Below are 56,125 nucleotides of genomic sequence, written 5' to 3' on the forward strand. Positions count from 1 at the left end.
GCGCCGAGCCCCTTGCTCGATCCGCAGACCCGCGCGGCCATGGGGGCCCAGGCCGTGGCTCTTGCGAAAGCGGTGAACTACGACAGCGCCGGCACCGTCGAGTTCGTCGCCGGCCAGGACAAGAGCTTCTACTTCCTGGAGATGAACACCCGCCTGCAGGTGGAGCATCCGGTCACCGAGCTGATTACCGGCCTGGACCTGGTCGAGAAGATGATCCGCTCGGCGGCCGGCGAGAAACTCGCCTTCGGCCAGGAGGATCTTTCGATCAACGGCTGGGCCATCGAGAGCCGGATCTACGCCGAGGATCCCTACCGCAAGTTCCTGCCCAGCATCGGCCGGCTGGTGCGCTACGCCCCGCCGCCGGAGGGCGAGAAGGGCTCCTACACCGTCCGCAACGACGCCGGCGTGCGCGAGGGCGACGAGATCTCGATGTTCTACGACCCGATGATCTCCAAGCTCTGCACCTGGGCCCCGACCCGCACCGAGGCGGTCGAGGGCATGGCCCGGGCGCTGGAGGACTTCCACATCGAGGGCCTGGGCCACAACGTGCCGTTCCTGGCCGCGGTGATGGACCAGGCGCGCTTCGTCTCGGGCCAGCTGGCCACCAGCTACATCAAGGACGAGTTCCCCGATGGCTTCGCCGGAACCCAGGCCACCGCCTTCCAGGCCGACCTGCTGACCGCCGTCGGCTGCGCCATGCAGCGCATCGCGGCCCAGCGGCTGGGCCGGGCCCGCAGCGACTGGACCGTGGTGATCGGCCACGGCAAGCAGCGGGTGCATCTCTCCGGCGAAGGCCAGTCCCTGACCGTCGACCTCCTCGACGAGGGCCGGTCGCTCCAGCTGACCGACATCGCCTGGCGGCCGGGCCTGGCGACCTTCCGCGGCGTGCTCGATGGAACCGCCTTCACCGCCGAGGTCGCCCCCGCGCCCGAGGGCTTCACCATCCGCCACCGCGCGGCCAAGGCCCGGGTGCTCGTTTTGACCGCCCGCAGCGCCGAGCTGCACGAAAAGCTCCCCGCCAAAGCCCCGGCCGACACCTCCAAGCTCATCCTCTCGCCGATGCCCGGCCTCGTCGTCTCGATGGACGTCGAGGTCGGCCGCCAGGTCCGCGAAGGCGAGGTGGTCTGCGTCCTCGAGGCCATGAAGATGCAGAACATCCTGCGCGCCGAGCGCGACGCCGTCGTCAAGGCCGTCAACGCCAAGCCCGGCGACCCCGTCGCCGCCGATCAGGTGCTCGTGGAGTTCGAATGACGTCTGTGTTTAGGTCGCGGTCCAAATCAATCGGGGGATGATTCCGTGGACGTGAAGCACAAGCTGTTCGGCTTTTCCGGCCGTATCCGGCGTCTCGACTACTGGCTGCTGAGCATCGCGGCCAACGTCAGCATCGCCATCGTCGATCTTGTCCAGAGCCTGGCGCTCAACGGCTGGAGCCTGAGCGCCCTGGATGGGAATGGTTCGACCGCCAGCCAGGCCATCTCGTTCCTGCTCTACATTCCGAGTCTTTGGATCGGCATCGCTCTGATGCTGAAGCGCTGCCACGACCGCAACAAGGGCGGCGGCTGGGTGGCTTTCTTCATCCTCGTGCCGATCGTCGGCTGGATCTGGAGTTTCATCGAGCTGGGCTTCCTGGACGGCACCCAGGGCCGCAACCGCTTCGGGCCGTCGCCCAAGGGCATCGGCGGCAGCGAAGAGGACGACGTGGCCAAGGTCTTCGCATGAGGTCTCTGGCCGGCAAGCTGTTCGGTTTTCGCGGCCGGCTGGTTCGCCGCGACTATTGGCTGCTGGGCCTGCCGGTCTTCGCCGGACTGGTCGCCGTCAACCTGCTGATTCCGGTCAGCGTGGCGCCGGGCGAGGCGATCTACAGTCCTCAGGCCGTTCTGCGCCTGGCGCTGTCGGCCCCGCTGATCTGGGCCTTGTACGCGATCACGCTCAAGCGCTGCCACGATCGCGGCAAGGGGCGGGGATGGCTGCTGCTGTTCCTGGTCGTGCCGCTGGCGGGCTGGGCCTGGAGCCTCGTCGAGCTTGGCTTCCTGCGCGGGCAGGCCGGCGGAAACCGTTTCGGCCTCTCGCCCTATGGCGACGAGAGCCTGGAAGAGGTTTTCGCCTGAGGGTGTGACCCGGCGGCGACTTCCGCTGGCGCTCGCCTGCGCCTAGTTTCCGCACCAAGAGAGTCGCGGAGCCTTAGATGAACGGTCGGATCGATTGGGCGGAGCTGTTCCTGTCCTCCACGGGCAGGCTGGCGCGCGCGCCGTTCCTGATCGCCTCGGCCGTGCTGATCGGCGTCGCCGTGCTCTACGAGGCCATTGCCGGCGACGTGCTGCGGCTGCTGACCGGGTGGCTCGTCTATACGGCCCTGTTCTACAGCGGGGCCTGCGTGCTTTCGAAGCGCCTGCACGACCGCGGTCGTTCGGGCTGGTGGGCGGCGCTGGTGCTGGTGGCTCTGGTCGCCGTCTGGCCGACCCCGCAGCACTTCCTCGACTTCGTCTTCGCCCTGGTGATCGTCTGGGCGATCGTCGAACTGGGCGTGATGGGCGGAGAGCAGGGGGCCAACCGCTATGGCCAGCCGCCCCTCAAGGCTCCCGCTATCTAGTCGCCCTGCACCGGCGCCTCGGCGTCCTCGACCGCGCCGAACACCTTGCGGAAGCTGGCCTTCAGGGCCTCGTCGGCCTCGTCCAGCGTCACCGGCAGGCCAAGGTCCACCAGGCTGGTGACCCCGTGCTCGACCTGACCGCAGGGTACGATCCCCGAGAAGTGCGACAGGTCCGGCTCCACGTTCAGGCTGATGCCGTGGAAGCTGACCCAGCGGCGCAGCTTGACGCCGATGGCGGCGATCTTGTCCTCGCGCGACCAGCCGGGGCCCTTGCGCTCGACCCACACGCCAACGCGCCCGTCGCGCATCTCGCCGGTGACGTTGAAGGCCGAGAGGGCGTCGATGATCCAGGCTTCGAGCGCCGCCACGAAGGCCCGCACGTCGCGCCCGCGCCGGGTCAGGTCGAGCATCACGTAGGCCACCCGCTGGCCGGGGCCGTGATAGGTGAACTGGCCGCCCCGGGCGCTCTCGAACACCGGAAAGCGCTCGGGCTCCAGGAGGTCGGTCGTCTTGGCCGAGACGCCGGCGGTGTAGAGCGGCGGATGCTCCAGCAGCCAGATCAGTTCGCCCGCCGCGCCGTCCGCGATGGCGGCCGCGCGGGCCTCCATGGCGGCAACGGCTGCCGGGTAGGGCACGTAGCCGGTCGAAACCGCCCACCCCGCCGGCGCCCCGTCGGGGCGCGACAAATCGGGAAGGCCTTTGTCTTCAAGGTTTAACGGGCGATCAAGCATGCGGCCTTAGTCTTGCATGAGCCGGGGCGCGGTCATCCCGCCGCTCGGCAACTTCAGTTCCAGGGGCCTTACTTCGTGAGCCAGGTCAACGCCGTCAATGTCGAGATCTCCGTTCTGCTCGGCCGGTCGATCCTGCCGATGCAGCAACTGCTGCGCATGGGCCGCGGAGCGGTGATCCCGCTGGACGCCAAGACCAACGACGAGGTCTGGATCCTGGCCAACAACCACCCGATCGCCCGCGGCGAGATCCAGATCAACGACGACCGCATCGCCATCCAGGTGACCGGTCCGGCCGACGTCTACGACTACATGGCCGGCGGCGCCTGAAGTTCCCTGTGGGTTCTTTGAGATAATCCAACTCTCCTCTTCCCAAAGCCGATTCAGTTTGCTACCTGCCGCGCCTCACCACGAGCGGTCGTGGCGGAATTGGTAGACGCGCAGCGTTGAGGTCGCTGTGGGGCAACCCGTGGAAGTTCGAGTCTTCTCGACCGCACCAGGTGAACTTGCGTAGAGCGCGGCAGGCTTCGGTTTCCGAATCGCCTTCCGCGCTCTAACCATTTTTCGGCCAAGGTTTGGGAGCAACCGCCCGCCAAGCTTAGGCTTTCAATCATTCGGATCACGCGCGCGCAGTCACGCATCGACATCAGGAGGTCCCCATGACCCGGGAAACAGCCGACCTGAGCGAAGACGCGCGCCACGCCCTTTCCATTCCCGAGCCGGAAGTCGTCGAGGACCTCGAGGACCTGGCGCTCGGCGACGACTACGCCCTCAAGCCCGACTATGTGGAGATGGTGGTCGACGCGGCCGATCGCGGCGACACCGCGCGCCTGTCCGAGCTGGTGGGCGCGCTGGATCCCGCCGACGTCGCCGACCTGATGGGCTTCCTGTCGGCCGCCTATCGCGAGGAGGTCATCCCCGTCCTGGCGCCCCACGCGCTGGGCGAGATCATCTCCGAGCTCGAGGACAACATCCGCGAGGAGGTGCTGGAGGCGACCCCGTCGGTCACCCTGGCCCGCGCGCTGGAGGAGCTCGACACCGACGACGCCGCCGACGTCATCGACGACCTGGACGACACCAAGCGCTTCCAGGTGCTGGCGGCCATGGGCGAGACCGACCGGGCGGCCATCGAGACCACGCTGTCCTACGAGGACGAGACCGCCGGTCGCCTGATGCAGCGCGAGTTCCTGGCCGCGCCGCAGTTCTGGACCGTGGGCCACACGATCGAGCACGTGCGCCAGTCGGGCGACAGCCTGCCGGAGCTGTTCTTCGACGTCTATGTGGTCGACCCCTCGTACACGCCCGTCGGCGCCCTGCCGATCAGCCTCTTGCTGACCAGCAAGCTGGAGACCCCCCTGGCCGAGATCATGGAGCCGGTGACCGAGATCACCGTCGACATGGACCAGGAGGAGGTGGCCTACATCTTCGACAAGTATCACCTGATCAGCGCCCCGGTCGTCGAGGCCGGCGGGCGGCTGGTGGGCCAGATCACCGTCGACGACATCGTCGGCGTCATCCGCGAAGAGGCGCAGGAAGACATTCTCGCGCTGGCCAACGTGTCGGACGTCGGTCGCGACGCCAGCGTGGTCGAGATCGTGCGCTCGCGCCTGCCGTGGCTGCTGCTGAACCTTTTGACGGCGACCATCTCGGTTTCCGGCATCGCGCTGTTCCAGGCCGAGATCTCCAAGCTGGTGGCCCTGGCCGTGCTGATGCCGATCGTCTCGTCGCTGGGCGGCAACGCCGGCACCCAGACGCTGGCCGTGGCCGTGCGCGCCCTGTCGAGCAAGGAGCTGACCGCGGCCAACGCCACGCGCATCGTCATGCGCGAGCTTCTGGTCGGGGTGATGAACGGCCTGACCCTGGCGGTCGTCATGGGGGCGGCGGTCTATGTCTTCTACGACAATCCCAAGCTGTCGCTGACCGTGGCCCTGGCCCTGGTGGTCAACATCTTCACCGCCGCCGTCGGCGGCATCCTGGCGCCGCTGGCCCTGGAGAAGATGGGCCGCGATCCGGCCGTGTCGTCGTCGATCTTCGTGACCTTCCTGACCGACTTCGCGGGCTTCTTCTCGGTGCTGCTGATCGCGGCGCTGCTGTTCAACTGACGATGTCACACCTCTCCCGTGGGGAGAGGGAGGGGCCCATGCGAAGCATGGGAGGGTGAGGGCGTAGGGACCCTGGCCGACATCCTGCTTGTTCATGGCCGCCTTCAAACGGCGTACCCCCTCATCCTCCCATCCCGACATGCGTCGGGACGGGCCCCTCCTTCTCCCCATGGGAGAAGTGAAAACAGGAGCAAACGGCGCCAGTCTTGCGCGGGACGAGGCGAGGGCATCCGCCCCTGTTTCAAATTGGGTCGTTTCTCGCGATGAAGCCGCGTCATCAGGTCTCCCGCGCCGCCGTCGATCTCATCAAGAGGTTCGAGGGCTATCGGCAGAAAGCCGCCCAGCTGCCCGACGGCCGCTGGACGATCGGCTACGGGCACACCCTGACCGCCCGGGGGGGCGCAACCGTCTCGGAACAGGACGCCGAGGCCCTGCTGCTCTATGACCTGATCACCGTGGCCCACGCGGTGAACGAGCACACCTACGCCCCGCTGAACCAGAACCAGTTCGACGCCCTGACCTGTTTCGCGTTCAACATCGGGACCGAGAACTTCATGCGCTCGGGCGTGCTGCGCCGGATCAACGAGGGCTCGCTGCTGCAGGCCGCCTGCGCCATGGAGATGTGGCGCAAGGCCGACTTCGAGGGCGAGCGGATCGTCATCGACGCCCTGGTGCGTCGCCGCGCCGCCGAGAAGACCCTGTTCCTGACCCCGCCCGACGGCCAGTGGGTGCCCGCGCCCAGCCCGGTGCTGCGGCCCAAGGTCGATTACGACGCCAGCTGCGCCGTGCCGAAACAGACCCCGGCCGCCGTCTCGGCCCGGCTGGAGGGCGACAAGGCCGTCGCCGAGCGCGAGGAAGGCCCCGCGCCCCTGACGCCGGCTGTCCCGGAAGAGGACGCCCCCAGCGCCAGCCAGCAGGCCGCCGCGGCCGTCAGCGCCCGCCTGGAAGCCATCCTGGCCGACGAACCGGCCGCTCGCCCGGTCGAGCAGCCCGTGCAGGACCTGGCCATGCCGGAACCGCCGGCTCCCGTGGCCGCCGCCGCGCCCGCGCCCGTGCTGCACGCGCCCGTCGAGCCCGCGCCGACGCTCGAGCCCTTCCGCCTGACGCCGGAAGAGCCGGTCCCGGCCCAGGCCCCGCTGTTCGTGCCCGATCCGCCGGCCGCGCCCCAGGCCCCCCTCGCTTCGCAGGTCGAGCCGACCCTGTTCGAGACCGCTCGCGAGCCGACCCGCTCGCCCTTCAATCTCGGCGGCTTCTCGACCAGCGGCGCCGAGGTCGACATCCAGACCCTGGACGTGCCGCTGAACCCGCCCGAGCAGCCGGTGTTCGGCAACGGCAGCCTGCTGGTCAGCCTGGGCCTGCTGGGCCTGGCCCTGTTCGGCGGCGGCGTGCTGTGGAACCTGTCGGTGGCCTCCGATCCGGGCCTGACGGCCGTGCGCATGTTCGGCTGGGGCGCCAGCGTCATCGGCGTCATCTGCTTCGCGGTCTCGGCCTATCTCCTGCTGCGCAAGCTGGGCGGGCCCGATCTCGACGAGGAATGATCGTCGAACATTGTGGCTGAAAGGCCGGTCGGACCCCTGATCGACGAACAAAAGAGCATGAACGCCCGCCGGTCTCGTTGATCGGCGGGCGTTTGTGCTATGCATCCGGGCATGACGCTGCAAACCGCACCCTCGATGGACTTCGCGCTCGGCGAGACGGCCGACGCGATTCGTGAAACCACGGCCCGCTTCGCCGCCGACAAGATCGCGCCGCTGGCGGCCAGGATCGACGAGACCAACGCCTTCCCGCGCGAGCTGTGGGTCCCGATGGGCGACCTTGGCCTGCATGGCGTCACGGTCGAGGAGGAGTTCGGGGGTCTGGGCCTGGGCTATCTCGAGCACGTGGTGGCCATGGAGGAGATCTCCCGCGCCTCGGCCTCGGTGGGCCTATCCTACGGCGCGCACTCCAACCTCTGCGTCAACCAGATCCGGCGCTGGGCCACGCCTGAGCAGAAGACCCGCTATCTGCCCAAGCTGATCAGCGGCGAGCATGTCGGCTCGCTGGCGATGAGCGAGGCCGGCGCCGGCTCGGACGTCGTGTCGATGAAGCTGCGGGCCGAGCAGGTCGGCGACCGCTACGTGCTGAACGGCACGAAGTTCTGGATCACCAACGCCCCGCACGCCGACGTGCTGGTGGTCTACGCCAAGACCGGAGAGGGCAGCCGCGGCATCACCGCCTTCCTCGTCGAGAAGGGCATGAAGGGGTTCAGCGTCTCCAAGAAGCTCGACAAGATGGGCATGCGCGGCAGCGACACCGCCGAGCTCGTCTTCGAGGACTGCGAGATCCCGGAAGAGAACGTCATGGGCCCGGTGGGCGGCGGCGTGGGCGTGCTGATGAGCGGCCTCGACTACGAGCGCGCCGTGCTGTCGGCCGGCCCCCTGGGCATCATGCAGGCCTGCCTCGACTACGTGCTGCCCTATGTGCGCGACCGCAAGCAGTTCGGCCAGGCGATCGGCTCGTTCCAGCTGATGCAGGGCAAGGTCGCCGACATGTACGTGGCCCTCAACTCGGCCCGCGCCTACGTCTACGCCGTGGCCCGCGCCTGCGACGCCGGCAAGACCACCCGCTTCGACGCCGCCGGTGCGATCCTGATGGCCAGCGAGAACGCCGTGAAGGTGTCGCTGGAGGCCATCCAGGCTCTGGGCGGCGCCGGCTACACCAAGGAGTGGCCGGTCGAGCGCCTGCTGCGCGACGCCAAGCTCTACGACATCGGCGCGGGGACCAACGAGATCCGCCGCTACCTGATCGGGCGCGAGTTGGTCGGGGCGTAGGCCGGATCAGCCCTCCGGGCGAGCATCCTCGCGACGAGCTGGTCGACCTTGGCGACGACCGCCGCGCGCAGGGCGGCTTTGTCGCGGGCGCGGCGCGAGCGGCCCCGACGAGGGCGCGGCTTCCTGGTCTTTGATCCGGCCATGGGGCCTCCTGACGGGCACGGGATATCGGCCGGGCGCCGAAGGGCGCCCGGATCGGGGAGGGGGCGGAGCGCCGGGCTGCGCCCGGAAGCTGTTTGAGCAAGTACCGTTTCGACGAAGCCCGGACGCTCCGCGCCGCCGTTTTCCATCAGCCTCCGGCCGGCGGCGCTGTTGACGCCTTGCCGGAGCGCGCCCGCCGGTTTCCCGGAAGGCGCGCCGCGGGGCGGGGATGTCCTGGGTAGGAACGTCTCGCCCGTTTGTCCCCGACGAAGCCGACGGCGGGCGGGCCTGGCCAGCGCCAGGTCCCCGAGCGTCCGGTTTTCCCGACCGGACTCGATCCCGCTCGACTGCATCCCGAAACCGCGAAGGTCGCTGGCCGCGCGCCCTCCCCATCGCTTCGAGACCCGGCGAGTATGGGGTGAAGGGAGCAGGCGGGGATGGGCCGGGGCGCAGGTGGGGCTTTTCAGCGGCTTATGGCCGGGAAGGCGTTGCGTGGGCGGGGCGCCCTGGATCCTTGACCTCGTTTGAAGCGCCGCAGTCACGCGTCCGCGCGGACCCCCTCAGTCGCTCCGCGACAGCTCCCCCAGAGGGGGAGCATCTTTGAGGAGCGCCGGCGCCGATAGATCCTCCCCCTCTGGGGGAGGTGGCCCGGAGGGCCGGAGGGGGGACGTTTTCAGCTTCCCAGGCGCTTGAAGGCTCGCACCAACTCCCCCCACCGATCGCTGCGCGATCGCCTCCCCCACAGGGGGAGGTTCGCTGATCCAGACCATCCCCCTGAAGGGCCGGAGGGGGAGGCGCCTGATGACGTCAGTGCGCCCCAACACCAGCAGCCACTGCCCCCTCAGTCGCTCCGCGACAGCTCCCCCTTCAGGGGGAGCATCTTGATGGGCGGGCCGGAGGGGACAGAGCCCATTGACTCACCCATAACTCACAAGTTATGGAAGTCTCATAACCCGTGAGTTATCGATTTCGCCCATGGAAACCCAGACCGACCTCCTGTTCCGCGCCCTGGCCGACCCGACCCGTCGGGCTCTGTTCGAACGGCTGTGCCGTGAGGGCGAGCAGACGGTGGGGGCGCTGACGGCGACGGCGGGGGTGTCGCAGCCGGCGGTGTCCAAGCACCTGGCGGCGCTGAAGGCGGCCGGGTTGGTCGCCGACCGGCACGAGGGGCGGCAGACCCACTACAGCCCGCGCACGGCGGCCCTGGGGCCGCTGGCGGACTGGACGAAAGAGATGGCGCGGTTCTGGGAGGGGCGGTTCGACGCCCTCGAGGATCTGCTCAGCAGGATGGACCAATGACCGATACGCGCACCGCCGTCGTCGAGCGGGAATTCTCGCATCCCCCGGAAAAGCTGTGGCGGGCCCTGACCCAGCCGCACCTGATCGAGGAATGGCTGATGAAGAACGACTTCGCCCCCAAGGTCGGCCACCGCTTCCAGCTGAAGGGCGAGTGGGGCGGCACGCTGGACTGCGAGGTCCTGACGCTGGAGCCCGGCCGGGTGCTGGCCTATCGTTGGGACTTCGAGCACGAGGACCCGGCCTATGGCCTGAAAAGTATCGTCACCCTGACGCTGACGCCGACGGAAAGCGGCACGCACCTGCGCATGGAGCAGGCCGGTTTCCGCCCCGACCAGAAGCAGGCCTATGGCGGCGCCCACGCCGGCTGGAAGACCTTCTTCGACAAGCTGGACGGGCTGCTGGCGAAGGAAGGGTAGGGGGCGAAACTCTCGCCCTTCGACAGGCTCAGGGTGAGGGTTTTCAACCGCAGAGCCGGCCATGGTCCTCATCCTGAGCTTGTCGAAGGACGAGGACCACGCAACCACAACAAAGGGAGGACTCCATGAGCGGCTTCATCCGCCAGAGCCATCGCTGGCTCTCCATCGCCTTCACTCTGGGCGTGCTGACCTACATCGTGATGATGAGCACGCGTGGCCAGCCGGCGGCGTGGGTGGGTCTGCTGGCCCTGATCCCGTTGATCCTGTTGCTGGTCTCGGGGCTTTATCTGTTCGCGCTGCCCTATGTGCTGCGCTGGCGGAGGAAGGGCTGAGCGATGACGGGCGATACGGCGCCGGTGAAGCTGCTTTCGGGCGGCAATCCGCAGATCCCCAAGGGCGAAGGCGACGGACCCGTCCAGGCCTATATCGCCGCCATGCCCGGCTGGAAGCGCCAGGTGGGCGAGCGGATCGACGCCGTGGTCGCCCGCGAGGTTCCCGGCGTGCGCAAGGCGGTGAAGTGGAACTCGCCGTTCTATGGCGCGCCGGACGGCGAGGGCTGGTTCCTCAGCCTGCACTGCATGACCCGCTACGTGAAGGTGGCCTTCTTCAGGGGCGCGGCCCTGGAGCCGCCGCCCCCGGGGCCGTCCAAGCAGGCCAGCGTGCGCTATCTCGACGTCTACGAAGATAGGGGCTGGGACGAGGTCCAGTTCGCCGACTGGGTGCGGCAGGCCGCCGCCCTGCCCGGCGAGAAGCTGTGAGGGAGTAAGCAGATGAAGGCGGGAGCAGAGGGCGAGCCCCAGAGCGGGGCGGACGCCAGCAAGCTGATCGACGAGCGCATCGCCTCGCTGGGCGACTGGCGCGGAGAGACCCTGGCCAGGGTGCGGGCCCTGATCCACGCGGCCGACCCCGACGTGCTGGAGGAGTGGAAGTGGCGCGGCACGCCGGTGTGGTCGCACGCCGGCATCGTCTGCACCGGCGAGACCTACAAGGCCTACGTCAAGCTGACCTTCGCCAAGGGGGCGTCGCTGCCGGATCCTGCGGGCCTGTTCAACTCCAGCCTGGAGGGAAACACCCGCCGGGCCATCGACATCCCGCAAGGCGCCGACATCGACGAGGCGGCGCTGAAGGCGCTGTTCCGGGCCGGGGTGGAGCTGAACCTGAGCAAGAAGAAGGGCTCGAAAATCCCTCTCTCTTAGAGAGAGGGAAAAAACAAAAGCCGCCCCGGTCGCCCGGGACGGCTTTCTCGTTTCGCTTTCGCGACGCCTCAGTATTTGAAGGTGGCGCCCATGAAGAAGCGGCGGCCGGCATAGCCGGTGTTGATCAGGCGGATGTCGCCGGCCCAGCTGGTTTCGTCTTCCTTCGTGAGGTTCTTGCCCTCGGCGAAGAACGACAGGCCCTTCACCGGCGTGCGCCAGGTGATCTTGCCGTCCAGGTAGCCGGTCGGGTCGCGGAAGATCGGGTTGCCCGACTGGTCCGCGGCCGTGACCAGGTATTCCGAACGGTACTGGTAGGCCAGGCGCGCGTTGATCGGGCCCTTATCGTACCAGAGCGTGGCGTTGTAGCTGTGCTCCGACAGGCCCGGATAGGGCAGGTCCGAACCGTCCAGCGAGCTGTAGACGCCGACGTCCTTGGCGGTCTGGTAGGTGTAGTTCAGGTCGACGCCGAAGCCCGACAGCAGGCCCGGCAGCCAGGTGAAGGCGGTCTTGGCGGTCAGCTCGACGCCCGAGATCTTGGCGCCGTCGCCGTTGATGTAGGTGTTGTAATAATACAGCACGCCGTCGCCGAAGATGTCCTGCTGGCCCAGGTTGCTGCGCTGCGACAGGTAGAACGTCTTGATGTCCTTGTAGAAGAAGCCGGCCGACAGCTGGGTGTCGGTGTTCGGGTACCACTCGAAGGACAGGTCGTACTGGTCGGCGCGGTACGGACGCAGGCCGGGGTTGCCGGCGGTGCAGCTGTCGGGACCGTCCAGGTCGGTGCCGTCGTTGGTGTAGTTGATGGTGCAGTCGATGTTGGCGATCATGTAGTTGACCGCCGGACGGGCCATCAGCTGGGCGTAGCCGGCGCGCGCGCTGAGGCGGTTGTCGATCAGCCAGGTCTGGATGTTGAAGCTCGGCAGATAGATCGTGTAGTCGCGCTTGAACGTCGCCGGGGTGTTGGCCACGACGGTCGTGGTGGCGACGTTGTTGACCAGACGGGTCTCGCGACGGGTCACCTGACCGGTGGCCGTGGTCTCGGTGTAGACGCGACGCAGGCCGAAGTTGCCGAGCACCTCGCGGCCGCCCAGCTCGAAGCCGTAGTCGAGGCGCAGATACTGCGAGTTGGTCTTCTCGTCGATCACATACGGGATCTGATCGTAGGTCTTACCGTCGTTGCCGACGCCCTGATACAGGTTGCTCAGGTTGAAGTGGCTGGTGTCCAGGTACTGGGAGATGCCCGCGAAGGTCGGGTACTTCCAGGTCGAGGGCAGGCCGTTGCCGGCATAGTAGAAGTTGGACGGCAGGTCGGTCATCGCCGCGGCGAAGACCTGGTTGGCGAAGGCGCGCGACCAGGTCTCGGTCGAGTTCCAGTAGGCGGTCTGGTAGGCGTTGCCGAGCACCGGGTTGGTCTGGTCGGCGGCCTGGCCGTTGACCACGGTGGCCGTCGAGTTGACCGAGTTGGCGTAGATGACGATGTCGTCCAGCGCGCTGACCGGATCGGCGCCGCCGCTGACGATGCGGCCGCCGTAGCCGTAGCCCGAGGTGCGCGCGTCCGAATAGCGGCCGCCGAACTTGATCGATTTGATGATCGGCAGCTCGGTCCGATACTCGAAGTCGATCTTGTATTGGTCTTCCGAGTTCGCCGACTGCGACGGACGGTACTGGATCTGGAACTGGTTGACCGCCGCGGCGTCGGACGGGCTGAAGCCCGGCGCGAAGGTGAAGACCGGCGCGGAGGTGCCGTCGGCCAGGGTGACCTTCAGGCCCGGCGTGTTGAACGACACCGAGGCGTTGTTGGTCTCGCTGATGGTTTCGGTCGAGGCGTTCGAACCGACGAAGTCGATCTTCCAGCGCTCGTTCTGGTAGTTGAAGCCGTAGGTGACGTACTCGGATTCCGTCTCGTAGGTGAAGTCGCGCGACGAGATGCTGAAGGCGTTGTTGCCGCCGCGGTTGGCCGTGGTGACGCAGTCGCCGATGACGAACTCGGTGACGTTGTGGTTGGCGTCGACCTTCACGCCCGGGACGTTCTGGGCGGTGGCCGCGGTGACGCGGGCGCAGCCCGGACCGTAGTTCAGGGCGTCGAGCGACGTCAGGCCGGTGCCGTAGTTGATGTCGTTCATCACGTCTTCGCGCTTCTGGCGCTGGTACGTGGCGTAGGCCGTCAGGTTGTCGGTGAACTTGTATTGGGCGGTCAGCTCGGCCGACGAGCGCTTGGAGTCACGCTCCCAGACGCGATAGCGCGGCACGCGCGGGCTGTAGTCGTACCACTGGCTTTCGCAGGCGGCGCGGGCCTGGGCGTTCGACAGCACCGACGAGTCCGGCGTGACGACGCTGGAGCAGCTGGCCTCGGTGTTGAAGCCGCGCAGGTAGTCGTTGACCGTCTGGTTGTAGGCCGGGTTGTAATACTCGACGGTCTTTTCGGCCGAGTTGTCGAAGTCGGCCAGGCGGGCCCACGAGTTGCCGTCGTAGTAGTCGCCGCGGGTCAGGACGCGGTCATAGGTCAGGTTGCCCATCAGGCCCAGGCGGCCCTCGAACAGCTGGGTCGCGCCGAACAGGTTGCCGCGCGGCTTCCAGCCGCCCATGGTGTCGAGCTTCTGGCCCGAGGCGGTCATCGAGAAGGTCGGCTTCTTGAAGTCCAGCGGCTTGTTGGTGGTCACGGCCACCGTGCCGCCGACGCCGCCTTCGGTCATGTCGGCGGTGAAGCCCTTGAACACGTCGATCGACTTGACCAGCTCGGAGGGCAGTTCGCGGAAGTCGTTGGAGCGGCCGCCGCCGCCGTAGACGCCGAGGTTGCCGGCGGTCGACAGGGCGCCGACGCCGTTGATCTCGACGCGGTTCAGGTCGGGCTCGACGCCGCGGATCGACACCGCGTTGCCTTCGCCGAAGTCACGCGCCAGCTGCACGCCGGTGATGCGGCCCAGGGCTTCGCCGACGTTCTTGTCGGGGAACTGGCCGATGTCTTCGGCGACGATCGAGTCGGAGACGGTGTTCGCGCGCTTCTTGCGGCCCATGGCCGACTGCAGGCTGGCGCGGGTGCCGACGACGATGACTTCCTCGACGGCGTTTTCCGTCGCGGCGCCGGCGTCCTGGGCCGGGACCGGAGCCGTCTGGGCGAGGGCCGAGCCGCCGCCGATCATCAGCAGGATGGCAGCCATGCCCGAAGTGCGCATCAGCCCGTTATCGCGTCGGGCCTTGGTGTTGACCTTCATAGTATTCCTCCAAGCGTGGGCGGCGAACCGCCCGGACCAGCGGCGTCTCTCGAGGCGGCTGGCCTTAAAGTCGTGAGATGGAAGCCTGGGCGGCGGGAGCGTCCGACGAAGACCGGCAGTCGAATCGGAAGTCCCGGGCCTTGGGCCGTTGCGATGCGCGAGGATCGAGGGGCAGGACGGTCCCGGCGGCGCTGTGCGCTCTGGCGGGCAAGTCCTGACGGCGGGCCTGGGGTAAGGAGCTGACGCCTCGACGGCCGGCGGCGAAACGCTGCGCCGGTCCGTATCTCGATCTTCTGCGATCGTGCGCGTGTTGCGGGCACGCGGCACTGTCTAAGGCGGTCTGTCGTCCCGCCGCGGACCTTTGGTCTCTGCGTACGGAACGTATCCATCCATTTCCAAACCGAAGCGCGGAGTCAACGGTCCGGAGACAAAATTACGTCCGTGAGGCCCGTAGCCCCATTCATGTGACAATTAAAGCACTTTATTCCCACATCATGGAATGCTTTTGCAACAATCGGGATTAGTGCTTGATTTTGACGCTCATCCTGCCCAGTGTGGCGACATTCGGCGCGTCCGCGCGCCCGGCCGACGGCAAGATCGGGATCGAGAGGAAGCGACAGGAGATGCCCAAGCGGCCCTTCCCAAGCTCCAACCGCCCCCTCCGAACCGCCTGCCGTCTGGGGTAGTCAGCAAGGAGGGACAGTCATCCCACCGGTCGCTTCGGCGGCGCGCCCGGAGCCATCGGAAGGCGGCTCAGGCGCGACGAGGATACCGGTGTCTATAGCGGTCTTTTAGTCACTACAGATTGTGGTCGCGTTTCTCGGCGTTGTGTGTGCGTGCCGTGGTCGACGCTTCCGGAAGGCGGGTTCGCAAGGGGTTGCGGGCGCGCCGGCAAGCACTGACCGTCCCGTCCTGCAGAGGGCGGGGCGAATTCCATTTCTGGGGGGCTCCGCCGGGCGTGATTGCGCCTGGCGAGTCTGTCGGCCGCGCTGTCGAGACGCGCGGGCCGGGCGCATGGGCGCCGAGATTTTCTATTCGCAAAACGTCGTTCCGAAACGAAAGAAGCCCCGGACCGTGTCCGAGGCTTCCGATCCGTTCACGGCCAGCGCTCGGGCGCGCGGCCGAAGGACGGCATTTGTCCGCTAAAGGCGCTGGAGGTCAGATTTGACCCATGGTCTTCACGGAGCGTTCCAGCGCGTTCGCGATCGACAAATGAGACACTGGATCACCTCCTTTCGGCTGCGCGTCACAACCTGACGCCCCCCTAAGGTTGGGTGGGCGAGAGGCGTTGGCAAGAGCCGCCGCGTTGCGAGCTCTTCGACGAGGAGGCGAGGGGGCAGCCCCGGTTCGCGCAAAGGGGGGACGATGCGCGATCCGGGGCCGCGCTCCTGGTGACCGGCTAGAGGGCGCGCCAGGCCAGGAGGATCAGGGTCCAGAGACCAAGGTTGAGGGCCAAGGCCGCCACGCGGGGGCCGTTCACGCGCGCGGCCAGGGCCACGGCGCGAGGGCGCTGGGCGTGGGGGGCGGCGGTAGCGGCGGTGCGGGTCACGGCGATGGTTCCTCTGGATGGCTGGGCGGCGCGGCTTGCGTCGCTCTTACCCCTCTAAGATAGGAAGCCGGCCGATGGTTTCATATGCGACAAAACCGACGCGCCCCGGCATGGTCCTGCGCGAATTGTCGCAGAGAGTCGCGCCATGCCCGCCTGGGATCCCGACGTCTATTCCCGCTACCGCGCCTATCGCGATCGGCCGGCCCTGGACCTGATGCTGAAGATCCCCCGCGACCTTGATCCGACGGAGATCTGGGACCTGGGCTGCGGCCCGGGCGAGCATGCCGCCCTGCTGGCCGCGCGGCATCCCGGGGCGGTGGTCCACGGCCTGGACTCCAGCCCGCAGATGCTGGAGCGCGCCCGGGGGCAGGGCGCGGACGTCGACTGGGTGCTGGGCGACATCGACGCGTGGCGTCCGGCCGTCGCGCCGGACCTGATCTTCACCAACGCCGCCCTTCAATGGCTGGACGGGCACGAGACGCTGTTCCCGCGTCTGCTGGAAAGCCTGGCGCCCGGCGGGGTGCTGGCCTGCCAGATCCCGCAGGTCGAGGACGCCGGCTGGCGACGCAGCCTGCGCGAGGTCGCCGGGCAGGGCCCCTGGGCCGGCAAGCTGGCGGCGCTGGACGGCGTGCGCCAGGGCCACGACCCGCGCGCCTATCACGACTGGCTCTCGCCGCTGGCCAGCGACCTCGACGTCTGGGTGACGACCTATGTCCACGCCCTGGAGGGCGAGGACCCGATCGTCGACTGGACCTCGGGCACGAGCCTGCGGCCGTATCTGGAGCGGCTGGAGCCGGGCGAGGAGACGGCGGCGTTCCTGGCGGCGTGGCGAGAGCGGCTGGCGGCGGATTATCCGCGGCGAGCGGACGGGATCACGCTGCTGCCGTTCACGCGGCTGTTCGTGGTGGCGCGGGCTTGAGGATCCTCCCCCTGGAGGGGGAGGTGGCCCGAAGGGCCGGAGGGGGAAGTTCCTGCTGTGGTCGAGGTGGTTGCTGGCTCTGAAGCCCCATCCCCCTCCGTCGGCTTCGCCGACACCTCCCCCTTCAGGGGGAGGATCCGTCCATCTCCGCCAGGCTCTTCCTGCGCCGAAGCTGCGTCACCGGAACCTCCAGGCTGTCCAGGGCCAGGGCCGCCGCCTCGAAGCCCGCCGCCACGGCCGGTTCGAAGGCCCTCCAGTCGCGGATGTCGACGCCTTCCAGCTTGGGCGTGATCAGCACGTCGCTGGCCTCGCGGCTGGCGGCGAGGTCGCGGCCGGTGGAGACGGTGGCCGCGCGCATCAAGAGGGCGACGATCGGCGGGCCCTTGCGCCATTCGCCCGAGACCAGCCAGCGCCAGAACGAGGGCGGCGTGACGATGTCGTCGGCGGTGATGCTGCGGCCGCGGGTGACGTCGACGCCGATGATCGGTCCCAGCTGGAAGGCGCGCATGACGTCGGCGGGGAAGTTCTTCATCACCGCCCCGTCGACCAGCACCGCCTCGCCGTCGGCCACCGGCGGCAGCACGCCCGGCAGCGCGATCGAGGCCCGCAGCGCCTGGTGCAGCGGTCCGGTGCGGTGCAGGTGATAGGCGCCCGAGGTCAGGTTCGACGACACGCAGAAGAACGGCAGCCACAGGTCGGCGATGTCGATGTCGCCGAAATGCTCGTGCAGGCGGTCCTTGACCTTCTCGCCCCGGGTCATGGCGATCAGCGGGAAGGCGATGTCGTCCAGCGGGCTGGAGTCCACGAAGGCCTTGCGGATCCGGGTCTCCATCTCGCCGTCGTCCCAGCCCATGGCCAGGCCCGCCGCGACGATGGCCCCCATCGAGGCCCCGCCGACGAAGTCGATGGGCACGCCGCGCTCGCGCAGGGCCTGGACGGCCCCGACATGGGCGTAGGCCCGCGCGCCGCCGCCGGAGAGGACGAGGCCCACCGATTGGCCGGTGAGCACCCGGGCCAGCCGCTCTACGTCGGCCAGGCCGTTCTCGCGCAGATGGAACAGGCGGGCGGCGTCGGTGGCCTCCAGCCAGGCCTGCGAGCCCTGCGGCCGCTTGGCGCCGGGCGGCTGGATCAGGATCAGGTCGATCAGCCGCTGGGCCTGCAAGGGGCGCGAAGCGTAGGTCGGCAGCTCCACCGGCGGGCGGTGGTCGCCGCGACCGACGCGGAACAGCCGGTCGACCTGGCGTCCGACTACGTGCTTCCAGGCGGTCTCGCCCATCTCGGCGACGTACAGCACGAAGTCGTGGGTGCGCTCGACGCGGCTGAACCACTCGGTGGGGGCCAAGAGGCTCTCGCCGCCCTCGACGGTGACGGCGTAGCCCAGCGAGGCGATGCAGCGGGCGATGCGCTCGACGATCGGGCGGATCGGCGGCCCGTCGCTGGCGGCGATGAAGCCGTAGACCGAAGGATCGCCGATCGAGGCGTGGGCCCCGGCCTGGCGGGCGCGGCGGATCATCAGGCGCGACAGCTCGATCATCACGTCGGGGTCCTGCTCGACCGCCTCGAAGAAGGCCGTGCGGGGCAGGGCCAGGACCTCCGAGTCGCGCAGGGCGACCATGTGGGCCGAGTGCGGGGCGCCGGCGATCATCGCCATCTCGCCGGCCGGCTCGCCCGGGCGGATCACGCCGAGGAACTGCGGCTCCTGGCCTTCTTCGCGCCTGAAGGCTCCAAGGCGGCCGGTGCGCAGGAAGTAGAGGTGGTCGGAGGCCTCGCCCGGCGCATAGAGCAGGGAGCCGCCGGGCAGGGAGAACCAGGCGGCGTCGCCCTCGCGCCCTTCGCGCGCGAACAGCCGGGCCAGGGCCGAGTCGGCCATGAAGTCGGGTAGGGTGACCACGAGACGGACGCTAGAGCTAGTTCGCGTCGGATGGAACATCCCGAAGAGCGCGACATCGGGCGTACTGAACGAAAACCTCGTCCTTCGACACGCTCAGGATGAGGTTTTTCCGACGCTCGGGCTTGTAAGATGCGCGGGCTTGTAAATGGTCCTCATCCTGAGCTCGTCGAAGGACGGGGACCACGCACCGGGGGCGACGCCAGTCATGCTGGGAAGGTCGAATATCGCCGCTTTCGGTGTGAAACGGAAAAGGCTATGCCTCGCTTATGCCGAAGCTGAACACGCTTATTGACAAGAACAGCGCTTCGTTCGCGAAAAACGCTGCCCACAACACGGCCCTGGTGGAGGAACTGCGCGAAAGGGTCGCGACCGCGGCCCTGGGCGGCTCGGAGAGCGCCCGCAGCAAGCACGCCGCCCGGGGCAAGCTCTTGCCTCGAGAGCGCGTGGAGCGCTTGCTCGACCCGGGCTCGCCGTTCCTGGAGATGGGCCAGCTGGCCGCCTTCGACCTCTACAAGGGCGAGGCGCCGGGCGCGGGCATCATCGTCGGCATCGGCCGGGTGTCGGGCCGCGAGGTGATGATCGTCGCCAACGACGCCACGGTGAAGGGCGGCGCCTATTTCCCGATGACGGTGAAGAAGCACCTGCGCGCCCAGGAGATCGCCGAGCAGAACCGCCTGCCGTGCGTCTATCTGGTCGACAGCGGCGGCGCGAACCTGCCCCATCAGGCCGAGGTGTTCCCCGACCGCGACCACTTCGGCCGCATCTTCTTCAACCAGGCGCGGATGAGCGCCCGGGGCATCGCCCAGATCGCCTGCGTCATGGGCTCGTGCACGGCCGGCGGCGCATACGTGCCGGCGATGAGCGACGAGACCGTCATCGTGCGCGAGCAGGGCACCATCTTCCTGGCCGGCCCGCCGCTGGTGAAGGCCGCCACCGGCGAGGTCATCTCGGCCGAGGAGCTGGGCGGGGCCGACACCCACGGCCGTCGCTCGGGCGTGGTCGACCATGTGGCCGATGACGACGAGCATGCGCTGGAGATCGTCCGCTCGATCGTCGCCAACCTCAATGCCGAGAAGCGGCACGAGGCGGTGATCGCCGACGCCGAACTGCCGCTTTATGACCCGGAAGAGATCTACGGCGTCGTGCCGACCGACGTGCGCGCGCCCTACGACGTGCGCGAGGTGATCGCCCGCATCGTCGACGGCTCCAAGTTCGACGAGTTCAAGGCGCTGTACGGCACGACCCTGGTCTGCGGCTTTGCCCGCATCTGGGGCCAGCCGGTGGCGATCCTGGCCAACAACGGCGTGCTGTTTTCCGAAAGCGCGCTGAAGGGCGCGCACTTCATCGAGCTGGCCTGCAAGCGCAAGATTCCGCTGGTGTTCCTGCAGAACATCTCGGGCTTCATGGTCGGCGGCAAGTACGAGGCCGGCGGCATCGCCAAGGACGGGGCCAAGCTGGTGACGGCGGTGGCGAGCGCGGAAGTGCCGAAGTTCACGGTGCTGATCGGCGGCAGCTTCGGGGCCGGCAACTACGGCATGTGCGGCCGGGCCTACAGCCCGCGCTTCCTGTTCACCTGGCCCAATTCGCGGATCTCGGTGATGGGCGGCGAGCAGGCCGCCAGCGTGCTGGCCACGGTGCACCGCGATGCGGCGACCTGGAGCGAAGAGGAGGCCGAGGCCTTCAAGGCGCCGATCCGCCAGCGCTACGAGGACGAGGGCAACCCGTACCACGCCACCTCGCGGCTGTGGGACGACGGGATCATTGATCCGGCTCAAACCCGGGACGTGCTGGGCCTGGCCATATCGGCCAGCCTGAACGCGCCGATTCCGGAGACGACGTTCGGCGTCTTCAGGATGTGACGGTTCAAGCGGAACCTCGGCTTTGGGCGTACGATTAGACTTCCGACTAGAAGGAGCGTGCTCATGACCAACCCCATCGCCGACCCGATCGTCGAGGTGCCGGACACCGACGCCATGAGCCCGCTGGTCCACATGGACTCCACGCCCGAAGGGGCGGTGACGGTGTGGATCAACCGGCCCGAGAAGAAGAACGCCTTCGACGGCGAGACCATCGCCGCTTTGGCTCAAGCGTTCGAGACCCTGCACGGGGCCGAGGGCGTGCGGATCGTGTTCCTGCGCGGCGTGGGCGGCACGTTCTGCGCCGGCGCGGACCTGGAATGGATGGCCGCCGCCGCCGAGTGGGACGAGGACGACAACCGCGCCGACGCCCTGGAGCTGGCGCGGATGCTCAAGGCCCTGCACGACATCCCGGCCCTGACCGTGGCCCTGGTCGAGGGCGCGGCCTTCGGCGGCGGCGCCGGCCTGGTGGCCGCCTGCGACCATGCGCTGGCGACGGCGGATGCGAAGTTCGCCTTCTCGGAGGTGAAGCTGGGCCTGACCCCGGCCACCATCAGCCCCTACGTCATCGCCGCCCTGGGGCCGCGCACCTCCAAGCTCCTGTTCGCCACCGGCCGGGTGTTCGACGCCGACGCGGCCTGGAGCTATGGCCTGGTCGACGAGGTGTTCGACGACGTCGAGGGCCTGGTGGCCGCCCAGGACGCGCTGATCGAGGAGGTCGTGGTCTGCGCCCCCGGCGCGATCGGCGACGCCAAGGCGCTGGTCAACGACTTCGCCTTCGAGAAGATCGATCGCGGCCTGATCGACGACAGCGCCCGCCGCATCGCCCGCCGCCGGGTCTCCGACGAGGGCCAGGAGGGCGTGCGGGCGTTCCTGGCCAAGCGCAAGCCCAGCTGGATCTAGGTCACGCCTCGTCCGGGTCGCGCGACGCGATCAGCGACATGACCAGGCCGATCAGCACGCCGGCCAGCATCCAGGCGGCGCTGGTCAGGAACCAGGATTCCGGGCCGATATCGACGGCGCGACCGCCCCAGAACAGGGCGATCATGATGTAGTAGCGCGCCTGGAGGAACGGGCCGCCGACCATGGTCACGGCGGGCCGGTGGGCGATCGCCACGGCAAGGATCAGCGAGACGCACAGAGGTCGCCACGGACGCATCTCGTCCGGGGCGACCAGCGCCTTGAAGACCATGAAGCCGAGCCCCAAGGCGGCGACGATCAGCGCCAGCGTGGCCACGAGGCGAACCGGCGGCTTGAGGTCCAGGTGCCAGACCTGGGCCGGATACACCCCCGAAAGCAGGTCGACGACGATGGCGACCACCAGGGCCACGAGCATCGGCGACTTCACGGCGTCGGGGCTGAAGGCCAGCAACGTGGCGACCCAGGCGATCGGCACGATCTGCACCAGCAACTTGTGCTGGATCGCCCCCTCCGCCGACTCGGGCAGGGTCACGGCCGTCCAGAGGAGCAGCGGCGCGCAGAGGGCGGCCGCGAGACCCGCGCCAAGCAGGCCGTCGGGCAACAGGGCCGAGAGGGCCAGGATCACCAGGCTGGCCGGAACCCAGCCCAGCCGCTCCCACGATCCGGCGCGCCAGGCGCGATGCGTCTCCCAGGCGGTCTTGAGGCGACGGTAACCGAAGAAATAGGCCAGCAGCACGCCGACCACGGCCAACGGCGGAACAACCGAGGCGGCGGCGAGGGCGAGCGGTCCGCGATCGATCAGCAGGCCTGCGATCGGCCCCGCCAGCGCCGCGACGGCGACGGCGGCGCCCATGGCCGGGGTCGGGCGGGGACGGCCGTAGTAGTCGCGCCAGGCGGCGACCGTCTCGGCGTTGAAATCGGCCATCAGCGCGCCGTTGTCATCGCCGATGCGCGCCAGGATGTCCTTCATGGCCCGGTCGTAGCCCGGGTCGAGGCGCGACAGCCACGACAGCTTGCCGGTCGGCGGGCCCCGCAGCAGCTCGATCGCCTTGGCGCCATAGTCGTCGAACTTGAGCATGTGGTCGCGACTTTTGACGAAGTCTGCACGCTCGATGATCGCCTGGGCCGTCGGCGTGGGCCAGAATTGCAGGTCGTTGCGCTGCCAGCGGAAGGCCTCGATCGCCTGGAACAGCAGCGGATCCGACCGCGGAGCGGTTTCCAGCAGCAGGCTCGCCACCTGGTCTTCGGTCGTGGCGGCCACCGCTAGCTCTTCCAGCGCCTCGGCGTTGAGGACGGCGTGAAGCGCAGCTTCCAGCTCGCCGGCCGGTGGGCGCTCGACGCCGCGGAGCATCATTTCCAGGCGCTCGAAACGGGTCTCCAGCTCCTGCTTCTCGGGCGAAGGAGGCGCAAGCATCGTCGGGGCGACATCCGCCACCGCCACCGCCGCCGGCGCGGCGCGAACGAGCAGGTCGCCGTCGTCGCCTCCGGTCTCGCCGTCTTCGTCCTCCTCCCACATCCAGTCCCAGTCGATCCGCGCCACCGCCTCGTCGTGGGCTTCGCGCAGGCGCATGAAGCCCTCGGCGTCGTCCTCGGGATTGGTGACGCGCAGTTTGCGGGCATAGGCGCGGCGGATGGTGTCGCGGTCGCGGGTGGGCTCGATGCCGAGCACGTCCCAGATGTCTTGGCTCACAGGAAGCTCTCGCCCTCGAGTTCATCCAGGGCGGCCAGCAACTGCTGGCGCGCGGCGTCGATCTGGCGCGGGTCCTGGCCGTCGAGCACGCCCTCGAACTGCGACAGCAGCATGCCGACATGCTCGCGCACGTCGCCCAGGAACAGCTCGTAGCAGCGCTGGGCGCGGGCCATGGCGGCGCGGTTGGCGTCGGCGTCGCGCGGATTGACCTTCAGCGCGGCCAGCGCGGCGCGGCGGGCCTCCAGGTCGGGGGCGTTGCGGTCGTCTTCGTCGACGATCACCAGCTGCCGGCGCTCGTTGGTCTGGGGCACCAGGACATCGATCTCGATCAGGCCGTTGACGTCGTAGCTGAAGCGGCATTCCAGCGAGATCTCGCCGGCCTTGGCGGGCGGGACGGGGATCTCGACCTCGCCCAGGCGGACGTTCTCGGAGACCATCCGGGCCTCGCCCTGATAGATGCCGAACAGCACCTTGCGCTGGCCGTTCTGCATGGTGCTGAAGATCTTCGAGCGGCTGGCCGGCACCACCGTGTTGCGCTCGATGACCGGCGAGAAGAGGCCGGTGCGCAGCACCCCGCCAGGCCCCTGCTCGGCCACGTCGACACCCAGGGAATAGGGGCAGACGTCGGTCATCACGACGTCCTTCAGCGCGGCGTCGCGGCTCTTCAGGCCCGCCTGGATGGCCGCGCCCATCACCACGGCCTCGTCGGGGTGGACGGCGGTGGAGGGGAAGCGGCCGAACATGCGGGTGACCGAGCGGCGCACGACGGGCATGCGCGTGGCGCCGCCGACCAGGATGATCTCCTTCAGCTCGTCCGGCCGCAGGCCGCCGTCGCGCAGGGCGCGGGTGACCGGCTCCTTCAGCTTGGCCAGAAGCGGCGCCGCGGCGGCCTCGAAGTCCTCGGCGGCGACTTCCAGCCTGTAGGCCTGGTCCTTCCAGGTGACCGCCATTTCGGCGCGGTCGGCGGTGGTCAGGGCGCGGCGGGCCTTTTCTGCGGCCGCCTGCAGGCGGGTGGTGAGGGCCTCGTTCGCCGCGTCGGCCGACAGCGCCTCGCGATGCTCGGCCCGCATGCGGTCGACCAGCACCTTGTTGAAGTCCTCGCCGCCCAGCCGGTTGTCGCCGGTGGAAGAGCGCACCTCGATGACCCCCTCGAAGATCTCGAGCACGGAGACGTCGAAGGTGCCGCCGCCCAGGTCGAACACGAGAAAGCGGGTCTCGTCGGCCAGTTCGTGGATGCCGTAGGCGAGGGCGGCTGCGGTGGGCTCGTTGAGCAGGCGCTCGACCTTCAGCCCGGCCAGTTCGCCCGCCCGGCGGGTGGCCTTGCGCTGCTTGTCGTTGAAATAGGCCGGCACGGTGATGACGGCTTCGCGCACCGGCTCGCCCAGATAGGCCTCGGCGTCGGCCTTCAGGCGCGCCAGCACCAGGGCCGACAGCTCCTCGGGGCTGTAGGACTTGTCGCCCAGCCGCGTGGCGCGGGTCGTGCCCATGTAGCGCTTGAAGGTCGTGGCGGTCAGGTGCGGGTGGGTCGAGCGCCGCTCTCGCGCGGCCAGGCCGACCAGCAGCGCGCCTTCGTCGTCGAGCCCCACCGCCGAAGGGGTGAGCACCGCCCCCAGGCTGTTGGGTACGAGCTCGACCTTGCCGTCCCGCCAGACGCCCACGGCGCTGTTGGTGGTTCCCAGATCGATGCCGATGATCACGCGACGCTCCCCCGTACGCAAACTCAAGCTTGGGTTTAGACGGCCGCGTCGCTGGAACCAAGGGGCGTCTTGTGTGGGCGCGATCGCCAGCAGGACTGGCGGCGGCGTGGGGATTTCTCCCTTGCTCCCGCCGCAAAAACGCGCATCTAGGCCCCATGCGCCGGTTCGACTTTTCCAGCCCCGACTTCGCCCAGGCCTTCAAGGCCTTCCTCGACGAGCGCCGCGGTTCGCCCGCCGACGTCGACGCCGCGGCCGCCGATGTGCTGGAGGCCGTGCGACACGGCGGTCTCGACGCCGTGCTCGACTATACCCGCCGCTTCGACAAGGTGGAGCTGACGCCGCAGACCGTGCGCGTCACCGCCGAAGAAATCGAGGCCGGCGCCGCCGAGTGCTCGCAGGAAGTTCGCGAGGCCATCGCCTTCGCCGCGGGGCGCATCCGCGCCTATCACAGCCGCCAGCGTCCGGCCGACCAGGCCTGGACCGACGAGGCTGGGGTCGAGCTCGGCTGGCGCTGGACGCCGCTGGAGGCCGTGGGCGTCTACGTGCCCGGCGGTCGCGCGGCCTATCCCTCGACCGTGCTGATGAACGCCGTGCCGGCCCAGGTGGCGGGCGTCGACCGCATCGCCATGGTCACCCCGCCCGGCAAGCTGCAGCCGGCCGTGCTGGCCGCCGCGAAAGAGGCCGGCGTGACCGAGATCTGGCGCATCGGCGGGGCCCAGGCCGTCGCCGCGCTCGCCTACGGGGCAGGTCCGATCCAGCCCGTCGACAAGATCGTCGGGCCCGGCAACGCCTATGTCACCGCCGCCAAGCGTCGTCTCTACGGCGTGGTCGGCATCGACGCCCTGGCCGGTCCGTCGGAGATCGTCGTGGTCGCCGACGCGCAGAACAATCCCGACTGGATCGCTGCGGACCTCTTGAGCCAGGCCGAGCACGACCCGGCCGCCCAGTCGATCCTGATCACCGACGACACCGACTTCGCCGCCGCCGTCGAGGCCGCCGTGGCCGAGCGCCTGAAGACCCTGTCGACCGGCGAGGACGCCGCCGCCTCGTGGCGCGACCACGGCGCGGTGATTATCGCCCCGCTGGACGAGAGCCCCGCCCTGGTCGACGCCATCGCCCCCGAGCACGTCGAGTTCGCCATGGAGAACCCCGAACGGCTGTCGGACCGGGTGCGCCACGCCGGCGCGATCTTCCTGGGCCGCCTGACGCCGGAAGCCATCGGCGACTACGTGGCCGGTTCCAACCACGTGCTGCCCACCAGCCGCGCGGCGCGCTTCCAGTCGGGGCTGTCGATCTACGACTTCATCAAGCGCACCTCGATCGTGAAGTGCGATGCGGCCTCGTTCGGGATCCTGGGACCGCACACGGCGGCGCTGGCGCAGGCCGAGGGCTTGCCGGCCCACGCCTTGTCGGCGTCCATCCGCCTTCCTGACCGGTTGCCTTCGAAGGGCTGACAGGCAAATCTCGCCATCCGATGTCAGACACGCCCAAGCACTTCCTGAAGACGATCGCCATCGACGAGGATTCGCTGGCCGCGGCCTCGCGCGACCAGGAGCAGGAGCGCCAGGTCGCGATCTTCGACCTGCTCGACGAGAACTATTTCGAGCCGGCCGAGGCGCAGGGCGGTCCCTATGACCTGAAGCTGTCGCTGATCGAGAACCGCCTGGCGCTCGATATCGCCGGCGGCGGCTACGAGAAGCGGCACTTGTTGTCGCTGTCGCCGTTCCGCGGGGTGATCCGCGACTACTTCATGATCTGCGACAGCTACTACCAGGCGATCCGCAACTCGACGCCGCAGCAGATCGAGGCCTTGGACATGGGCCGTCGCGGCCTGCACAACGAGGGCTCGGCCCTGCTGCGCGAGCGGCTGGACGGCAAGGTGAAGACCGATCTCGACACGGCCCGGCGTCTGTTCACCCTGATCTGCGCGTTGCACTGGCGGGGCTGATCGTGGTCGATCTGCCCGATGCGGTGCTGTTCACCTGCAACTACAACCGCGTGCGCTCGCCGATGGCCGAAGCGCTGTTCAAGCGCTTCTATGGCACCCGGGCCTATGTCGACTCGTGCGGCCTGAAGCCCGATCCGGCCGGGGAGGGGATCGATCCCTTCGTGGTGGCGGTGATGGACGAGATGGGCGTCGACGTCGCGACCCACCGGCCCAAGACCTTCGACGAGCTGGAGGACGACAGCTTCGACGTCGTCGTCTCGCTGACGCCCGAGGCCCAGCACCGGGCGGTGGAGCTGTCGCGCGACCGCGCCGTCGAGATCGAATACTGGCCGACCCACGATCCGACCCTGGTGAACGACGGCTCGCGCGACGCGATGCTGGCGGCCTATCGCGAGGTTCGCGACGCGCTTTCGGCCGCGATCCGCTCGCGTTTCGGGACACCATCGACGTTTGGGGGGTGAATGCGCTATAAGCCCCGCCTCGCAGCCGCGGCTCGCGTCACGACTCGTTTCCGGGTCGCGCGGGCCGCGTTGCTATTGAACCCCTGTTGAGAGGCCTGATGGCTAAGGAAGAACTGCTCGAGTTTCCCGGCACGGTCAGCGAACTGCTGCCCAACGCCACCTTCCGCGTGAAGCTCGAGAACGATCACGAGATCATCGCCCACACCGCCGGCAAGATGCGCAAGAACCGCATCCGCGTGCTGGCCGGCGACAAGGTGCTCGTGGAAATGACGCCCTACGACCTGACCAAGGGCCGTATCACCTACCGCTTCAAGTAAGCCGGGTGCGCACATGACGGTCGCCCAGCCTTCGCTGGTCCTGGCCAGTGCGAGCCCCCGGCGCTTGGACCTGTTGGCCCAGGTCGGCGTAACGCCCGACCGGGTCGATCCCGCCGACATCGACGAGTCGCCGCTGCGCGACGAGGCCCCGCGCCGCCATGCCCTGCGCCTGGCGCAGGAGAAGGCGCGCGCCGTGGCCGCGCGCTCGCCGGGCGATTTCGTGCTCGCCGCCGACACCGTGGTGGCCGTCGGTCGCCGCATCCTGCCCAAGGCCGAGACGGAAGCCGACGTCCGCCATTGCCTGAAGCTCTTGACCGGCCGCGCCCACAAGGTGCTGACGGGCGTGGCGCTGGTCGGGCCGGACGGGTCGATCAGCTCGCGCGTCATCGAGACCCGGGTGGTGTTCAAGCGCCTGTCGGACGCCGAATTCGAATCCTACGTCGCCGGCGGCGAGTGGCGCGGCAAGGCCGGCGGCTATGGCGTGCAGGGCGTGGCCGGCGGCTTCATCGTCGACCTGCAGGGCTCCTATCCCAGCGTGGTCGGCCTGCCGCTTTACGAGACCCTGTGCATGCTGGACGGCAAGGGCTGGACCCGTCGCGAGGCCGCCGCATGAGCGAGCGTCGCGCCTATCTCTACAAGGGCGTCGGCGAGACCGTCGGCGTCGTCACCCTGGACGGCCGGCCCGAGCGCCTGATCGTGCAGTGGCCGGGCGACGACGTCCTGGACGCCGAGGGCGTGCGCGGCGTGGCCCGGGTGAAGTCCATCGAGCGCGCCTTCGGGGCGGCCTTCGTGGCCCTGCCGGGCGGCGGCGACGTGCTGCTGCCGATCAAGCCCGACATGCCCAAGCTGGTGCAGGGCGGCCTGGTCGAGATCGAGATCCGCACCGCCTCGCGCGCCGACAAGGCCGCCGTGGCCCGCTTCATCGGGGAAGGGCCCGTGGGGGAGGGCGCCGAGCCGCGCGTGCTGGCCGCCGCCCCGACGCTCGAGGAGCACCTACGTCACCATGTGAAGGCCGGCTCGCCGACCACGGGCGAGCGCGCCCTGGAGGCGGTGGAAGCCGCCGAGGCCGATATTCTCGAAACCGTCTTCTCCCTTCCTGGAGGCGGCGACGTCGCCATCGAGACGACCCGCGCCCTGACCTCGGTCGATGTCGATCTGGGCGGCCGGGACGGCGACGCCAAGCGCGCCGCCCGCCAGGCCAACATGGCCGCGATCGCCGTCTCGGCCCGGGTGCTGCGCCTGAAGGGTCTGGGCGGCCTCGTGGTGTTCGACCTGGTGGGACGCGGTCACGACGGCCAGGCCCTGACCGTGGCGGCCCGCAACGCCTTCGCGCCCGACAATCCGGGCGTGGCCATCGGGGCGATCAGCAAGTTCGGGGCGCTGGAGATGGCCCTGCCGCGCCGCGCCCGGCCGGTCATGGAGCGTCTGGTCGACGCCAAGGGCGGCTGGACCGCGGCCTACGCCGCCCGTCGCCTGGCCCGGGCCTTGGAGCGGGAAGGGCGGGCCGATCCCGGCGGTCGCCTGGCCGCCCGCTGCGCCCCGGCCGTGCTGGAGGCCTTCGCCGAGCTCGACGCCGGCCTGGCCGAGCGCCTGGGCCGCCGTTTCACCGTTTCGGCCGAGCCCGGCTGGAGCAACGACCGTATCGAGGTGTCCGCGGCATGAGCAGCCCCTGCCCAATCTGCGGCAAGCCGGCCCAGGAGGCCACGCGGCCGTTCTGCTCCAAGCGCTGCGCGGACGTCGACCTGCAGCGCTGGCTGTCGGATCGCTACGTCGTGCCGGGCGGCCAGGACGACGAGGAAAACCCTCCATCCACAGACTTCGACAATTAGTCGAAAAGGGCGCTGGACAAGCCCTGCAGGCTCTCTTATAGACCCCCTCCTCGCCGCCGGGCGAGGCCAGAAGCGGCCTTCACCGCTTCGAAGGCCCAAGGGCCTGGGTAGCTCAGTTGGTAGAGCAGCGGATTGAAAATCCGCGTGTCGCTGGTTCGATTCCGGCCCCAGGCACCACCTTCCTTTCATGCTGTTTCAGGTCCACGCCGCGACGAGCGGTCGCCTTCTCGTGTCGCCATCTCGACGGGGAGGGCCTTCAGTCGAGCTTGCCGGCGAGCTTACCGGTAAGTCGGCGGGGCGACGGATTCTTGTCCGATGAGGACAATTGCGTGCGGGCGCAGAGATTCTGAGGCGCCTCGTTTCAGGGACATCTGACCACCTCGCGCGCACTCGGCGGAAGATCGCTGTTTTGTCGGCATGCTGCGCTGCGGCGCCAATATTCCCTTTGATAGGGAAAAACCGCCTCGAATTCCTGATTTCCCATTTGTGCAGTGCAGCAAAGGGCGTTTGTCGGGGGTGACTGTCGTAAATTTATGCCCAAGCGGCCCCCTTGACGGTGCGAAAAGGGGTTGCCAAAGGACCCATGCCGCAATTCTAACATTGCGGTAAGGCCTGGGCTTCGAGAGGAGCTCCGGTCACTCGCGCTTCGAAACGATCCTTCACGGCGGGCATGAGCCTTCCGCGGCGGGCGTAACGGGTCGAGCGCAGCGAAGCGGGTTCGCCCACCTTCCGAGAGATCGGATGGGAAAGCGGGCTTTTCAAGTTAGGGTGGAGACGCTCTCGCGCGACGACCCTCGGTCCAAACGTGCTAGACCAATCAGGAACTGGCGACAGATGCTCGACATTAAACGGAAGACCCCCCTCATCGCTCTCGTCGGCGCCATGGCGCTGATGGCGAGCGCCCCGGCCTTCGCTCAGGACGCCGCCGCTCCCGCGCCGGCCACCACCGAAGCCGCCGCTCCGGCCGCCACCCCGGCTGCTGAAACCCCGGCCCCGGCCGCTGACGCCGCTCCCGCCGAGGACGCCGGTGAAGCCGCCACCGAAAAGATGAAGTCGCACTCGCTGACCCCGGTCGGCATGTTCCTGGCCGCCGGCATCGTCGTTAAGGTCGTGATGATCGGCCTGATCCTGGCCTCGATCTTCTCGTGGGTTCTGCTCATCACGAAGCTCCTCGAGTTCGCCAGCCTGAACAAGCAGACCGACCAGTTCCTGGAAGCCTTCCGCGGCGCCCGTTCGATCTCGGACATCGCCCGCATCGGCTCGTCGGAAGAATTCGAAGGCAACCCGCTGGCCGACATGGCCGCCGCGGCCGCCCAAGAAGTCGAACTGTCGCGTCAAGCCGGCCTGCAAGTCGGCGGCGAGCACCGCGACTCGACCCTGGCCCGCGCCACCTACGCCATCAACGCCGTGCAAGCCTCGCTCGCCAAGCGTCTGTCGGGCGGCATGGTGTTCCTCGCCTCGGTCGGTTCGGGTGGTCCGTTCATCGGTCTGTTCGGCACCGTCTACGGCATCATGACCTCGTTCATCAGCATCGCGAACACCAACACGACCAACCTCGCCGTCGTGGCCCCGGGTATCGCTGAAGCCCTGCTCGCCACCGGTATCGGTCTGTTCGCCGCTATCCCGGCCGTTATCTTCTACAACTACTTCCAAACCCGCATCTCGGCTTTCGGCACCCGCTCGGAAGGCTTCGTTGCTGAACTGATGAACGCTATCTCGCGTCAGCTCGACAAGGGGGCGTAAGACCGATGGCCGCCAAACTTTCGGGCGGCGGCGGCGACAGGTTCAACGTCGAACAGAACAGCGAGATCAACGTCACGCCCTTCGTGGACGTCATGCTGGTCCTCCTGATCATCTTCATGGTGGCGGCCCCGCTGGCCTCCGTGTCGATCGAAGTGAACCTGCCGCCGGCGGTAGCGAAAGCATCGCCTAACCCGCCGAAACCGGTCTACATCTCCATCAAGTCAAACGGTCAGCTGTACATCGGCGACGATCGCACTTCGATTGACACGATGGGTGAGGACCTGACGAAGAACATCGGCAGACGCGACCCTTCGAAGGAGCGCATCTTCATCCGTGCTGACGAAAAGACGCGCTACGGCTCGTTCATGGAGGTGATGAACACCCTCCAGGACAATGGGTTCTACAGCGTGGCTCTCGTGGGCCGTGATGAGAACAGCTGAGGGGTGATGCATGGCTGAACAACAAACGCCCGAGCATCGCCACTACGATCCGCTGACTTCGGAAGGCCCGCGCCGGAAGAAGGGCATCGGCACCTTCGGCGTCGCGACGATCATCGTGATCGGCCTGCACGCGGCTCTCTTCGCCTACCTGGCGAAGCAGAAGTTCGAAGCAGTGCTGAAGGAGTATAGCGACGAAGCCGTGGACGTGGAGCTGCCTCCGCCTCCGCCGCCTCCGCCGCCGCCTCCTCCGCCGCCGCCGCCGCCGCCGACCAACGCTCCGCCCCCGCCTCCCGCGGTGGTGCAGCCGAGGCCGCCGATCGCGCCGCCGCCGGACGTGACGCCGCCGCCGCCGCTTCCGATCCCGCCCGTCAAGGAGCGGGTCGAGCAGACGGCGCCGCCGATCATCTCGTCGGCTCCGCCGGCGCCGGTGACGGCTCCGCCGGCCCGCGCTTCGGTCGTGACGCGTCCTGACTGGGCTCGTCGCCCGAGCCCGGACGACATGGCCCGGTACTATCCGGACCGTGCGCAGCGGATGGAAGTCGGTGGTCGTGCGACGATCCGTTGCACGGTGAACGCCAAGGGTTCGCTCGAAGGCTGCTCGGTCGTGTCGGAATCTCCGGCCGACTACGGTTTCGGCGACGCGGCCCTGAAGCTGTCGCGCCTCTTCCGCATGAAGCCGAAGACCCTCGACGGGGCTCCGGTGGACGGCGGCGAGATCACGGTGCCGATCACCTTCCAGGTCCCGCAATAGCGACCGACCTGGGACGATCCCAAGAAGACGCCTCGGAACTCCGGTTCCGGGGCGTTTTTCTTTGCCTGCAACGCCGGGCGAAGGCGCGGCGGCATCAAGGCCTGTTCGAGGCGTGAAAATTTCCCCGCTGGACGCCTTTTCGCCGCTTGATCCCGGGGGCGGGTCCGACTAAGAACACGCCTCTCGCGGAGCCGCCTTAGCTCAGTTGGTTAGAGCGCTAGATTGTGGATCTAGAGGTCCTCGGTTCGAGCCCGAGAGGTGGTACCACGAGACGATGAACAGGCCCGGCGGCGACGCCGGGCTTTTTCTTTTTCGTCGCCCAGGCCGTCGCGTCCCGGGGTCCGCGCCATTGCGTCGCGGCGACGGACCGCCGCATGGCGAGGCCTGGCGCTCCATGGGATTTTCCCGGCGCGGGCGAGGTTCGTGGGACGGATCGTCGCGCACTTGCACGGACCATAGCCAAGTCGCGTGCAACGTGCGTACGGTGGCGTTCACGACACCGCCGCTTGAGCGGGCCCGCGCGCGTCGCGGAGCGAGATCGGGGAGGAAGCAATGGCGGACGGCGCTATGGGAATCGTTCCTACTGAAGATCAATTGGCGGCCGCCGCGCTGGACGTGGCCGGGCTGCTGGGATTCGCCGACCTGCTGCCGGCCTACGCCGCGGCGCAAGGCGGCGAGAAGCTGGATGTGCTGAACGCCATCGTGCGCGTGATCGCCGCCGACGTGCTGGGCGTCGAGCCCGGCGGCGACCGCATCGCCCCCGAGTCGGTGCTGTTCCTGGGCCAGGACTAGAGACGCGCTAGAGGCGGCGGCGCCATCGCAGGCCGACGCCTTCCTTCCCAAAGATCCATCATTCCGGCCTCGCGGTCGGATCTGCTGGCGCCCCTGAAAACGGGGAGCGCTGGCCTTCTACGGTCCCGTCCAGCCGCCGCCCAGGGCCTGGTAGAGCGCCACGGCGTTGAGCAGGCGGGCCTCGCGCACCTGCGACAGGGCAAGCTCCGTGGCCAGCAGGCCGCGCTGGGCGTCCAGTTCCTCAAGATAGGCGACGTAGCCGGCCTGATAGCGCTTGCGGGCGTGCTCCAGCGTGCGCGCGGCGGCGTCGCGTTGCAGGCGGGCGTGGTTTTCCTGCTCGGCCAGGCGGCCTTGGCCTTCGAGCGCGCTCTCCACCTCGTTGAACGCCGTCAGGGCCGCCTTGCGATAGGCGAAGGCGGCCTGGTCGCGACGGGCGGCGGCGGTGTCGGACGCGCCGCGCAGGCGGCCGCCGTCGAAGATCGGGGCCAGCACGCTGCCGCCCAGGCTCCAGGTGGTCAGCGGATCGACGTGCAGCACCTTCAGCCCGCCGGCGGCGGCCGATAATCTCACCTGGGGCAGGAAGGCCGCGCGCGCGGCCGCCAGGCTGGCGTCGGCGCCGGCGAGCGTCGCCTCGGCCTGGGCGATGTCGGGGCGGCGTTCCAGCAGGGCCGACGGCAGGGGCGCAGCCGGCTGCGGCACGGCCAGGACGTCGAGGCCGCCCCGGGCGATCGGTCCCGCGCCGTCCTCGCCGGCCAGCAGGGCCAGACCCGCCTCCTGGCGACGGACGGCCAGCTCAAGGGCCGGCACGCGCTGGGCGGCGGCCTCGAGTTCGCCCTCGGCCTGGCGCAGTTCGAGATTGGAGGTCACGCCCTGCTGGGCGCGGCGGCGGGCCCGGGCGGCGGCCTCCTGGCGCGAGACCAGGGTGGCGCGGGCCGTGGCCAGCTGAGCGTCCAGCGAGGTCAGGGAGACGTAGGCGCGAGCTACGGCGGCGGCGATCGACAGGCGGGCGGCGTCGCGTCCGTAGCGGCTGGACTGCAGGCTGGCGCGGGCGGCGGCGTCGCCGGCCCGCAGGCGGCCCCACAGGTCGATCTCGTAGGCGGCCTGAAGCTGGCCCTGGGCGGCCAGCGGTTCGGCCGGCGTGCCGAAGGCCGACAGCTCGCGCTGCTTCTGCACCCCGCCCGCAGCGTTCAGCGTCGGAAGCAGGGCGGCGCGCGATTGGGCGGCCAGGCCCTCTGCCTCGCGCACCCGTGCCTCGGCGATGCCGAGGTCGGCATTGCGCGCGAGGGCGGCGGCCACGAGGTCGGAAAGGCGGGGATCGCCGAAGGTCTTCCACCAGTCGGCGGCGACGGCGTCCTGGCCGGCCGGAGATTCGGCGCGCCAGCCGGCGGGCGGCGTCACGTCGGCCTGGCTGGGCGGGGCGGTCCTGGGGCCGGGCGTGGCGCAGGCGGCCAGCAGCAGCGCCGTGGCCAGCAGGGGGAAGGCCGGGCGCATCAGCGGCGATCCTTCTCGCGCGGCGCCTTGGCCAGGTCGACCTGGGCCTCGACCGACATGCCGGGGCGCAGGCGGGCCAGATCGGCTTGGCCGGGGTCGAGCACGATGCGCACGGGCAGGCGCTGGGCGATCTTGGTGAAGTTGCCGGTGGCGTTCTGGGCCGGGAGGATGCTGAACTCCGAGCCGGTGGCCGGCGAAATCTGCTCGATGCGGCCGTGGAAGCGCCGGTCGCCCAGGGCGTCGACCGTGACACTGGCGGGCTGGCCTGGACGCATGCGGCCGGCCTGGCGTTCCTTGAAGTTGGCGATGATCCAGCGCTGGGGCGGCACCAACGAGACGAGCTGGGTTCCGGCGGTGACGAACTGGCCCTGGCGCACGCCGATCTGGCCCAGCTGCCCGTCCGTGGGGGCCAGGACGAGCGTGTTGTCCATGTCGATCTCGGCCAAGCGCAGGGCGGCGCGGGCGGCGACGACGGCGGCCTCCAGCCCCTGGCGCGACACGCCCACCGAGCGGACGTCCTGGCGGGCGATGTCGCGGCCGGCCTGGGCGGCCACGACCTGGGCCTCGGCGGCGCGCAGGGCGGCGCGGGCCTGGTCGCGTTCGCGCAAGGAGACCGAGCCGTCGGTGGCGAGGTCGGCGACGCGGGCCATGTCGGCGCGGGCGCGCTCCAGCTGGGCCTGGGCCGAGCCGATGTCGGCGTGGCGGGCGGCGAGGGCGGCCTCGCGCGAGGCCTGGGCCTGGGTCGAGTTGGCCAGATCCGCCTCGCGGGCGGCCAGGGTGGCGCGGGCCTGGTCGAGGCGCTGGCCGTAGATGCGGCGGTCGATCTCGACCAGCGGCTGGCCGGCGCGCACGGTCTGGAAGTCCTGCATCAGGACCTTGGTGACATAGCCGCTGAGCTGGGGCGCGATGACGGTGACCTGGCCGCGCACATAGGCGTTGTCGGTGCGCTGCACCGAGCCGGCGAAGGGCGGCAGCTTCCACAGGAACAGGATCAGCAGCACCAGGGCCAGTGTGACGGCCGCCGTCAGCACGATGGCCCGCACGCCCGGCGGCTTGGGCCGGGCCGGAGGCGGGGCGGCCGCGGCGGCGCGGTCCTCCGGCTGAGGCGAGGGGGTGGCGGGCGGCGGCGGGGCGGCGGCGTCGGTCATGCGGGTTCCGAGGCGGGCTTGGATGGTGTCTGGGGCGGTGTCGGAGCGGCGGCGCCCTGGCGCTTCATGCGCACCGCCAGCAGCACGAACAGCAGGGCGGCGTAGAAGAACTGGGCGACGGCGATGATCCCGATCACCCGGAAGACGTCGTTGAAGGCCAGGATGTTGGCTTGCTGGACCAGTTGCTGGGTCAGCAGGGCGACGCCGTCGGCGGCGCGGAAGACTGGATCGCCCTGGGTGGCGGCATAGGCGCCGCCATAGGCCTGCAAGGCAGCGGCGACGGCGGGATCCGATCCCGTCAGGTGCTCGGCCAGATAGACCGCGTGGTGCTGGGCCCGCACGGTCTGCAGCGTACCCAGCAGCGAGGCGCCGAACAGGCCGCCCAGGTTCTGGGCGACGCCGAACATCACCGAGAAGGTGATGATCGAGCCCAGGCCCCGGGTCAGCAGCTGGCCGATGCCGAACATGAAGGCCGGCCCGAGGAACATGGCGGCGGCGAAGGCCAGCAGGGCCTGGCTGAGATAGAGGTTGACCGGCGCGGTCAGCACCGTGGCGCGGGCGTCGAGGAAGGCGCCGAGCGCGATCAGCAGGATCGAGCCCAGGAACTGCGGGGCCAGGGTCTTCTGGTTGAGGGTCGTGGCGCTGACCACGACGCCGGCGATGGTGGCCAGCAGCACGACGCCGTAGAGCAGCCGCTGCTGTTCGGCGGCCAGGCCCAGGGCGTTCATCAGGCCGGCGGCGCCGACGCTCTGCTCGGACAGGATCAGCCGCACCAGGGCGATGTTCAGGCAAAAGCGCAGGAAGGCGCCGGTGGCCACCCAGCGGGTGTCGATCAGTGGATGGACGCGGCCGTGCTCGACCAGCGAGGCGACGGCGATCATCACCACGGCGGCGGCCAGGCACCAGCCGAGCCACGGCGCCTCGAACCACCAGACGATGCGGCCCAGGCCCAGCACCGCGACGACCAGGCCAAGGCCGCCGCCCAGCAGGGCGAAGGTCAGGATGTCGGTCTTCTCGAAGACGTGGATGCGCACCCCGTGCGGCAGGCGAAACAGCAGCACGGCGGCCAGGCAGGCTGCGGCCAGGCAGGCTTCCAGGGCGTAGAGGCCGTGCCAGTAGGCGGCGTCCAGCAGGCCGGTGGAGATCACCCGGGCCAGCGGCGCGCCCAGCTGCGAGACGCCGACCCCCAGCACCAGCGCCCCCATCCGGAACGAGGCCGGGAAGGCCTGCAGCATGTAGAACATGGCCAGGGCGCTGAGGGCGGCCGCGCCGACGCCGCTGATCGCCCGCAAGGCCAGCGCCATCGGATAGTTGTCGAGGAACAGGTGGGCGAAGGCCGCCACCGTGTAGAGGCTGAGGAACACCAGGGTGAACCGACGGATGCCGAACTGCTGGCGGTATTTCACCAACAGCAGGTTCATCGAGATGTTGGTCATGATGTAGATCGTGGTCAGCCAGGCCCCCTGCGTTGGGGTGAGGCCCAGCGAGCCCTGGATGGCGGGCAGGTTGACCGAGATCAGCGCCGTGCCCAGCGAGCCGGTGACCCCGATCAGCAGGCTGATCAGGCCGTGGACGATGCGGAAGGGCAGGGGGAAGTCCGGCGTCGAGGGCGAGCCGGGCATCATCGGCCGCTCGTGCGGCAGCCAATCCGGGGTCTGGCCGATCGTCTCGCCGTGCCGGGGCATCGCGCCTCTTGGTGCTGACGACGTCACTGTGGGATGCGCCGCGTCGTCGGTCAAATGTCGTCGATGACGCAGGCTTGGGAGCGTGGCCGCCGTGCGTCTTGAACGAAATTCCTCAGACCTCGGCGCATCTTGACGCTTGCGCCAAATTCGAACGCTTGTAAGGGTTCCCTAGGGGTAAAGGGGATTGAAGTCTTGAGTTCGACCACCGAGATCGCCGCCGGCCAGGACGCCGAGGCGCAGGAAACCGAAGCCGTCACCAAGAACCTGGTGTTCACGGCGGCCGAGCGGCTGTTCGCCCTGCTCGGCTTCCAGAACGTGTCGGTGCGCGACATCACCGCCGCGGCGGGCGTGAACCTAGCGTCGGTGAACTATCACTTCGGCTCCAAGGACGCCCTGCTGTTCGAGATTTTCAAGCGGCGCACGGCCGAGCTCAACCGCGAGCGGGCCCGGATGCTGCACGAGGCCAACGACCGCAACGCGGGCGCGCCCCCGGTGCGCGAGATCCTGGCCGCGCTGCTGACCCCGCCGCTGCGCTGGCTGGCCCCCGACCACGAGCGCCGCATCTCGCTGCAGTTCCTGATCCGCGCCCGCAGCGAGGGCACCGACGAGATCCGCAGTGTGCTCAAGACCGACGTCTCGCACCTGCGCCGCTTCTCCGACGCCCTGCTGAAGGCCCGCCCGGACCTGTCGCCGGAGGACGTCTACTGGCGGCTGCACTTCACCCTGGGCATGTTGCACAACAACCGCTTCGCCGAGTTCGACCGCCTGAACGTGCTGTCGGAAGGCCAGACCAGCGAGGCCGACGTGGTCTCGCTGCTGGAGCGGATGCTGGCCTTCGCGGAGGCCGGCTTCGCGGCTTGAGCCCAAATCCCTCTCTCAAAGAGAGAGGGACCAGGGTGGGGAACCTCAACTTCCGATCACCTGCACGAATCACTGGCATGTGAGGAACGATCGCAGGATCCGGGGGTTAGAGTGGCCCCATGGCTCGGCTCGGCATCACTCATGAGACCCGCTACGCTTACGAACGCCCGGTGGCGTTCGGGCCGCACCGGCTGTTGATCCGGCCGCGCGACAGCCACGCCATCCGTATCGTCGAGGCCTCGCTCGTCACTTCGCTCCCCGGCCAGACGCGCTGGAGCTACGACGCCAGCGGCAACTGCGTCTGCACCTTCCAGCCGGAGGGACAGGCCGATTTCCTGACCATCACCAGCAGCCTGGTCATCGACCGCTTTCCGGCGCCCCTGAGCGACCAGGCGGTCAGCGACCCGCACACGGTCTCGCCGATCGTCTACGGGCGCGAGGACCGGGCGGTGCTGGACCCGTTCATCCGCCCGGCCACCGAAGACGCCGACCGGGTGATGCTGCGCTGGCTGCGCGAGCAGATGGAGCGGCCCGACGAGCCGGCGCTGGATTTCCTGCTGCGCCTGAACGCCACGATCCACGACCAGTTCGAGTACCAGGCGCGGTCGGCCGAGGGCGCCCAGAGCCCGGCCCTGACCGTGGCGCGCAGGGCGGGCGCCTGTCGCGACTTCGCCTGGCTGATGGTCGAGGCGCTGCGGCGACTGGGCTACGCGGCGATGTTCGCCACGGGCTACATCTATAGCCCCTCGCACGGCGGGATCCGGGGCGCGGGCGCGACCCACGCCTGGTGCGAGGTGTTCCTGCCCGACCTGGGCTGGACCGAGTTCGACCCGACCAACGGCCTGGCCGAGTCCGAGGACCTGATCCGGGTGGCCGCCACCCGCACGCCCGCAGAGGCCCTGCCGGTCTCGGGCACGGTGATCGGCGATCCGGGCCTTTCCGAGCTCAGCGTGGTCGTCGACGTGCAGCAGCTGGACGCGCTGTGCGAGGCGGCTTGAGTTCGGTCAATGAAAAGCGCCGGCAAGGCGCGTAGAGTGATGTTCAGACGGGAGGCGCCGCCATGATGACCAAGCCGTTCCAGCACCAGAATCCGATGACCAACTATGCGGTCCCTAAGTCGGAACCCAAGGCCCAGCACGGCCAGAAGCCCGACAAGGACTGCGTCGACCTGAAGGACGAGAAGCGCTCGTTCGAGCCGCGTCCGGGGCATTGAGGGGATAACCCCTGGGAAGCTCGGCTCATGGAGGTATGGTCGCTCATGCCCGAGCTGACCGACCATGAGCTGAAAGCGATCAATCTGATCATCGCCAGGCTTGCGCCTCTAAAGCGGGATCAGATGTTGGCCGACTTGGCTGCCGCCGAGATCGAGGTGCTGCTCGCGGATCGCTCGATGCTGCGATTTCGCCTGCCAGGCCATGTTCCATCCTCACCCGGTCAAACCCCTTTGGGCCAGGTTGGCGGTCAAGGGGATGAGCTTCTGGACGTCGTGCTTTTCGAAGACAGCGATGGGCGTCTTTTCGAAGTCGAGCGGACTTCGCCTGAGCTGTGATTGACTCAGGCTGGCGCGGCTTGGAGGTCTCCTGCTTCAGGGGCGAGAAGAGCCATCACCCCCGTCGCAGGATGAACTCCAGGTCCTGGATCTCGCCCACCGGGAAGAAATACTCGCCGGCCTTCTCGAAACCCATGCGGCCGTAGAGCCGCTGGGCGCCGTGGTTCTCCGACCAGACGCCGATCCACAACGGGCGCGGGCCGTCCTTTTCCAGCCAGTCGAGCACGGCGTTCAGCAGCAGCGAGCCGCGGCCGCCGCCCTGGTGGTCCTTCAGCACGTAGATTCGCTTGAGCTCGCCGTGACCCGGCTCGACATCCGGGTGGGGCAGGTCGCAGGGACCGGCCAGGGCGTAGCCGATCGCCTGGCCGTCCAGTTCCAGGATCCAGCTGGCCTTTTCGGGATCGGCCAGGTCGCGGCGGGTGCGCTCCAGCCCGTAGGCATAGGCCAGGAAGGTCGCCAGGTCGTTGGGCGGATAGAGGTGCGCGAAGGTCTCGGTGAAGGTGCGCCCCCCGAGGGCCGACAAGGTTTCGGCGTCCTCGAGGACGGCGCGGCGCAGGGTCGTGCTCATGGGCAGGTGATGCCTCGAAAAAGGCGGTGCGGACAAGCCGTGTGACGCGTTCTTGAAATGCGATTGGTCTTATGGCGACCGGCCGACAAAGGGCCTAGGTAGGGGCCGCCATAGCGCGGTTTTTGGGGTCGGCCTCGGGCCGGACCGACCCCCATGCTTGCCAAGCGCGCACGGGCATGTCATGACAACGTTGTCATAGGGTGGACGAAATTGACCAAGAAAAAAGCCGAGAACGGTGAGACGGGCCGTGACGTCCTGGTGCTCCTCGGAGGCGCCGGCGACTTGGCTCTGCGGATGCTTCTGCCGTCGCTGTATTTCCTGGAAGTCGACCGGCTGCTGCCGCGCGACCTGCGCATCTTCGGCGTCGCGCGCGGCGACCTGGACGGCGCGGGCTACCGCAAGCTGGTGCGCGAGCACCTGGGCAAGCGGGCCAATGTCGAAGAAGCCGCCTGGGAGCGCCTGGCCGCCCGCCTCGACTACCTCTCGATCGACATCACCAAGGAGGAGGGGGCCAAGGCCCTGGCGGGCAAGATCGGCGCCCACGACCAGCTGACGGTGTTCTTCGCGGTTTCGCCCAGCCTCTATCCGTCCGCCTGCCAGGCCCTGCAGGCCGCCGGCCTGACCGGTCAGTCGACGCGCCTGGTGCTGGAAAAGCCGATCGGCCGCGACCTCGAAAGCTCCAAGGCCACCAACGCCGCCGTCGGCGCCGTTGTCGACGAGAGCCAGATCTTCCGTATCGACCACTACCTGGGCAAGGAGACGGTCCAGAACCTCACCGCCCTGCGGTTCGCCAACGTGCTGTTCGAGCCGCTGTGGGACAACAAGTCGATCGACCACGTCCAGATCACCATCGCCGAGACCGAGAAGGTCGGCGACCGCTGGCCCTATTACGACGAGTACGGCGCCCTGCGCGACATGCTGCAGAACCACCTGCTGCAGCTGCTCTGCCTGGTGGCCATGGAGGCTCCGTCGGGCTTCGATCCAGACGCCGTGCGCGACGAGAAGGTCAAGGTGCTGCGCTCCCTGCGGCCCTTCACCAAGGACAACGTGGCGCACGACACCGTCCGCGGCCAGTACGTGGCGGGCGTGGTCGAGGGCACCGCGCGCGCCGGCTATCTGGAAGAGGTCGGCCAGCCGTCCAAGACCGAGACCTTCGTGGCCATGAAGGTGGCCATCGACAACTGGCGCTGGGCCGGCGTCCCGTTCTTCCTGCGCACCGGCAAGAACCTGCCCGACCGCCGCACCCAGATCGTCGTGCAGTTCAAGCCCGTGCCGCACAACATCTTCGGCCAGGTGACGCAAGGCGAGATGCAGGCCAACCGCCTGGTCATCGACCTGCAGCCGGAAGAAGACATCTCGCTGTCGGTGATGACCAAGCGTCCGGGCCTGTCGGAAGAGGGCATGCGCCTGCAGTCGCTGCCGCTGTCGCTGAACATGGCCGCGCCGGGCGCCCGTCGCCGGATCGCCTACGAGAAGCTGCTGCTGGACGCGTTCCGCGGCGACCGCACCCTGTTTGTCCGTCGCGACGAGGTCGAGGCCGCATGGCGGTTCGTCGACGGCGTGGCCAAGGCCTGGGCCGATGCGGGCATCGAGCCGGCGACCTACGCCGCCGGCACCTGGGGGCCGCCCAGCGCCGCCTCGCTGATCGCGCCGCAAGGCCGCGGCTGGAAGTCGTAAGAAGGGTATCCGCAACATGCCCAAGATCGAAGTCTTCCCGACGCGCGAGGCGCTGTACGACGCGGCCGCCTCGACCATCGCCGGCGCCCTGACCACGGCCGTGGCCACCCACGGCAAGGCCGGGTTCGCCGCCACCGGCGGCACGACGCCCGCGCCGGTCTATGACCGCCTGGCGACCCTGACCGTTCCCTGGGACAAGGTCACCGTCACCCTCAGCGACGACCGCTTCGTGCCGCTCGACCATCCGGGCAGCAACGAGGCCCTGGTGCGTCGCCACCTGCTGACCGGCGATGCGGCCAAGGCCGCCTTCGCGCCGCTCTACTTCGACGGCGTCGACCACGAAGCCTCGGCCGCGAAAGCCGAAGAAGGCGTCGCCCAGGCCCTGCCGTTCGGCGTGGTGCTGCTGGGCGTCGGCGCCGACGGCCATTTCGCCTCGCTTTTCCCAGGCAACCCGGCCCTGGCCGCGGGCCTGGATCCCGAAACCGACCGCCTGGTCGTGGCCGTGCCGAAAGGCGAGCCGGCCCCCGACCTGCCCCGGATCAGCCTGACCTTCCAGGCGTTGATTCAGGCGTCGCTGATCGTGTTGCTGGTCACGGGCGAGGCCAAGCGTGAGCTCCTGGCCGGGGAGGTCGATCCCGACCTGCCGATCGCCAGGATCCTGAAGCAGGACCGCGCCCCGGTCCGCATCCTCTGGGCGGAGTAAGTTCTGATGGCCCTCAATCCCGTCATCGCGCAGATCACCCAGCGGATCATCGAGCGCAGCCGTCCGACCCGCGAGGCCTATCTGGCCCAGATGGAAGCTGCGTCCCTGGCCCAGCCGGGCCGCGCCAAGCTGTCCTGCGCCAACTGGGCCCACGCCTTCGCCGCCTCGCCGGCCGCCGACAAGGTGCGGGCGCTGGACCCGAACGCGCCCAACCTCGGCATCGTCTCGGCCTATAACGACATGCTGTCGGCCCACCAGCCGCTGGAAGAGTATCCGGCGCTGATCAAGGAAGCCGCCCGCGAGGCCGGCGCCACGGCCCAGTTCGCCGGCGGCGTGCCGGCCATGTGCGACGGCGTCACCCAAGGCCGTCCGGGCATGGAGCTGTCGCTGTTCTCGCGCGACGTCATCGCCATGGCCACGGCCGTGGCCCTGACCCACGACGCGTTCGACGCGGCCATGTACCTGGGCGTCTGCGACAAGATCGTGCCGGGCCTGGTGATCGGCGCCCTGGCCTTCAGCCACCTGCCGGCGGTGTTCGTGCCGGCCGGCCCGATGACCTCGGGCCTGCCCAATTCGGAGAAGGCCCGCATCCGCGCCCTCTACGCCGAGGGCAAGGTCGGCCGCGACGAACTGCTGGCCGCAGAGAGCGCCAGCTATCACGGCCCGGGCACCTGCACCTTCTACGGCACGGCCAACACCAACCAGATGCTGATGGAGCTGATGGGCCTGCACCTGCCGGGCTCGGCCTTCGTGCATCCCAACACGCCGCTGCGCAGCGCCCTGGTCAAGGAAGCCGCCCGTCGCGTCGCCGCCGTCACCCACAAGGGCAACGAGTGGATCCCGGTCGGCCGCGTTATCGACGAGAAGGCCGTGGTCAACGGCGTCGTCGGCCTGATGGCCACCGGCGGCTCGACCAACCTGGCCCTGCACATCGTGGCGATGGCCCGCGCGGCCGGGATCATCCTGACCCTGGAAGACCTGGACGACATCTCCAAGGCCGTGCCGCTGCTGGCCAAGGTCTATCCGAACGGCTCGGCCGACGTGAACCATTTCCAGGCCGCCGGCGGCATGGCCTTCGTGGTGCGCGAGCTGCTCAAGGCCGGCATGGCCCACGAGGACGTGCTGACCATCGCGGGGCCCGGCCTGTCGAACTACCACCAGGAGCCCTACCTGGACGGCGACGAGCTGAAGTGGCGCGAAGGCCCTGAGACCTCGCTCGACGAGGCCATCCTGCGTCCGGTCGAAAACCCCTTCAGCAAGGAAGGCGGCCTCAAGCTGCTGGCCGGGAACCTCGGCCGCGGCGTGATCAAGATCTCGGCCGTGAAGCCCGAGCACCATGTGATCACCGCGCCCGCCGCCGTGTTCCAGGAGCAGGAAGACTTCATCGCCGCCTTCAAGCGCGGCGAGCTCGATCGCGACGTGGTGGTGGTGGTGCGCTTCCAGGGCCCTTCGGCCAACGGCATGCCCGAGCTGCACAACCTGTCGCCGTCGATCTCGGTGCTGCTGGACCGAGGCCACAAGGTGGCCCTGGTCACCGACGGCCGCATGTCGGGCGCCTCGGGCAAGACCCCGGCCGCCATCCACGTGACGCCGGAAGCCGCCAAGGGCGGGCCTCTGGCCTACGTCCAGGACGGCGACGTCATCACCATGAACGCCGACACCGGCGAACTCTTCATCCATGTGGACGAGGCCGAACTCCTCGCCCGCACGCCTGCACCAGTCCCGGCGTCCAAGCCGGGCTTCGGGCGCGAACTGTTCAGCTGGATGCGACACGGGGTCGGCGCCGCCGACGCCGGCGCGTCCGTGCTGTTTGCTTAAAGGGAACGGGAAACCCATGAACGGCGCCAACGCACACGGGCTGGGTCTGGTAGGCGATATCGGCGGGACCAACGCCCGCTTCGCCCTGGTCGACTTCGACGGTCCGGATCCCCGGCTGATCGAGCCCACCGCCTACAAGGGCGAGGACTACGACACGGCCGAGGACGCCATCGAGGACTATCTGGCCAAGGTCGGGGTCAAGCACCCCGACCAGGCCGTGGTCGCGGTGGCGGGTCCGATCGAGCATGGCGCCGTTCACTTCACCAACATCGACTGGCGCCTGTCGGAAGACAGCCTGCGCCGGGCGGGCGGCTTCCGCAACGCCCGGCTGATCAACGACTTCACGGCCCAGGCCCTGGCCGCGCCGCGCCTTTCGCCTAAAGACCTGCGCCAGATCGGCCCGCTGCCGACCTCGGGCGAGGGCGATCTCGCCATCATCGGCCCGGGCACCGGCTTCGGCGCCGCCGGCATGGTGCGCCGCCATGGCTGCGACACCCCGCTGACCACCGAGGGCGGCCACATCTCGTTCGCCCCGGTCGACGAGCTGGAGATCGAGATCCTGCGCGGCCTGCAGGCCAAGTACGGCCGCGTGTCGGTCGAGCGCATCCTGGCGGGCCCGGGCATGGAGGACCTGCACGTCCTGCTGGCCAAGATCGAGGGCCGCCCGGTCGAGGAACTGGCCGCCAAGGCCATCACCGAAGGCGCCGTGGCGGGCCGCGAGTGCTGCAAGACCACGGTCGAGCGCTTCTGCGCCATCCTTGGCTCGGTCGCCGGCGACCTGGCCCTGGCGCTGGGCGCGCGCGGCGGCGTGTTCATCGCGGGCGGCATCGCGCCCCGGATCATCGACCTTCTGGAAGCCAGCGCCTTCCGCGAGCGTTTCGAGGCCAAGGGCCGACTGAGCGACTATGTGCGCGACATCCCGACCCACGTGATCCTGCACCCGCATACCGCCCTGATCGGGGCGGCCGTCGCGATGACGCCGGACGGCCAGGCTTCGATCTCGTAGGGCTGGCTTTCCTGGCGCCAGTGCGTGGTCCTCGTCCCCATCGGGTCGCGCCGCTGGCGCGGCCCGCTCGAGGGCATGCTTCGACAAGCTCAGGATGAGGACCATGGCCGGCGTTCTGGACGTATAGAAACCTCATCCTGAGCCCGTCGAAGGACGAGGTTTCCGCCACGGAAGTCGCCGCTACGACCCCCGCTTTCAGCCCCTTCGTTCAAAAAGGGGTCGCCTTGACAAGGTTGTCATGGCTTGTTGTCTCGCTTGAAGGCTGAATCAACGCCGCGCGAGGCCATTTCTTGAACGCCAAGGTTACGATCCACGACGTCGCCCGCATGTCGGGCGTTTCGATCAAGACCGTGTCGCGGGTGCTGAACCGCGAGCCCAACGTCAAGGCCGACACCCGCGACCGGGTGCAGGAGGCCGTGGCGGCGCTGAACTACCGGCCCAACATCTCGGCCCGCAGCCTGGCGGGCTCGAAAGCCTATCTGATCGGGGTGTTCTTCGACAACCCCAGCCCCGCCTACGTCACCGACGTGCAGCTGGGGGCCATCGGACGGTGCAGGACAGAAGGCTATCACCTGATCGTCGAGCCGCTCGATTCCGAGGGCGACGTCGAGGAGCAGGTGGCGCCGATGCTGGCCACCCTGCGCATGGACGGGGTGATCCTGACCCCGCCGGTCTGCGACGACGTGCGCGTGCTGGACGTGCTGGACGCCGAAGGGGTTCCGTATGTCCGCCTGTCGCCCGACAGGGACCTCGACCGCTCGGCCTATGTGCGGATGGACGACGTGGCCGCCGCCTATGACATGACCGCCCACCTGATAAAGCTGGGCCACAAGGACATCGCCTTCATCAAGGGCCACCCCGACCACGGCGCGGCCCACCTGCGCTACGACGGCTACGCCAAGGCCATGGCCGAGCACGGCCTGTCGGTGCGCGAGGACCGCGTCGCCCAGGGCTGGTTCTCGTTCCGCTCGGGCTTCGAGGCGGCCGAGACCCTGCTGGCGGGCGAGGACCGGCCGACGGCGATCTTCGCCTCCAACGACGACATGGCCCTGGGCGTCATGGCCGTGGCCAACCGCCTGCGGCTGAACGTGCCCGACACCCTGTCGGTGGCCGGCTTCGACGACACGCCCGGCGCCAAGGTCGTCTGGCCGCAGCTGACCACCGTGCGCCAGCCGATCCAGGCCATGGCCGCCGCCGCCGCCGACCTGCTGCTGAGCGGCGCGCTGAAGGGCGAGGACGGCGTCGCGCCCTCGCGCCTGCTGGATTTCGAACTGGTGGTCCGCGAGAGCACCGGACCCGCGGCGGGGTAGGGGGCGACTGTCGCTCCCTGTTTCGTCTTGGTGAAAAAATCTGCTCGCCGTTGAATGCGGCGGGGTTGAACATTGCGATCGGCTCACCATATGAGCGTCAGAGCTGATCGCCCCCTGCCTCTCATGCAGGCTGTGCGATGCGCTCCATCGCCCATTTCGCGCGGCGTTTCGAACGCCGCCTTCGGGCTTTCCACCCTCTCTCTGTTGAACTTTTGGTTCGGCGACGCGCCGAGCCCTGTCTGGAATTATATGAACACCAATACTGCCCGTGCGGCCGCCGCTCAGCGCAAGCCCCGCACTCAACCGCATTCGCGCGCCGTGACGCCGCCTGCCCGCACCGAGTGGGCGTGGCCGGGACTCACCCGCGCCGAACTGCGCGAACACATCATCGAACAGATCGGCTGATCGGGCCCTCGCGGCCGGACCTTCTCCGCGCCGCTTTGCTGTTTCCGCGAAGCCTTTTCCCGCAAGGCTTCGCGGCTTTCAGCCGATAAATCGTACAAATATAGAAATCGAATTTTGTTACGCGATTGACAGCGTTGTCCATTGACAGCGCTGTCGCATTACTCCTAGGTTGCATCCGCCGACCCCCGAGAAGGGTCGGAGAACAAGGGAGGATGCGCAAGGCATCCCGAAAAACTGGCGAACTTGCTCACGTCGACACCGTCGGCGGAGATCGGCTCTCTGCAGCCGTAACCTAGGGGAATGCTCATGATTTCGAAGACTTACGCGACCCGGTACGCGCTGATGGCGGCGGCGTCCTCGGTCGTGCTGATGGGCGCGGGCCAGGCCCTGGCCCAGACCGCCGCGACCGATGCGGCGGCGCCGGCCTCGGCTCAGGAACCATCTGCGGTTGAAGAGGTGATCGTCACCGGCTTCCGCGCCTCGCTGCAGAGCGCGCTGTCGGCCAAGAAGAACTCGAACCTGATCATCGAGTCGGTCACCGCCGAGGACATGGGCAAGTTCCCCGACCAGAACATCGCCGAGTCGCTACAGCGCCTGCCTGGCGTGCAGATCGACCGCGAGAACGGCCAGGGCACCCGGGTGCGCATCCGCGGCCTGGACCAGAACGTCACCGTCCTCAACAACGACATCTTCGTCTCGGGCATGGAGCTGTTCCGCCTGGGCGAGGGCAAGATCAACCAGACCAACTCGCTGGAAGGCATTCCGTCCGAACTGATCGGCGGCGTCGACGTCTACAAGTCGCCGGACGCCTCGCTGCTGGAAGGCGGCCTGGGCGGCATCATCAACCTGAAGACCCGCAACGCCCGGTCCCTGCGCGACGACATCACGATCGCCGGCGACCTGCGCGGCAACAAGGCTGGCGAGACCGACTGGAACCCGACCGGCTCGCTGGTGCTGGGCTACAAGTTCAGCGACCGCTTCGCCGTGCTGGGCACGCTGTCCTACGACAAGACCGAACTGCACACCGACGTGCTGGGCGGCGAGAACCGCGGCGGCTGGGCGTTCAACGACCGGCCCGTGGTCGGCGGCGGAACCCTCGACGTGTGGTCGCCGGAATATCGCTACGCCACCTATCGCGACCAGGAGCGCAAGCGTCTGGGCGCCTCGATCAACCTCGACTTCGCCCTGACCGAGTCGCTGCAGCTGACCGGCGACTGGTTCCACTCGGACCTGAAGATCAAGACCAGCGAAGCCTCGATCAAGTTCCCGTTCGCCAACGAGAACGCCACCTATGCGGCCGGCGCCAGCGTCGACGGCAACGGCGTGCTGCAGAGCGGCACGGTCACCGCCAACTCGGCCGAAGGCACCTCGTACCTGCAGGACTCGCAGGCCAAGACCGACAACTTCCAGGTCGCGCTGAACTGGGACAACGGCGGGCGGGTGACCGGCAGCGTGCGCGCGGCCTATTCCACCGCCGACTACGAGAGCGCCAGCGCCAACAACGACGTGCGCTACACCCAATACACCGTGCGCAACGGCACGGCCGCGGGCCTGACGCCCAACGCCACCGCGCCGGCGACCTTCACCTACAGCTACGCCAACGGCGACAACCCGAAGTTCACCCCGGCCAACGCGGCGCAGTTCACCACGCCTTCCAGCGTGTTCGCCAAGTCGCACTGGGTGTTCGGCGAGGACACCCAGATCGACAACACCTCGATCCGCGGCGACCTGAAGTGGCGGCCCGAGTTCGGCGAGAGCGGCGACCTGATGATCAGCGCCGGCGTCCGCTACGCCGAACGTAAGATCGACTCGGAGTTCTGGCAGCTGCTGGCCGACTATTCCGGCAAGGGCGAGCTGAACGGCCGGTCCTTCGGCCAGGACTGGACCCCGTACGGCTACTTCCAGGACGGCGCCATCGGCTTCAAGTCGTGCGGCCTGCCGGCCGGCACGCCGGGCCGTCCGAACTGCGGTCAGACCGCCACCGACGACGGCCGCTTCGGCGCCTCGCCGGCCCTGATCACGCCCTACCAGACGGCGGCGTCGAACCCCGAGCGGTTCGAGACCCTGACGGTCGGCGGCATCACGGCGCTGTTCCAGAACCGCAGCCAGATGGAAAATCCGGTCGCCTGGCTGTCGAATCTCTATTCCTCGACGCCGTTCAAGAAGTTCGCCGACCCGATCCAGTCGTTCCGTATCAAGGAGCGCACGACGACCGGTTACGGCATGGTCGACCTGGGCGGCTCGGACGATCGCTATCACGTCAACGCCGGCGTCCGCGTGGTCCGCACCGAGCTGACCATCGACTCCAGCGGCACCCCGACCACGCCCTGGTACTGGGGCACCGACAGCTGGAACGGCGTCATCGGCAATCCGGACGCCATCAAGACGACGCGCGAATATACCGACGTCCTGCCCAGTGCGAGCGCGGTGTTCGACGTCAACGACAGCGACAAGGTGCGCGTGTCGGCAGCCCGGGTCGTGTCGCGTCAGGACCTGTTCCAGCTGGGGCAGGGCTCGGCCTTCAACTTCACCCGCAGCTCGACGCCGGGTCCGAACCTCAACCGCTTCCTCTACACCAACGGCAGCGGCGGCAACCCGGACCTCGACCCGTACCGCGCCTCGCAGTTCGACATCGCCTACGAGCGCTATTTCGGTCGCAGCGGCATCGTCTCGGGGGCGTTCTTCTACAAGAGCGTCGACTCGTTCATCCAGACCGACACCGTGCCGCGCACCGTGGCTGACGGCTCGGTCGAGGGGGCGACCCTGGGCGTCTACACCGCGCCGGTGAACGGCGACGGCGGCAGCATCAAGGGCGTCGAACTGGCGGCGCAGTACGCCTTTGAGAACGGGTTCGGCTTCAACGCCAACTACACCTTCTCGGACTCCGAGACCTCGAAGTCGAACGACTATGACGACAACCTGCCGATCCCGGGCGTGGCCAAGCATGCCTTCAACCTGCAGGGCTTCTACGAGGGCCACGGCTTCGAGGCCCGCGTCTCCTACGCCTGGCGCGACAAGAGCTACCAGGGCGACTTCTCGTTCGGCTCGGGCGCCGACCGCCACAGCCTGGGCACGTGGGAGCGGGCCTATGGCCAGCTCGACGCCCAGGTCGGCTACCAGGTGACCCCGGCGATCAAGATCGTGCTGGAGGGCATCAACCTGACCGAAGAGCCCACCGGCCGCTACCTGCAGTGGGAGAACCTGCCGTTCCGCTACGCCACGGCCGATCGCCGCATCGTGCTGGGCGCGCGGTTCAAGCTGGGGATGTAAGTCCTCTCATGCCGGCGACGGGGATCTTGCGAGCCCGTCGCCGGCTCTTTTCCTGACACGCGCTACGCCAGAGGGCGCGAACGGGGAGGAAACGCCATGGATCGCGCCATAGGCTCGATCGCCATCCTCGGCGGCGGCACCGCCGGCTGGATGGCCGCCGCCGTGCTGGCCCAGGTGCTGCGCGGAACGAAGACGACCATCACCCTGGTCGAGAGCGCCGAGATCCCCACCGTCGGGGTGGGCGAGGCGACCATTCCGCCGATCGTCGACTTCCTGCGGCTGCTCGAGATCGACCAGGGCCAGTTCATGGCCGCCACCGAGGGCAGCTTCAAGCTGGGCATCCGCTTCGACGACTGGCGGGGCCTGGGCGAGCGCTACTGGCATCCGTTCGGAACCTTCGGGCCGTCGGTCGACCGCCGGCCCTTCCATCACGTCTGGCATCGGCTTGTCGCGGCGGGCGACGATCCCCGCGTCGAGGCCTACAGCCTGGCCACGGCCCTGGGCGACGCCGGCCGCATGGCCTTCGCCGACGGGACGGGGCAGGGGCCCCTTGGCGGCATGCGCCACGCCCTGCATTTCGACGCCGGCCTGGTGGCCAGGTTCCTGCGGACCTACTCCGAACAGCGCGGCGTGCGCCGGCTGGAGCGGCGGGTCGAGGGCGCGACCCTGAAGGACGACGGTTTCGTCGAGGCCCTGGTCCTGGACGGCGGCGAGCAACTGGCCGCCGACCTCTTCATCGACTGTTCGGGCTTCCGGGGCGTGCTGATCGAAGGCGCGCTGAAGACCGGCTACGAGGACTGGAGCGACTTTCTGCCGTGCGACCGGGCTGTGGCCGGCCTGACCGTGCGCGACGCCAATCCGCCGCCCTTCACCCAGGCCGCGGCGCGGCCGGCCGGCTGGCGCTGGCGGATCCCGCTGCGACACCGGACCGGCAACGGCTACGTCTATTCCAGCGCCCATGTCAGCGACGACGAGGCGCTGGCCGACCTGGAGCGCGAGGCCGGCAAGCTGCTGACCGAGCCGCGGGTGCTGAAGTTCACCGGCGGTCGCCGCAAGGCGTTCTGGAACCGCAACGTCGTGGCGCTGGGCCTGGCCTCGGGCTTCATCGAGCCCCTGGAGTCGACCAGCATCCACTTCGTGACCAGCGGCCTGATGAAGCTGCTCGACCACTTCCCGGATAGGGGCTTCGACGCGGCCAACATCGCCGACTACAACAACGCCCTGATCGCCGAGTACGAGGCCGCGCGCGACTTCATCGTGCTGCACTACCAACCCACCCGGCGTGAAGAACCGTTCTGGCGCGAGCGGGCGGCCGCGACGCTGCCTTCGGACCTGGCTGAACGACTGGCGCTCTATCGCGGCACGGGGCGCATTCCGCACAGGCCGACCGAGCTCTTCACCGAGCTTTCGTGGTTCTACGTGCTGGAGGGCATGGGCGTGCGGCCGCAGGCCTACGATCCGCTGGTCGACCTCTCCAGCCTGTCGCAGGTGCGCGAGGGGCTGGCGGGCTGGCGGCGGGGCGTGGCCGATATCGTCAAGGCAGCGCCCCTGCACGACGCGGCGCTGGACCAGATGGCGGGGCAAAGGCGTCCGGCGGCCTGAGGGCAGGACCGAGCCTGCGCAACGAAACGATACAAAATGAGGATAGACAGCGCTGTCAAGAAATGGTGTCTGATCGATGTGACCGCTATCGGCACGCGCCTCGAAGGGGCGGCGGGCAGGGCGGCCGCGCAACGAAACCAGGGAAGGAAACCGCTTTGGCCGATCGGCGCGCGACCGCGCCGCCGGGGCCTCATCGTCGCTCTTCGTCATTCATCCCGCTCCAGCGTCGACGCTGTTTCGTCGACGGGATGCCGCCTTCGGCTGTTCGGTCCCCCCTCCGGCCGACGGCGGTGGCTGGAGGCCCCTCCTGCAAGGGGTTGCTCCCACTACGGCGCGGCGGGCTCGCCGCGCCGATCTTTTCCGATTTTCTCGCTTTCAAGGGCCCCGTCATGAACCTTCGCCGTCCGCTCCTTCGCGCCTCGTCGCTGGCCTTGACCGTGGGCCTGGCCCTGCCGGCTCTGGCCGCACAGCCGAGCCTGATCGCGACGACCCCGCAGACCACGGCCCATCCTGAGCTGTGGCCGTCGGCCAAGAGCCCGGCCAGCATCACCGACGCCAAGACCGAGGCCTTCATCACCGACCTGATGAAGAAGATGAGCGTCGAGGAAAAGGTCGGCCAGACGATCCAGGGCGACATCGCCTCGATGACCCCGGCCGACCTGGCGACCTATCCGCTGGGCTCGATCCTGGCCGGCGGCAACTCGGCCCCCGACGGCAACGACCGCGCCACGCCCAAGGCCTGGACCGACCTGGTCGACGCCTATCGCAAGGAAGCCCTGGCCAAGCGTCCGGGCCGCACGCCGATCCCGCTGATGTTCGGCATCGACGCCGTGCACGGCCACAACAACATCGTCGGCGCGACGATCTTCCCGCACAATGTCGGCCTGGGCGCGATGCGCGACCCGGCGCTGATCGAGCGCATCGGCCGGGCCACCGGCGAAGAGGTGGCGGTGGTCGGCGGCGACTGGACCTTCGGGCCGACGGTGGCCGTGCCCCGCGACGACCGCTGGGGCCGCGCCTACGAAGGCTATGGCGAGGATCCTGAGATCGTCGCCAGCTATTCGGGCCCGATGACCCTGGGGCTGCAGGGCAAGCTGGAAGCCGGCAAACCGATCGCGCCGGGCCGCATCGCCGGCAGCGCCAAGCACTTCCTGGCCGACGGCGGCACCCAGGACGGGCGCGACCAGGGCAATGCGGTGATCTCCGAGCAGGAACTGGTCGCCGTCCACGCCCAGGGTTATCCGCCCAGCATCGACGCCGGCATCCTGACGGTGATGGCCTCGTTCTCCAGCTGGAACGGCCAGAAGATCACCGGCAACAAGACCTTGATCACCGACGTGCTGAAGGACCGCATGGGCTTCGAGGGCTTCGTGGTCAGCGACTGGAACGCCCACGGCCAGCTTCAGGGCTGCTCGAACGTCTCGTGCCCGCAGGCGATGAACGCAGGGCTCGACATGTATATGGCCCCCGACAGCTGGAAGGGCCTCTACGAGAACACCGTCAAGCAGGTGAAGTCGGGCGAGATCCCGATGGCGCGGCTGGACGACGCCGTGCGCCGCATCCTGCGGGTGAAGGTCAAGTCGGGCCTGTTCGACCGCGTGGCGCCCCAGGTGCAGGGCAAGTTCGACCGCCTGGGCTCGGCCGATCACCGGGCCATCGCCCGCGAGGCGGTCTCCAAGTCGCTGGTGCTGCTGAAGAACGACGGCGTGCTGCCGATCAAGGCCGGCGCCAACGTGCTGGTGGCCGGCGACGCCGACGACATCGGCAAGGCCTCGGGCGGCTGGACCCTGACCTGGCAGGGCACGGGCAACAAGAACAGCGACTTCCCCAACGGCCAGTCGATCTGGGGCGGCCTGAAGGAAGCGGTGGAAGCGGCCGGCGGCAAGGCGACCCTGGCCAAGGACGGCAAGTTCGCCGGCGCCAAGCCCGACGTGGCCATCGTGGTGTTCGGCGAGGATCCCTATGCCGAGTTCCAGGGCGACGTGGCCAACTTGGCCTATCAGCCGAACGGCAAGACCGACATCGAACTGCTGAAGAAACTGAAGGCCCAGGGGATCCCGGTGGTGGCGGTGTTCCTGTCGGGGCGTCCGCTGTGGGTGAACCCCGAGATCAACGCCTCGGACGCCTTCGTGGCCGCCTGGCTGCCGGGCTCGGAAGGCGGCGGCGTCGCCGACGTTCTGGTCGCCGGCAAGGATGGGAAGTCGAAGCGCGACTTCACCGGCAAGCTGTCGTTCAGCTGGCCCAAGCGCGCCGACCAGGGGCCGCTGAACCGCGGCCAGCCGGGCTACGACCCGCAGTTCGCCTATGGCTACGGCCTGTCTTACGCCAAGCCCGCCAAGGTGGGGGCGTTGTCGGAGAGCGCCGGCGATCTTGGAACCGCCGCCAGCGTCGACCGCTATTTCGTCGCGGGCCGCGTACCGGCCCCGTGGATGCTGAGCTTCTCGGGCGCGGGCGCGGTCAAGACGATCGACGCCGGGGCCCAGGAAAACGGCCGCCAGGCGACCTGGAGCGGGGAGGGCGAAGGCCTGCTGGCCGTCCAGGGGCCGCCGGTCGACCTGTCGCGCCAGACGACCGGCGACATGGCGGTGCTCGTGAGGTGGCGAGTCGACAAGGCGCCGGTTGCGCCGGTTTATCTGACTGTCGGTTGTGGCGAATCCTGCGGTGGGAGGCTAGACGTAACGTCAACGTTGTCAGGCTCGAAAATCGGCGAATGGCGTTCAGCCAAGATCAAACTTTCCTGTTTCCAGGCGGCGGGCGCCCAAATGGCGCACGTTTCCTCTCCATTCGGCCTGAGCACCTCGGGGCCGCTGACGATTTCGCTCACCGAAATCCAGTTGGCGTCCAACGAGGGCGACGCTTTCTGTCCCAAGTAACCCCCCACCAAGACAAAGGAGCGGCCGCATGATCCGCGCGCGTCGTTCCCGCATCGTCGCCACCATCGGCCCGGCCTCGGGTTCGCCGGAAATGATCGTCAAGCTGGCCAAGGCCGGCGCCGACGTCTTCCGCCTGAACTTCAGCCACGGCGCCCACGAGACCCACGCCGCCGTCTACGCCGCCATCCGCGCGGCCGAAGCGGTGGTCGGGCGTCCGCTGGGCATCCTGGCCGACCTGCAGGGGCCCAAGCTGCGCGTCGGCAAGTTCGCCGACGGTCCGGTTCAGCTGAAGCCCGGCCAGGCCTTCCGGTTCGATTCCGATCCGACCCCGGGCGACGAAACGCGGGTTCATCTTCCCCATCCCGAAATCCTGACCGCGATGAAGCCGGGCGCGACCCTGCTGCTCGACGACGGCAAGCTGCGGATGACCGTGACCGAAGCCGGCCCCGGCTACGCCGAGACCACGGTCGTCAACGGCGGCAAGCTGTCGGAGCGCAAGGGCGTGGCCGTGCCGGACGTCATCATCCCGATGTCGCCCCTGACGCCGAAGGACCGCGAGGACCTGGCCTTCGCGCTGCGCCTGGGCGTCGACTGGATCGCCTTGTCATTCGTGCAGGCCCCGGAAGACATGGCTGAGCTGCGTCGCATCGTCGAAGGCCGCGCCGCCGTTCTGGCCAAGATCGAGAAGCCGCAGGCCCTGCAGACCCTGGGTCCGATCCTGGATCTCTGCGACGGCGTGATGGTGGCCCGCGGCGACCTCGGCGTCGAAATGGCGCCGGAAGAGGTGCCGGTGGCGCAGAAGGAAATCCTGCGCGCCGCCCGTGAGCGCGGCATTCCGGTCATCGTCGCCACCCAGATGCTGGA

General features: G+C 68.8%; 51 protein-coding genes and 3 tRNA genes (1 of these 54 cut by a window edge). 44 read left to right on the forward strand and 10 right to left on the reverse strand.

The window, feature by feature from the left end; translation table 11 throughout:
- The 4 genes from ACODR1_RS09970 to ACODR1_RS09985 all read left to right on the forward strand — a co-directional run.
- Window positions 1–1,251, forward strand: a 1,251-nt coding sequence (locus ACODR1_RS09970) for an ATP-binding protein (protein ID WP_488880312.1), incomplete at its 5' end; no start/stop codon positions are given.
- 45 nt (window positions 1,252–1,296) lie between these two features.
- Complete coding sequence (locus ACODR1_RS09975; RefSeq protein ID WP_488880313.1) at window positions 1,297–1,719, forward strand: DUF805 domain-containing protein; 423 nt, start codon at window positions 1,297–1,299, stop codon at window positions 1,717–1,719.
- Window positions 1,716–2,108, forward strand: coding sequence for a DUF805 domain-containing protein (locus ACODR1_RS09980; protein ID WP_488880314.1), 393 nt, complete (start codon window positions 1,716–1,718; stop codon window positions 2,106–2,108). Before ACODR1_RS09975 ends, ACODR1_RS09980 begins: the two co-directional genes overlap by 4 nt.
- 77 nt (window positions 2,109–2,185) lie before the next feature.
- Window positions 2,186–2,590, forward strand: a complete 405-nt coding sequence (locus ACODR1_RS09985; protein ID WP_101719462.1) for a DUF805 domain-containing protein — start codon at window positions 2,186–2,188, stop codon at window positions 2,588–2,590.
- Here the strand turns inward: ACODR1_RS09985 and lipB are convergent.
- Complete coding sequence (gene lipB / locus ACODR1_RS09990) at window positions 2,587–3,321, reverse strand: lipoyl(octanoyl) transferase LipB (RefSeq protein WP_488880315.1); 735 nt, start codon at window positions 3,319–3,321, stop codon at window positions 2,587–2,589. The genes ACODR1_RS09985 and lipB overlap by 4 nt on opposite strands.
- Before the next feature lie 12 nt (window positions 3,322–3,333).
- On the opposite strand from lipB, the gene ACODR1_RS09995 reads away from it, so the two are divergent.
- The 10 genes from ACODR1_RS09995 to ACODR1_RS10040 all read left to right on the forward strand — a co-directional run bounded on the left by ACODR1_RS09995 (window position 3,334) and on the right by ACODR1_RS10040 (window position 11,282).
- On the forward strand, window positions 3,334–3,648 hold the full coding sequence (locus ACODR1_RS09995; RefSeq protein WP_101719464.1) for a FliM/FliN family flagellar motor switch protein: 315 nt from the start codon (window positions 3,334–3,336) through the stop codon (window positions 3,646–3,648).
- A gap of 84 nt (window positions 3,649–3,732) precedes the next feature.
- Window positions 3,733–3,817, forward strand: a tRNA-Leu gene (locus tag ACODR1_RS10000).
- Between the two features lie 160 nt (window positions 3,818–3,977).
- Window positions 3,978–5,420 (forward strand): magnesium transporter, encoded by a 1,443-nt coding sequence (mgtE, locus tag ACODR1_RS10005; protein WP_488880316.1) that lies wholly within the window; start codon window positions 3,978–3,980, stop codon window positions 5,418–5,420.
- A gap of 263 nt (window positions 5,421–5,683) precedes the next feature.
- Window positions 5,684–6,958, forward strand: a complete 1,275-nt coding sequence (gene spmX / locus ACODR1_RS10010; protein ID WP_488880317.1) for a lysozyme-family localization factor SpmX — start codon at window positions 5,684–5,686, stop codon at window positions 6,956–6,958.
- Between the two features lie 111 nt (window positions 6,959–7,069).
- Window positions 7,070–8,230: an isovaleryl-CoA dehydrogenase gene (locus tag ACODR1_RS10015; protein ID WP_488880318.1), complete on the forward strand. Its 1,161-nt coding sequence runs from the start codon at window positions 7,070–7,072 to the stop codon at window positions 8,228–8,230.
- Between the two features lie 1,116 nt (window positions 8,231–9,346).
- A complete protein-coding gene (locus ACODR1_RS10020) occupies window positions 9,347–9,670 on the forward strand; it encodes an ArsR/SmtB family transcription factor (RefSeq protein ID WP_116568347.1) in 324 nt (107 codons plus the stop codon).
- Window positions 9,667–10,086 carry an SRPBCC family protein gene (locus ACODR1_RS10025; RefSeq protein ID WP_488880319.1) on the forward strand — a complete coding sequence of 140 codons (420 nt, stop codon included), beginning with the start codon at window positions 9,667–9,669 and terminating at the stop codon, window positions 10,084–10,086. Before ACODR1_RS10020 ends, ACODR1_RS10025 begins: the two co-directional genes overlap by 4 nt.
- Window positions 10,087–10,211: 125 nt before the next feature.
- Complete coding sequence (locus ACODR1_RS10030) at window positions 10,212–10,418, forward strand: hypothetical protein (protein WP_488880320.1); 207 nt, start codon at window positions 10,212–10,214, stop codon at window positions 10,416–10,418.
- A 3-nt stretch (window positions 10,419–10,421) separates the two neighbouring features.
- Entirely contained in the window at window positions 10,422–10,844 is a 423-nt protein-coding gene (locus tag ACODR1_RS10035) for a DUF1801 domain-containing protein (protein ID WP_488880321.1), read from the forward strand.
- A gap of 12 nt (window positions 10,845–10,856) precedes the next feature.
- Entirely contained in the window at window positions 10,857–11,282 is a 426-nt protein-coding gene (locus ACODR1_RS10040; protein ID WP_488880322.1) for a DUF1801 domain-containing protein, read from the forward strand.
- Between the two features lie 68 nt (window positions 11,283–11,350).
- Here ACODR1_RS10040 and ACODR1_RS10045 read toward each other — a convergent pair whose 3' ends face one another.
- Together ACODR1_RS10045 and ACODR1_RS10050 are read right to left on the reverse strand one after the other, a co-directional pair.
- Window positions 11,351–14,491, reverse strand: coding sequence for a TonB-dependent receptor (locus tag ACODR1_RS10045; RefSeq protein WP_488880323.1), 3,141 nt, complete (start codon window positions 14,489–14,491; stop codon window positions 11,351–11,353).
- Window positions 14,492–15,890: 1,399 nt separating this feature from the next.
- Complete coding sequence (locus ACODR1_RS10050) at window positions 15,891–16,040, reverse strand: hypothetical protein (protein WP_158278063.1); 150 nt, start codon at window positions 16,038–16,040, stop codon at window positions 15,891–15,893.
- A 145-nt stretch (window positions 16,041–16,185) separates the two neighbouring features.
- Between ACODR1_RS10050 and ACODR1_RS10055 the strand changes: the two genes are divergently transcribed.
- Window positions 16,186–16,959: a methyltransferase domain-containing protein gene (locus ACODR1_RS10055; RefSeq protein ID WP_488880324.1), complete on the forward strand. Its 774-nt coding sequence runs from the start codon at window positions 16,186–16,188 to the stop codon at window positions 16,957–16,959.
- 124 nt (window positions 16,960–17,083) lie between these two features.
- On the opposite strand, the gene ACODR1_RS10060 is transcribed toward ACODR1_RS10055, so the two are convergent.
- Entirely contained in the window at window positions 17,084–18,889 is a 1,806-nt protein-coding gene (locus ACODR1_RS10060) for a patatin-like phospholipase family protein (protein WP_488880325.1), read from the reverse strand.
- Between the two features lie 227 nt (window positions 18,890–19,116).
- Here ACODR1_RS10060 and ACODR1_RS10065 point away from each other — a divergent pair, with 227 nt between their 5' ends.
- Window positions 19,117–20,709 (forward strand): carboxyl transferase domain-containing protein, encoded by a 1,593-nt coding sequence (locus ACODR1_RS10065; RefSeq protein WP_488880326.1) that lies wholly within the window; start codon window positions 19,117–19,119, stop codon window positions 20,707–20,709.
- 63 nt (window positions 20,710–20,772) lie between these two features.
- Window positions 20,773–21,609, forward strand: coding sequence for an enoyl-CoA hydratase-related protein (locus ACODR1_RS10070; RefSeq protein WP_488880327.1), 837 nt, complete (start codon window positions 20,773–20,775; stop codon window positions 21,607–21,609).
- 1 nt (window position 21,610) lies between these two features.
- On the opposite strand, the gene ACODR1_RS10075 is transcribed toward ACODR1_RS10070, so the two are convergent.
- Together ACODR1_RS10075 and ACODR1_RS10080 are read right to left on the reverse strand one after the other, a co-directional pair.
- Window positions 21,611–23,317, reverse strand: coding sequence for a hypothetical protein (locus tag ACODR1_RS10075; RefSeq protein WP_488880328.1), 1,707 nt, complete (start codon window positions 23,315–23,317; stop codon window positions 21,611–21,613).
- Window positions 23,314–25,014, reverse strand: coding sequence for an Hsp70 family protein (locus tag ACODR1_RS10080; protein ID WP_488880329.1), 1,701 nt, complete (start codon window positions 25,012–25,014; stop codon window positions 23,314–23,316). The genes ACODR1_RS10075 and ACODR1_RS10080 overlap by 4 nt, the downstream gene beginning before the upstream one ends.
- Before the next feature lie 155 nt (window positions 25,015–25,169).
- On the opposite strand from ACODR1_RS10080, the gene hisD reads away from it, so the two are divergent.
- The 13 genes from hisD (at window position 25,170) to ACODR1_RS10145 (ending at window position 33,295) form a co-directional block, all read left to right on the forward strand.
- Window positions 25,170–26,468, forward strand: coding sequence for a histidinol dehydrogenase (gene hisD / locus ACODR1_RS10085; protein WP_488880330.1), 1,299 nt, complete (start codon window positions 25,170–25,172; stop codon window positions 26,466–26,468).
- 20 nt (window positions 26,469–26,488) lie between these two features.
- Window positions 26,489–26,962 carry a UPF0262 family protein gene (locus ACODR1_RS10090; RefSeq protein ID WP_101719480.1) on the forward strand — a complete coding sequence of 158 codons (474 nt, stop codon included), beginning with the start codon at window positions 26,489–26,491 and terminating at the stop codon, window positions 26,960–26,962.
- Entirely contained in the window at window positions 26,962–27,423 is a 462-nt protein-coding gene (locus ACODR1_RS10095) for an arsenate-mycothiol transferase ArsC (protein ID WP_488880432.1), read from the forward strand. Before ACODR1_RS10090 ends, ACODR1_RS10095 begins: the two co-directional genes overlap by 1 nt.
- 98 nt (window positions 27,424–27,521) lie before the next feature.
- Complete coding sequence (infA, locus tag ACODR1_RS10100; RefSeq protein WP_004617696.1) at window positions 27,522–27,740, forward strand: translation initiation factor IF-1; 219 nt, start codon at window positions 27,522–27,524, stop codon at window positions 27,738–27,740.
- Between the two features lie 13 nt (window positions 27,741–27,753).
- The gene (locus ACODR1_RS10105; protein WP_488880331.1) at window positions 27,754–28,353 is read left to right on the forward strand and encodes a Maf family nucleotide pyrophosphatase; all 600 of its coding nucleotides are present in this window, start codon (window positions 27,754–27,756) and stop codon (window positions 28,351–28,353) included.
- Window positions 28,350–29,402, forward strand: a complete 1,053-nt coding sequence (locus ACODR1_RS10110; RefSeq protein WP_488880332.1) for a ribonuclease E/G — start codon at window positions 28,350–28,352, stop codon at window positions 29,400–29,402. Before ACODR1_RS10105 ends, ACODR1_RS10110 begins: the two co-directional genes overlap by 4 nt.
- Window positions 29,399–29,569, forward strand: coding sequence for a DNA gyrase inhibitor YacG (yacG, locus tag ACODR1_RS10115; protein ID WP_488880333.1), 171 nt, complete (start codon window positions 29,399–29,401; stop codon window positions 29,567–29,569). The genes ACODR1_RS10110 and yacG overlap by 4 nt, the downstream gene beginning before the upstream one ends.
- Window positions 29,570–29,670: 101 nt before the next feature.
- Window positions 29,671–29,746: transfer RNA gene (locus ACODR1_RS10120), tRNA-Phe, on the forward strand.
- 657 nt (window positions 29,747–30,403) lie between these two features.
- Window positions 30,404–31,312, forward strand: coding sequence for a MotA/TolQ/ExbB proton channel family protein (locus ACODR1_RS10125; protein WP_058347886.1), 909 nt, complete (start codon window positions 30,404–30,406; stop codon window positions 31,310–31,312).
- Between the two features lie 5 nt (window positions 31,313–31,317).
- Window positions 31,318–31,752 (forward strand): biopolymer transporter ExbD, encoded by a 435-nt coding sequence (locus ACODR1_RS10130; protein WP_058347885.1) that lies wholly within the window; start codon window positions 31,318–31,320, stop codon window positions 31,750–31,752.
- Between the two features lie 10 nt (window positions 31,753–31,762).
- Entirely contained in the window at window positions 31,763–32,503 is a 741-nt protein-coding gene (locus ACODR1_RS10135; protein ID WP_488880334.1) for an energy transducer TonB, read from the forward strand.
- Between the two features lie 190 nt (window positions 32,504–32,693).
- A tRNA-His gene (locus tag ACODR1_RS10140) sits at window positions 32,694–32,770 on the forward strand.
- A gap of 327 nt (window positions 32,771–33,097) precedes the next feature.
- Complete coding sequence (locus tag ACODR1_RS10145; protein WP_101719486.1) at window positions 33,098–33,295, forward strand: hypothetical protein; 198 nt, start codon at window positions 33,098–33,100, stop codon at window positions 33,293–33,295.
- Between the two features lie 117 nt (window positions 33,296–33,412).
- Here the strand turns inward: ACODR1_RS10145 and ACODR1_RS10150 are convergent, their stop codons facing one another.
- From ACODR1_RS10150 to ACODR1_RS10160, 3 genes are read right to left on the reverse strand one after another with little or no spacing between them, the layout of a single operon-like run.
- Window positions 33,413–34,786, reverse strand: a complete 1,374-nt coding sequence (locus tag ACODR1_RS10150; RefSeq protein ID WP_488880335.1) for an efflux transporter outer membrane subunit — start codon at window positions 34,784–34,786, stop codon at window positions 33,413–33,415.
- Window positions 34,786–35,934 carry an HlyD family secretion protein gene (locus tag ACODR1_RS10155; RefSeq protein WP_488880336.1) on the reverse strand — a complete coding sequence of 383 codons (1,149 nt, stop codon included), beginning with the start codon at window positions 35,932–35,934 and terminating at the stop codon, window positions 34,786–34,788. The genes ACODR1_RS10150 and ACODR1_RS10155 overlap by 1 nt, the downstream gene beginning before the upstream one ends.
- Window positions 35,931–37,619 carry an MFS transporter gene (locus ACODR1_RS10160; RefSeq protein ID WP_488880337.1) on the reverse strand — a complete coding sequence of 563 codons (1,689 nt, stop codon included), beginning with the start codon at window positions 37,617–37,619 and terminating at the stop codon, window positions 35,931–35,933. Before ACODR1_RS10160 ends, ACODR1_RS10155 begins: the two co-directional genes overlap by 4 nt.
- A 192-nt stretch (window positions 37,620–37,811) precedes the next feature.
- Here ACODR1_RS10160 and ACODR1_RS10165 point away from each other — a divergent pair, with 192 nt between their 5' ends.
- The 4 genes from ACODR1_RS10165 (at window position 37,812) to ACODR1_RS10180 (ending at window position 40,029) form a co-directional block, all read left to right on the forward strand.
- Window positions 37,812–38,480 carry a TetR/AcrR family transcriptional regulator gene (locus tag ACODR1_RS10165; protein ID WP_488880338.1) on the forward strand — a complete coding sequence of 223 codons (669 nt, stop codon included), beginning with the start codon at window positions 37,812–37,814 and terminating at the stop codon, window positions 38,478–38,480.
- 119 nt (window positions 38,481–38,599) lie between these two features.
- On the forward strand, window positions 38,600–39,478 hold the full coding sequence (locus ACODR1_RS10170; RefSeq protein WP_488880339.1) for a transglutaminase family protein: 879 nt from the start codon (window positions 38,600–38,602) through the stop codon (window positions 39,476–39,478).
- Between the two features lie 62 nt (window positions 39,479–39,540).
- Window positions 39,541–39,693, forward strand: coding sequence for a hypothetical protein (locus tag ACODR1_RS10175; protein WP_488880340.1), 153 nt, complete (start codon window positions 39,541–39,543; stop codon window positions 39,691–39,693).
- Window positions 39,694–39,738: 45 nt separating this feature from the next.
- Window positions 39,739–40,029, forward strand: coding sequence for a hypothetical protein (locus ACODR1_RS10180; protein WP_488880341.1), 291 nt, complete (start codon window positions 39,739–39,741; stop codon window positions 40,027–40,029).
- A 55-nt stretch (window positions 40,030–40,084) separates the two neighbouring features.
- On the opposite strand, the gene ACODR1_RS10185 is transcribed toward ACODR1_RS10180, so the two are convergent.
- Window positions 40,085–40,597 carry a GNAT family N-acetyltransferase gene (locus tag ACODR1_RS10185; protein WP_488880342.1) on the reverse strand — a complete coding sequence of 171 codons (513 nt, stop codon included), beginning with the start codon at window positions 40,595–40,597 and terminating at the stop codon, window positions 40,085–40,087.
- A gap of 210 nt (window positions 40,598–40,807) precedes the next feature.
- On the opposite strand from ACODR1_RS10185, the gene zwf reads away from it, so the two are divergent.
- The 10 genes from zwf to pyk form a co-directional block, all read left to right on the forward strand.
- Complete coding sequence (gene zwf, locus ACODR1_RS10190) at window positions 40,808–42,274, forward strand: glucose-6-phosphate dehydrogenase (protein WP_488880343.1); 1,467 nt, start codon at window positions 40,808–40,810, stop codon at window positions 42,272–42,274.
- 16 nt (window positions 42,275–42,290) lie between these two features.
- On the forward strand, window positions 42,291–42,977 hold the full coding sequence (gene pgl / locus ACODR1_RS10195; RefSeq protein WP_488880344.1) for a 6-phosphogluconolactonase: 687 nt from the start codon (window positions 42,291–42,293) through the stop codon (window positions 42,975–42,977).
- 6 nt (window positions 42,978–42,983) lie between these two features.
- Entirely contained in the window at window positions 42,984–44,795 is a 1,812-nt protein-coding gene (gene edd, locus ACODR1_RS10200; RefSeq protein WP_116489932.1) for a phosphogluconate dehydratase, read from the forward strand.
- Between the two features lie 16 nt (window positions 44,796–44,811).
- Entirely contained in the window at window positions 44,812–45,801 is a 990-nt protein-coding gene (glk, locus tag ACODR1_RS10205) for a glucokinase (protein WP_101719496.1), read from the forward strand.
- Window positions 45,802–46,091: 290 nt separating this feature from the next.
- On the forward strand, window positions 46,092–47,111 hold the full coding sequence (locus ACODR1_RS10210) for a LacI family DNA-binding transcriptional regulator (RefSeq protein ID WP_488880345.1): 1,020 nt from the start codon (window positions 46,092–46,094) through the stop codon (window positions 47,109–47,111).
- 249 nt (window positions 47,112–47,360) lie between these two features.
- On the forward strand, window positions 47,361–47,516 hold the full coding sequence (locus ACODR1_RS10215; RefSeq protein ID WP_165799379.1) for a hypothetical protein: 156 nt from the start codon (window positions 47,361–47,363) through the stop codon (window positions 47,514–47,516).
- 306 nt (window positions 47,517–47,822) lie between these two features.
- Window positions 47,823–50,786 (forward strand): TonB-dependent receptor, encoded by a 2,964-nt coding sequence (locus tag ACODR1_RS10220; RefSeq protein ID WP_488880346.1) that lies wholly within the window; start codon window positions 47,823–47,825, stop codon window positions 50,784–50,786.
- 96 nt (window positions 50,787–50,882) lie between these two features.
- Window positions 50,883–52,388: a tryptophan halogenase family protein gene (locus tag ACODR1_RS10225; RefSeq protein ID WP_488880347.1), complete on the forward strand. Its 1,506-nt coding sequence runs from the start codon at window positions 50,883–50,885 to the stop codon at window positions 52,386–52,388.
- Window positions 52,389–52,777: 389 nt separating this feature from the next.
- A complete protein-coding gene (locus ACODR1_RS10230) occupies window positions 52,778–55,261 on the forward strand; it encodes a glycoside hydrolase family 3 protein (protein WP_488880348.1) in 2,484 nt (827 codons plus the stop codon).
- Between the two features lie 28 nt (window positions 55,262–55,289).
- On the forward strand, window positions 55,290–56,125 hold the 5' portion of the coding sequence (pyk, locus tag ACODR1_RS10235) for a pyruvate kinase (protein WP_488880349.1). It continues 595 nt past the right edge of the window; 836 of the gene's 1,431 nt are visible here — the first part of the coding sequence; it begins with the start codon at window positions 55,290–55,292; the stop codon falls past the right edge of the window.

The organism is Caulobacter sp. FG7, from assembly GCF_057808875.1.

What these genes read in the sequence shown, in the direction of transcription:
- ACODR1_RS10070 (WP_488880327.1), top strand. Translation starts at nt 20,773, where the DNA reads ATGACCAACCCCATCGCCGACCCGATCGTCGAGGTGCCGGACACCGAC.
- ACODR1_RS09985 (WP_101719462.1), top strand. Translation starts at nt 2,186, where the DNA reads ATGAACGGTCGGATCGATTGGGCGGAGCTGTTCCTGTCCTCCACGGGC.
- ACODR1_RS10185 (WP_488880342.1), bottom strand. Translation starts at nt 40,597, where the DNA reads ATGAGCACGACCCTGCGCCGCGCCGTCCTCGAGGACGCCGAAACCTTG.
- ACODR1_RS10180 (WP_488880341.1), top strand. Translation starts at nt 39,739, where the DNA reads ATGCCCGAGCTGACCGACCATGAGCTGAAAGCGATCAATCTGATCATC.
- ACODR1_RS10020 (WP_116568347.1), top strand. Translation starts at nt 9,347, where the DNA reads ATGGAAACCCAGACCGACCTCCTGTTCCGCGCCCTGGCCGACCCGACC.
- glk (WP_101719496.1), top strand. Translation starts at nt 44,812, where the DNA reads ATGAACGGCGCCAACGCACACGGGCTGGGTCTGGTAGGCGATATCGGC.
- spmX (WP_488880317.1), top strand. Translation starts at nt 5,684, where the DNA reads ATGAAGCCGCGTCATCAGGTCTCCCGCGCCGCCGTCGATCTCATCAAG.
- ACODR1_RS10220 (WP_488880346.1), top strand. Translation starts at nt 47,823, where the DNA reads ATGATTTCGAAGACTTACGCGACCCGGTACGCGCTGATGGCGGCGGCG.
- ACODR1_RS10040 (WP_488880322.1), top strand. Translation starts at nt 10,857, where the DNA reads ATGAAGGCGGGAGCAGAGGGCGAGCCCCAGAGCGGGGCGGACGCCAGC.
- pgl (WP_488880344.1), top strand. Translation starts at nt 42,291, where the DNA reads ATGCCCAAGATCGAAGTCTTCCCGACGCGCGAGGCGCTGTACGACGCG.
- ACODR1_RS10025 (WP_488880319.1), top strand. Translation starts at nt 9,667, where the DNA reads ATGACCGATACGCGCACCGCCGTCGTCGAGCGGGAATTCTCGCATCCC.
- ACODR1_RS10135 (WP_488880334.1), top strand. Translation starts at nt 31,763, where the DNA reads ATGGCTGAACAACAAACGCCCGAGCATCGCCACTACGATCCGCTGACT.
- infA (WP_004617696.1), top strand. Translation starts at nt 27,522, where the DNA reads ATGGCTAAGGAAGAACTGCTCGAGTTTCCCGGCACGGTCAGCGAACTG.
- ACODR1_RS10125 (WP_058347886.1), top strand. Translation starts at nt 30,404, where the DNA reads ATGCTCGACATTAAACGGAAGACCCCCCTCATCGCTCTCGTCGGCGCC.
- ACODR1_RS10015 (WP_488880318.1), top strand. Translation starts at nt 7,070, where the DNA reads ATGACGCTGCAAACCGCACCCTCGATGGACTTCGCGCTCGGCGAGACG.
- ACODR1_RS10225 (WP_488880347.1), top strand. Translation starts at nt 50,883, where the DNA reads ATGGATCGCGCCATAGGCTCGATCGCCATCCTCGGCGGCGGCACCGCC.
- mgtE (WP_488880316.1), top strand. Translation starts at nt 3,978, where the DNA reads ATGACCCGGGAAACAGCCGACCTGAGCGAAGACGCGCGCCACGCCCTT.
- ACODR1_RS09980 (WP_488880314.1), top strand. Translation starts at nt 1,716, where the DNA reads ATGAGGTCTCTGGCCGGCAAGCTGTTCGGTTTTCGCGGCCGGCTGGTT.
- ACODR1_RS10055 (WP_488880324.1), top strand. Translation starts at nt 16,186, where the DNA reads ATGCCCGCCTGGGATCCCGACGTCTATTCCCGCTACCGCGCCTATCGC.
- ACODR1_RS10030 (WP_488880320.1), top strand. Translation starts at nt 10,212, where the DNA reads ATGAGCGGCTTCATCCGCCAGAGCCATCGCTGGCTCTCCATCGCCTTC.
- edd (WP_116489932.1), top strand. Translation starts at nt 42,984, where the DNA reads ATGGCCCTCAATCCCGTCATCGCGCAGATCACCCAGCGGATCATCGAG.
- ACODR1_RS10170 (WP_488880339.1), top strand. Translation starts at nt 38,600, where the DNA reads ATGGCTCGGCTCGGCATCACTCATGAGACCCGCTACGCTTACGAACGC.
- ACODR1_RS10160 (WP_488880337.1), bottom strand. Translation starts at nt 37,619, where the DNA reads ATGCCCCGGCACGGCGAGACGATCGGCCAGACCCCGGATTGGCTGCCG.
- ACODR1_RS10130 (WP_058347885.1), top strand. Translation starts at nt 31,318, where the DNA reads ATGGCCGCCAAACTTTCGGGCGGCGGCGGCGACAGGTTCAACGTCGAA.
- ACODR1_RS10065 (WP_488880326.1), top strand. Translation starts at nt 19,117, where the DNA reads ATGCCGAAGCTGAACACGCTTATTGACAAGAACAGCGCTTCGTTCGCG.
- ACODR1_RS10230 (WP_488880348.1), top strand. Translation starts at nt 52,778, where the DNA reads ATGAACCTTCGCCGTCCGCTCCTTCGCGCCTCGTCGCTGGCCTTGACC.
- ACODR1_RS10090 (WP_101719480.1), top strand. Translation starts at nt 26,489, where the DNA reads ATGTCAGACACGCCCAAGCACTTCCTGAAGACGATCGCCATCGACGAG.
- ACODR1_RS10175 (WP_488880340.1), top strand. Translation starts at nt 39,541, where the DNA reads ATGATGACCAAGCCGTTCCAGCACCAGAATCCGATGACCAACTATGCG.
- yacG (WP_488880333.1), top strand. Translation starts at nt 29,399, where the DNA reads ATGAGCAGCCCCTGCCCAATCTGCGGCAAGCCGGCCCAGGAGGCCACG.
- ACODR1_RS10155 (WP_488880336.1), bottom strand. Translation starts at nt 35,934, where the DNA reads ATGACCGACGCCGCCGCCCCGCCGCCGCCCGCCACCCCCTCGCCTCAG.
- ACODR1_RS10105 (WP_488880331.1), top strand. Translation starts at nt 27,754, where the DNA reads ATGACGGTCGCCCAGCCTTCGCTGGTCCTGGCCAGTGCGAGCCCCCGG.
- ACODR1_RS10150 (WP_488880335.1), bottom strand. Translation starts at nt 34,786, where the DNA reads ATGCGCCCGGCCTTCCCCCTGCTGGCCACGGCGCTGCTGCTGGCCGCC.
- ACODR1_RS10215 (WP_165799379.1), top strand. Translation starts at nt 47,361, where the DNA reads ATGAACACCAATACTGCCCGTGCGGCCGCCGCTCAGCGCAAGCCCCGC.
- ACODR1_RS10060 (WP_488880325.1), bottom strand. Translation starts at nt 18,889, where the DNA reads ATGTTCCATCCGACGCGAACTAGCTCTAGCGTCCGTCTCGTGGTCACC.
- hisD (WP_488880330.1), top strand. Translation starts at nt 25,170, where the DNA reads ATGCGCCGGTTCGACTTTTCCAGCCCCGACTTCGCCCAGGCCTTCAAG.
- ACODR1_RS10045 (WP_488880323.1), bottom strand. Translation starts at nt 14,491, where the DNA reads ATGAAGGTCAACACCAAGGCCCGACGCGATAACGGGCTGATGCGCACT.
- ACODR1_RS10035 (WP_488880321.1), top strand. Translation starts at nt 10,422, where the DNA reads ATGACGGGCGATACGGCGCCGGTGAAGCTGCTTTCGGGCGGCAATCCG.
- lipB (WP_488880315.1), bottom strand. Translation starts at nt 3,321, where the DNA reads ATGCTTGATCGCCCGTTAAACCTTGAAGACAAAGGCCTTCCCGATTTG.
- ACODR1_RS10110 (WP_488880332.1), top strand. Translation starts at nt 28,350, where the DNA reads ATGAGCGAGCGTCGCGCCTATCTCTACAAGGGCGTCGGCGAGACCGTC.